50 protein-coding genes and 6 pseudogenes (1 of these 56 only partly in view) are annotated in these 56,379 nt (G+C 63.3%); 36 read left to right on the forward strand and 20 right to left on the reverse strand.

Annotated elements, in window-relative coordinates:
• Positions 1-73: 73 nt before the first annotated feature.
• The 3 genes from AB8Z38_RS27265 to AB8Z38_RS27275 all read left to right on the forward strand — a co-directional run bounded on the left by AB8Z38_RS27265 (position 74) and on the right by AB8Z38_RS27275 (position 2,170).
• On the forward strand, positions 74-409 hold the full coding sequence (locus tag AB8Z38_RS27265) for a GYD domain-containing protein (protein WP_369720795.1): 336 nt from the start codon (positions 74-76) through the stop codon (positions 407-409).
• A 164-nt stretch (positions 410-573) separates the two neighbouring features.
• The gene (locus AB8Z38_RS27270; protein ID WP_369726620.1) at positions 574-885 is read left to right on the forward strand and encodes a DUF3303 domain-containing protein; all 312 of its coding nucleotides are present in this window, start codon (positions 574-576) and stop codon (positions 883-885) included.
• A gap of 220 nt (positions 886-1,105) precedes the next feature.
• Complete coding sequence (locus AB8Z38_RS27275) at positions 1,106-2,170, forward strand: serine hydrolase domain-containing protein (protein ID WP_369726621.1); 1,065 nt, start codon at positions 1,106-1,108, stop codon at positions 2,168-2,170.
• A 63-nt stretch (positions 2,171-2,233) separates the two neighbouring features.
• Here the strand turns inward: AB8Z38_RS27275 and AB8Z38_RS27280 are convergent, their stop codons facing one another.
• The 3 genes from AB8Z38_RS27280 to AB8Z38_RS27290 are packed head-to-tail and all read right to left on the reverse strand — an operon-like array spanning position 2,234 to position 4,503.
• Entirely contained in the window at positions 2,234-3,379 is a 1,146-nt protein-coding gene (locus tag AB8Z38_RS27280; RefSeq protein ID WP_369720796.1) for an acyltransferase, read from the reverse strand.
• A gap of 33 nt (positions 3,380-3,412) precedes the next feature.
• Positions 3,413-3,844, reverse strand: coding sequence for a helix-turn-helix domain-containing protein (locus tag AB8Z38_RS27285; protein ID WP_369720797.1), 432 nt, complete (start codon positions 3,842-3,844; stop codon positions 3,413-3,415).
• Positions 3,841-4,503, reverse strand: a complete 663-nt coding sequence (locus AB8Z38_RS27290) for a hypothetical protein (protein WP_369720798.1) — start codon at positions 4,501-4,503, stop codon at positions 3,841-3,843. The genes AB8Z38_RS27285 and AB8Z38_RS27290 overlap by 4 nt, the downstream gene beginning before the upstream one ends.
• 1,239 nt (positions 4,504-5,742) lie before the next feature.
• Between AB8Z38_RS27290 and AB8Z38_RS27295 the strand changes: the two genes are divergently transcribed.
• From AB8Z38_RS27295 to AB8Z38_RS27310, 4 genes are all read left to right on the forward strand, one after another.
• Positions 5,743-6,570: a sigma factor-like helix-turn-helix DNA-binding protein gene (locus AB8Z38_RS27295; protein WP_369720799.1), complete on the forward strand. Its 828-nt coding sequence runs from the start codon at positions 5,743-5,745 to the stop codon at positions 6,568-6,570.
• Positions 6,571-6,722: 152 nt separating this feature from the next.
• Positions 6,723-7,460, forward strand: a complete 738-nt coding sequence (locus tag AB8Z38_RS27300) for an alpha/beta hydrolase (protein WP_369720800.1) — start codon at positions 6,723-6,725, stop codon at positions 7,458-7,460.
• A complete protein-coding gene (locus tag AB8Z38_RS27305) occupies positions 7,436-7,657 on the forward strand; it encodes a hypothetical protein (RefSeq protein WP_369720801.1) in 222 nt (73 codons plus the stop codon). The genes AB8Z38_RS27300 and AB8Z38_RS27305 overlap by 25 nt, the downstream gene beginning before the upstream one ends.
• 275 nt (positions 7,658-7,932) lie before the next feature.
• A complete protein-coding gene (locus tag AB8Z38_RS27310; RefSeq protein WP_369720802.1) occupies positions 7,933-9,207 on the forward strand; it encodes a serine hydrolase domain-containing protein in 1,275 nt (424 codons plus the stop codon).
• 72 nt (positions 9,208-9,279) lie between these two features.
• Here AB8Z38_RS27310 and AB8Z38_RS27315 read toward each other — a convergent pair whose 3' ends face one another.
• Both AB8Z38_RS27315 and AB8Z38_RS27320 read right to left on the reverse strand, forming a co-directional pair.
• On the reverse strand, positions 9,280-10,071 hold the full coding sequence (locus AB8Z38_RS27315) for a dienelactone hydrolase family protein (protein WP_369720803.1): 792 nt from the start codon (positions 10,069-10,071) through the stop codon (positions 9,280-9,282).
• 1,036 nt (positions 10,072-11,107) lie between these two features.
• On the reverse strand, positions 11,108-11,476 hold the full coding sequence (locus AB8Z38_RS27320) for a lipocalin-like domain-containing protein (RefSeq protein WP_369720804.1): 369 nt from the start codon (positions 11,474-11,476) through the stop codon (positions 11,108-11,110).
• A gap of 402 nt (positions 11,477-11,878) precedes the next feature.
• On the opposite strand from AB8Z38_RS27320, the gene AB8Z38_RS27325 reads away from it, so the two are divergent.
• Positions 11,879-12,850: an MBL fold metallo-hydrolase gene (locus AB8Z38_RS27325; protein ID WP_369720805.1), complete on the forward strand. Its 972-nt coding sequence runs from the start codon at positions 11,879-11,881 to the stop codon at positions 12,848-12,850.
• Positions 12,851-12,895: 45 nt separating this feature from the next.
• Here the strand turns inward: AB8Z38_RS27325 and AB8Z38_RS27330 are convergent, their stop codons facing one another.
• The 5 genes from AB8Z38_RS27330 to AB8Z38_RS27350 all read right to left on the reverse strand — a co-directional run bounded on the left by AB8Z38_RS27330 (position 12,896) and on the right by AB8Z38_RS27350 (position 18,093).
• Complete coding sequence (locus tag AB8Z38_RS27330) at positions 12,896-13,813, reverse strand: NADP-dependent oxidoreductase (RefSeq protein WP_369720806.1); 918 nt, start codon at positions 13,811-13,813, stop codon at positions 12,896-12,898.
• 106 nt (positions 13,814-13,919) lie between these two features.
• A complete protein-coding gene (locus AB8Z38_RS27335) occupies positions 13,920-15,248 on the reverse strand; it encodes an NAD(P)H-dependent oxidoreductase (protein ID WP_369720807.1) in 1,329 nt (442 codons plus the stop codon).
• A gap of 164 nt (positions 15,249-15,412) precedes the next feature.
• Positions 15,413-16,213: a phytanoyl-CoA dioxygenase family protein gene (locus AB8Z38_RS27340; protein ID WP_369720808.1), complete on the reverse strand. Its 801-nt coding sequence runs from the start codon at positions 16,211-16,213 to the stop codon at positions 15,413-15,415.
• 234 nt (positions 16,214-16,447) lie between these two features.
• Positions 16,448-17,272, reverse strand: a complete 825-nt coding sequence (locus tag AB8Z38_RS27345) for an alpha/beta fold hydrolase (RefSeq protein WP_369720809.1) — start codon at positions 17,270-17,272, stop codon at positions 16,448-16,450.
• A gap of 2 nt (positions 17,273-17,274) precedes the next feature.
• Positions 17,275-18,093, reverse strand: a complete 819-nt coding sequence (locus tag AB8Z38_RS27350) for an alpha/beta fold hydrolase (RefSeq protein ID WP_369720810.1) — start codon at positions 18,091-18,093, stop codon at positions 17,275-17,277.
• Positions 18,094-18,232: 139 nt separating this feature from the next.
• On the opposite strand from AB8Z38_RS27350, the gene AB8Z38_RS27355 reads away from it, so the two are divergent.
• The gene (locus tag AB8Z38_RS27355) at positions 18,233-18,775 is read left to right on the forward strand and encodes a methylated-DNA--[protein]-cysteine S-methyltransferase (RefSeq protein WP_369720811.1); all 543 of its coding nucleotides are present in this window, start codon (positions 18,233-18,235) and stop codon (positions 18,773-18,775) included.
• A gap of 10 nt (positions 18,776-18,785) precedes the next feature.
• On the opposite strand, the pseudogene AB8Z38_RS27360 reads toward AB8Z38_RS27355, so the two are convergent.
• Positions 18,786-20,329: pseudogene (locus tag AB8Z38_RS27360) on the reverse strand (acyl-CoA synthetase).
• A gap of 191 nt (positions 20,330-20,520) precedes the next feature.
• On the reverse strand, positions 20,521-21,693 hold the full coding sequence (locus tag AB8Z38_RS27365; RefSeq protein WP_369720812.1) for an acetyl-CoA C-acetyltransferase: 1,173 nt from the start codon (positions 21,691-21,693) through the stop codon (positions 20,521-20,523).
• Between the two features lie 237 nt (positions 21,694-21,930).
• On the opposite strand from AB8Z38_RS27365, the gene AB8Z38_RS27370 reads away from it, so the two are divergent.
• The 8 genes and pseudogenes from AB8Z38_RS27370 (at position 21,931) to AB8Z38_RS27405 (ending at position 30,959) form a co-directional block, all read left to right on the forward strand.
• On the forward strand, positions 21,931-22,509 hold the full coding sequence (locus tag AB8Z38_RS27370; RefSeq protein WP_369720813.1) for a TetR family transcriptional regulator: 579 nt from the start codon (positions 21,931-21,933) through the stop codon (positions 22,507-22,509).
• A 55-nt stretch (positions 22,510-22,564) separates the two neighbouring features.
• A complete protein-coding gene (locus AB8Z38_RS27375) occupies positions 22,565-23,323 on the forward strand; it encodes an SDR family NAD(P)-dependent oxidoreductase (protein ID WP_369720814.1) in 759 nt (252 codons plus the stop codon).
• A 185-nt stretch (positions 23,324-23,508) separates the two neighbouring features.
• Positions 23,509-24,315 (forward strand): enoyl-CoA hydratase/isomerase family protein, encoded by an 807-nt coding sequence (locus tag AB8Z38_RS27380; protein WP_369720815.1) that lies wholly within the window; start codon positions 23,509-23,511, stop codon positions 24,313-24,315.
• A 43-nt stretch (positions 24,316-24,358) separates the two neighbouring features.
• Positions 24,359-26,231: pseudogene (locus AB8Z38_RS27385) on the forward strand (AMP-binding protein).
• A 27-nt stretch (positions 26,232-26,258) separates the two neighbouring features.
• Positions 26,259-27,386 (forward strand): acyl-CoA dehydrogenase family protein, encoded by a 1,128-nt coding sequence (locus AB8Z38_RS27390; protein WP_369720816.1) that lies wholly within the window; start codon positions 26,259-26,261, stop codon positions 27,384-27,386.
• A 118-nt stretch (positions 27,387-27,504) separates the two neighbouring features.
• Positions 27,505-28,752 (forward strand): acyl-CoA dehydrogenase, encoded by a 1,248-nt coding sequence (locus AB8Z38_RS27395; RefSeq protein WP_369720817.1) that lies wholly within the window; start codon positions 27,505-27,507, stop codon positions 28,750-28,752.
• Between the two features lie 116 nt (positions 28,753-28,868).
• Positions 28,869-30,112 (forward strand): annotated as a pseudogene (locus AB8Z38_RS27400) (acyl-CoA dehydrogenase).
• A 148-nt stretch (positions 30,113-30,260) separates the two neighbouring features.
• Positions 30,261-30,959 (forward strand): nitroreductase, encoded by a 699-nt coding sequence (locus AB8Z38_RS27405; protein ID WP_369720818.1) that lies wholly within the window; start codon positions 30,261-30,263, stop codon positions 30,957-30,959.
• A gap of 72 nt (positions 30,960-31,031) precedes the next feature.
• Here AB8Z38_RS27405 and AB8Z38_RS27410 read toward each other — a convergent pair whose 3' ends face one another.
• Complete coding sequence (locus AB8Z38_RS27410) at positions 31,032-31,580, reverse strand: sigma-70 family RNA polymerase sigma factor (RefSeq protein ID WP_082081453.1); 549 nt, start codon at positions 31,578-31,580, stop codon at positions 31,032-31,034.
• Positions 31,580-31,813 carry a NepR family anti-sigma factor gene (locus AB8Z38_RS27415; protein ID WP_369720819.1) on the reverse strand — a complete coding sequence of 78 codons (234 nt, stop codon included), beginning with the start codon at positions 31,811-31,813 and terminating at the stop codon, positions 31,580-31,582. Before AB8Z38_RS27415 ends, AB8Z38_RS27410 begins: the two co-directional genes overlap by 1 nt.
• Before the next feature lie 222 nt (positions 31,814-32,035).
• On the opposite strand from AB8Z38_RS27415, the gene AB8Z38_RS27420 reads away from it, so the two are divergent.
• The 4 genes and pseudogenes from AB8Z38_RS27420 (at position 32,036) to htpG (ending at position 36,273) form a co-directional block, all read left to right on the forward strand.
• On the forward strand, positions 32,036-32,842 hold the full coding sequence (locus tag AB8Z38_RS27420; RefSeq protein WP_369720820.1) for a response regulator: 807 nt from the start codon (positions 32,036-32,038) through the stop codon (positions 32,840-32,842).
• A 156-nt stretch (positions 32,843-32,998) separates the two neighbouring features.
• Positions 32,999-33,598, forward strand: coding sequence for a nuclear transport factor 2 family protein (locus AB8Z38_RS27425; RefSeq protein WP_369720821.1), 600 nt, complete (start codon positions 32,999-33,001; stop codon positions 33,596-33,598).
• Positions 33,599-33,863: 265 nt separating this feature from the next.
• Positions 33,864-34,274, forward strand: a complete 411-nt coding sequence (locus tag AB8Z38_RS27430; RefSeq protein ID WP_369720822.1) for a hypothetical protein — start codon at positions 33,864-33,866, stop codon at positions 34,272-34,274.
• A gap of 123 nt (positions 34,275-34,397) precedes the next feature.
• Positions 34,398-36,273, forward strand: a pseudogene (gene htpG / locus AB8Z38_RS27435) (molecular chaperone HtpG).
• Positions 36,274-36,303: 30 nt separating this feature from the next.
• On the opposite strand, the gene AB8Z38_RS27440 reads toward htpG, so the two are convergent.
• The gene (locus tag AB8Z38_RS27440; RefSeq protein ID WP_369720823.1) at positions 36,304-39,441 is read right to left on the reverse strand and encodes a multidrug efflux RND transporter permease subunit; all 3,138 of its coding nucleotides are present in this window, start codon (positions 39,439-39,441) and stop codon (positions 36,304-36,306) included.
• A 635-nt stretch (positions 39,442-40,076) separates the two neighbouring features.
• Between AB8Z38_RS27440 and AB8Z38_RS27445 the strand changes: the two genes are divergently transcribed.
• A complete protein-coding gene (locus AB8Z38_RS27445; protein WP_369720824.1) occupies positions 40,077-40,343 on the forward strand; it encodes a DUF3551 domain-containing protein in 267 nt (88 codons plus the stop codon).
• A 13-nt stretch (positions 40,344-40,356) separates the two neighbouring features.
• Here AB8Z38_RS27445 and AB8Z38_RS27450 read toward each other — a convergent pair whose 3' ends face one another.
• Positions 40,357-41,070 carry an SGNH/GDSL hydrolase family protein gene (locus AB8Z38_RS27450; protein WP_369720825.1) on the reverse strand — a complete coding sequence of 238 codons (714 nt, stop codon included), beginning with the start codon at positions 41,068-41,070 and terminating at the stop codon, positions 40,357-40,359.
• 91 nt (positions 41,071-41,161) lie between these two features.
• Complete coding sequence (locus AB8Z38_RS27455) at positions 41,162-42,142, reverse strand: Bug family tripartite tricarboxylate transporter substrate binding protein (protein ID WP_369720826.1); 981 nt, start codon at positions 42,140-42,142, stop codon at positions 41,162-41,164.
• A gap of 233 nt (positions 42,143-42,375) precedes the next feature.
• On the opposite strand from AB8Z38_RS27455, the pseudogene AB8Z38_RS27460 reads away from it, so the two are divergent.
• The 5 genes and pseudogenes from AB8Z38_RS27460 to AB8Z38_RS27480 all read left to right on the forward strand — a co-directional run bounded on the left by AB8Z38_RS27460 (position 42,376) and on the right by AB8Z38_RS27480 (position 47,001).
• Positions 42,376-44,190: pseudogene (locus AB8Z38_RS27460) on the forward strand (long-chain-acyl-CoA synthetase).
• A gap of 143 nt (positions 44,191-44,333) precedes the next feature.
• Entirely contained in the window at positions 44,334-44,579 is a 246-nt protein-coding gene (locus tag AB8Z38_RS27465; RefSeq protein WP_369720827.1) for an acyl carrier protein, read from the forward strand.
• Positions 44,566-45,948, forward strand: coding sequence for a class I adenylate-forming enzyme family protein (locus AB8Z38_RS27470; protein ID WP_369720828.1), 1,383 nt, complete (start codon positions 44,566-44,568; stop codon positions 45,946-45,948). Before AB8Z38_RS27465 ends, AB8Z38_RS27470 begins: the two co-directional genes overlap by 14 nt.
• Entirely contained in the window at positions 45,941-46,663 is a 723-nt protein-coding gene (locus AB8Z38_RS27475; protein ID WP_369720829.1) for an SDR family NAD(P)-dependent oxidoreductase, read from the forward strand. The genes AB8Z38_RS27470 and AB8Z38_RS27475 overlap by 8 nt, the downstream gene beginning before the upstream one ends.
• A 128-nt stretch (positions 46,664-46,791) precedes the next feature.
• A complete protein-coding gene (locus AB8Z38_RS27480; RefSeq protein WP_369720830.1) occupies positions 46,792-47,001 on the forward strand; it encodes a hypothetical protein in 210 nt (69 codons plus the stop codon).
• Between the two features lie 12 nt (positions 47,002-47,013).
• Here AB8Z38_RS27480 and AB8Z38_RS27485 read toward each other — a convergent pair whose 3' ends face one another.
• Complete coding sequence (locus tag AB8Z38_RS27485; protein ID WP_369726622.1) at positions 47,014-47,400, reverse strand: hypothetical protein; 387 nt, start codon at positions 47,398-47,400, stop codon at positions 47,014-47,016.
• 218 nt (positions 47,401-47,618) lie between these two features.
• On the opposite strand from AB8Z38_RS27485, the gene AB8Z38_RS27490 reads away from it, so the two are divergent.
• Positions 47,619-48,773: a DUF3095 domain-containing protein gene (locus AB8Z38_RS27490; RefSeq protein ID WP_369720831.1), complete on the forward strand. Its 1,155-nt coding sequence runs from the start codon at positions 47,619-47,621 to the stop codon at positions 48,771-48,773.
• On the opposite strand, the gene AB8Z38_RS27495 is transcribed toward AB8Z38_RS27490, so the two are convergent.
• Positions 48,770-49,204 carry a DUF2147 domain-containing protein gene (locus AB8Z38_RS27495; protein ID WP_369720832.1) on the reverse strand — a complete coding sequence of 145 codons (435 nt, stop codon included), beginning with the start codon at positions 49,202-49,204 and terminating at the stop codon, positions 48,770-48,772. The two genes, AB8Z38_RS27490 and AB8Z38_RS27495, sit on opposite strands and share 4 nt — an antisense overlap.
• A 105-nt stretch (positions 49,205-49,309) precedes the next feature.
• On the reverse strand, positions 49,310-49,837 hold the full coding sequence (locus AB8Z38_RS27500) for a GNAT family N-acetyltransferase (RefSeq protein WP_369720833.1): 528 nt from the start codon (positions 49,835-49,837) through the stop codon (positions 49,310-49,312).
• 243 nt (positions 49,838-50,080) lie between these two features.
• On the opposite strand from AB8Z38_RS27500, the gene AB8Z38_RS27505 reads away from it, so the two are divergent.
• The 8 genes and pseudogenes from AB8Z38_RS27505 to AB8Z38_RS27540 form a co-directional block, all read left to right on the forward strand.
• Positions 50,081-50,677 carry a superoxide dismutase gene (locus tag AB8Z38_RS27505; RefSeq protein ID WP_369720834.1) on the forward strand — a complete coding sequence of 199 codons (597 nt, stop codon included), beginning with the start codon at positions 50,081-50,083 and terminating at the stop codon, positions 50,675-50,677.
• A gap of 208 nt (positions 50,678-50,885) precedes the next feature.
• Complete coding sequence (locus tag AB8Z38_RS27510) at positions 50,886-51,110, forward strand: hypothetical protein (RefSeq protein WP_369720835.1); 225 nt, start codon at positions 50,886-50,888, stop codon at positions 51,108-51,110.
• A 2-nt stretch (positions 51,111-51,112) separates the two neighbouring features.
• Positions 51,113-51,867: pseudogene (locus tag AB8Z38_RS27515) on the forward strand (metal ABC transporter ATP-binding protein).
• A 6-nt stretch (positions 51,868-51,873) separates the two neighbouring features.
• The gene (locus AB8Z38_RS27520; RefSeq protein WP_369720836.1) at positions 51,874-52,743 is read left to right on the forward strand and encodes a metal ABC transporter permease; all 870 of its coding nucleotides are present in this window, start codon (positions 51,874-51,876) and stop codon (positions 52,741-52,743) included.
• A gap of 5 nt (positions 52,744-52,748) precedes the next feature.
• Positions 52,749-53,612: a metal ABC transporter solute-binding protein, Zn/Mn family gene (locus AB8Z38_RS27525; protein WP_369726623.1), complete on the forward strand. Its 864-nt coding sequence runs from the start codon at positions 52,749-52,751 to the stop codon at positions 53,610-53,612.
• A 55-nt stretch (positions 53,613-53,667) separates the two neighbouring features.
• Entirely contained in the window at positions 53,668-54,708 is a 1,041-nt protein-coding gene (locus AB8Z38_RS27530) for a GTP-binding protein (protein WP_369720837.1), read from the forward strand.
• Complete coding sequence (locus AB8Z38_RS27535; RefSeq protein WP_369720838.1) at positions 54,708-55,727, forward strand: WD40 repeat domain-containing protein; 1,020 nt, start codon at positions 54,708-54,710, stop codon at positions 55,725-55,727. The genes AB8Z38_RS27530 and AB8Z38_RS27535 overlap by 1 nt, the downstream gene beginning before the upstream one ends.
• A gap of 30 nt (positions 55,728-55,757) precedes the next feature.
• Positions 55,758-56,379: the 5' portion of an MgtC/SapB family protein gene (locus AB8Z38_RS27540; protein WP_369720839.1), read on the forward strand. It continues 95 nt past the right edge of the window; the window shows 622 of its 717 coding nt (coding positions 1-622); the start codon lies at positions 55,758-55,760; the stop codon falls past the right edge of the window.

Below are 56,379 nucleotides of genomic sequence, written 5' to 3' on the forward strand. Positions count from 1 at the left end.
GCCTATTTTTGTTGAGCCCGAAGCAAATCTTACGTCTCAATTTTCGAACATTCCCCGATAGGAGGAAGTCACCATGCATTTCTGTATGACAGGGCAATACACACCAAGATCTCTCAACAGCATCATGGAAAATCCCAAAACCAATCGGTACGAAGCGGCCAAGAACCTGATCGAAGCCGCCGGCGGAAAACTGATATCGATGTATAGCACCGCTGCTGAAGGCCCGGGCGTCCTGGTCATCTTCGATGTCCCTGACCCCAGTGCAGCACCGGCGATTTCTGGCACGGTGGTCGCCTCCGGCGCCATTCATAATGTCAGCCTCATCAGGCTTTGGACACAGGACGAGATCGGCAAGGTCCGACAAACTGCAAGCCAGCTTCGGGGAAAGTACTCCCCGCCCGGCAGTTGAGACGGACGGTCGACGGCGCGACCTCACGTCGACGAGTTGAATTCAAGGTTGGCGGCAGTCTGATCGGCCTGCCGCCAGCTGATGCCCCGCGGCGTGCAGCCAAGGAGCGCAACGCAACTCCGGCAAGCTGTTTCATTTTTGAAAGGGAGATTTTCGTGAGGTACATGATTGAATATACAATCCGCACCGCCGGGCTCACTCATGCCGAAAACTTTGCCGGCGCTGGCGCTCTATTGGCCGCCTTCAGCAAATGGAAGCCGGAGGATGGTTTGACGGTCCACGCCTTCCTGTCGAACCTCGCTGGCAATGGAGGTTACGTTTTTGTCGAGACCAGCGATCCCAAGGTGATCGTCTCGTTCGTCTCGAAGTACAATTTCTGGAACGAGGTCAACGTCGTCCCGGTGATAGAAGTCAGCGACGCGGTGCCGCTGACTGCGGCATCTCTGGCGTGGGCACAGAGCGCGTCGAAGAGCTGATCGTCACACCCGGCCGCCGCAACGTCGAGGTCCCATGGCCGTGCCGCCGGCTCTCGTGCCCTGTCGCGTGAGCGGTGTATTCCTATGACCCCTACCCGACCTTCACCGCAAGCTGTCCCTTCGCTATAAAGCGGCATGTCCCGGATGAGGGGTTTCGGCTGTGCCAAATCGTCGCCAGATACTTTCAGGACTCGGAGGAGCAGCTCTGGGCTTGCCGATCATGCCGGCTCCGGGGCAGCAACAGGCTACGTTTGCTTCCGACAGATTCGCCGCCGAGGTGAGCCGAAGGCTCGATCAAGCCATTGCCGAGCGGCGTCTGTGGAATATCCACGGTCTTGTTGTGCTCCAGAACGGAAAGCTGATCATCGAGCGCTATTTCGAAGGTCAAGATCGGCAGAGAGGCGTCGGCGATCTCGGGATGGTCAAGTTTGCGGCGGAGACGATGCATGATCTGCGATCCTGCTCGAAAAGCATCGTGGCCTTGCTGTATGGGATCGCTCTCCAGCAAGGCAAGGTCCCCGCGCCCGAGGCGAGCTTGCTTTCCGGATTCCCGGAGTATCGTGATCCCAATGAGGAACGCTCGCGCGTTACCGTCCATCACGCGCTCTCCATGACCCTGGGATCGGATTGGGATGAGACCAGCTTGTCGTATGCCGATCCTCGCAATAGCGAAATCGCCATGGACAACGCTCCCGACTGCTATCGCTACATACTGGAGCGGCCGATGCTCGACGCGCCCGGTACCCACTGGGTCTATTGTGGCGGAGCGACCGCCTTGCTGGCCCGCTTGATCGCAAAGGGTTCGGGCAAGTCACTGCATGAATTTGCACGTGAGTCACTTTTCGATCCGCTCGGCATGGGGCCGACCGAATGGGCCTCCGGGCCTGATGGCGAACCGTTCGCTGCGTCAGGCGCGCGAATGTCGGTGCGCGATCTCTCACGGATCGGCACGTTGATGCTCGCCGGAGGGCAGCTCGATGGCCGGCAGATCGTTCCGTCGGAATGGATCAAGCGTTGCACGACACTGGTCGTCAGTTGCGACGAGCTTCGCCGTTACGGCTACCAATGGTTTCTTCTCGATATAGCTTTCGGCAAGCCGAAGGGATGGGCGCCCGGCCGGCTCGAGCGCATGTGGATGGCGCAGGGGGAAGGCGGCCAGCGGCTATACATTATTCCGGCGTTGCAGCTCGTCATCGCTTTGACGGCCGGAAATTACGACGCCGAAGATCAGTCGATTCCGCCGACGCGCGTGCTACGGGAAATCGTTTTGGCGAGCATATCGTAGCCGGCGCACACAGCCGCGGGCCTTACTGCCCTGCGCCCACCGCTTGTCATCCATCGCCGATGTTCAGAGAACTGCGCGCAAACCCGGTGTTCGCTGGGCCACAAATCCGACAATGAGAAAGCTTGCCAGGATGCCGCCCAGGCTGGCGAGCGCGAATTTGAGGCCAGTGGAAGCAGGTAAAAAATGCAGCAGACGCGTAATCGCGACCAGGATCGGCGCGTGCAAGACGTAGACGCCGAACGCATTGCGCGTGAGGAAGCGAGCGACGGGTCCTTGGCCGTCAAAGCGGTCTCTGTAGAGGACGATTGCCCCCAACGAGAGAGCAAGACAGGTGAATGAGCGCCAGGCGTCCATGCCGGCCGCCTGCCAGTGCCAACCGCCGCCATAGGACGACACGTCGCCGCTCATGGCTCCGCCTGCAGCGACCAGCATGATCCACAGCGCACCTCCGACCCATAGGCCGTTCCACAACCAACGTCGTCCGACAGATGATGGGATCTGGCGCAGCCAGTCACCTTTCCATGCTGCAATTCCGGCCACATACATCAGCGGGTATTGCGGAAAGTCGTGGACATCGACGTTGAGAACAGTCCTCGCGTTCGGAAAAATCGCGCCGACGACGAAGGTCACGATGGCAATCAAGGCCGCGTAACCCAACACAGCCCCTGCCGAAGGAGGATGGCGCGGAGCGAACTGTAGCGGGCGCGCCCGGCACACCACGGCGTAGGCGGCCGAGAACAGGAGAAGCACAAGGCAGAACCAGAGGGGACCCGAGCCGTCGAATAGCTCCCCTGAACGGAGGTGCAGCCACCAGTCCTCGACGAACGTGCGCGGCGGGTTCGATCGCCACGACCCTGCGACGAAATATTCGGTCAGCGGACCAATCACGGTCAGATAGAGCAGCAAGGGCAGGCCAAGTCTCCGCAGCCGCTCGCGGATGAAGCTGCCCACGCCATTGCGCGCAACGGCCCCGGCCGAAAAGAAGCCTGCTATGCCGAAGAGCAAACCCATTGCCACCGCGTGCTGGAAGGATTGATAGGCAGCGAAGGCAAGCTTCACTCCGATACTCAGTTCGGGATGCTCGCGGTAATACCATTCGCCAAAAGGCGAGTAGGTCACGGCGGCGTGCATGACGACCACCATGCTGATCGCTGACCAACGCAGGTTGTCGATATATAAAAGCCGATGACTCGGCCTCTCTCCAGGCATGACCTGTCCTCCGGCTTGCGCCTGGATCAGGCCTCATGCCGAGGTCGGGGTCTTGCCGGAAGTCGCGTCCGGCCTGGCTGAATCCGGCAAAATATGGCCGATTGCGAAATCGGCCAGTGTGCGACGGCGAAATTCGGTGGGCGTTTGGCCGGTTTGCCCCTTGAACGCGCGATTAAACGGACCGATCGATCCCCAGCCGGCGTCCAGGGCGATGGTGAGGACCGGGACGCGCGATTGCGCAGGGTCGGACAACGCCTCCCGCGCCTCTTTCAACCTGTGCTCGTTGATGAAGTCAGTGAAGTTCCGATAGCCGAGGCGCTGGTTGATCGTTCTCCGAAGACGATATTCAGGGACTCCCAATTGCTCGGCCAGCCGATCCACCGAGAGCTCTGGGTCGCGGTAGGTGCGATCCTGCTCCATCGCGCGCCGTAGCCGCTCCGTCAGTTGGCGCTCCTCGGCGCTCATGTCCGTTGCCGCGACGGCGACGGTAAGGCCCCTTGCGCGGCCGGCGCCGGTTCGAGCGTTGGCTCAGGCATGACAGCACGCAGACGCATCAACGCGGCGACCATCGCCAAGCCCAGCACGGCCGAAAGACCGGGCAGCCAGTGCACGCCGGCTGCATCGAGCATTGTTGTTGCCAGGATGACCAGACCCACAGCGCAGGCGAAAATGATCCGAAAGCGTCGTCGCCCCTCCACCAGGTCTGCTTTGCGTCCTGCAAGCACCCGGCCGGTTTCGACCACGGCCACGATGAGCGTCGCGGCATGCGTCGCATCCCACGCCAAGCTCGAGCCGGACAAGGTTGCCACGCCTGCGAGCGGCAGGAGAGCAGCGAAGACCGCCCACCTCCATCGCGTCGACTGAGAAGCGTCCCCGAACACTGTCTCGGCCCACGCAACGAAAACGCCTGCGATTGAGTTACTGAGAATCCGCAGTGGAATGACCCACCAGACGAGTTCCTCGTGTAGTCCGGGAGCCGTTTCGATGAGGAACGCTATGACGCAGAGGTCGAATAGCAGCGTGGCGCGACCGATCGGCGATCGGAGCGTGCCAGGAAGAACAATGATCGCAAGCAGGCCAAGCAGCGCCAATGCGCCACCTCGGACTCCGGTTTCGAGCAGCATTGGCGAACCTCCAATGCTTTTCTGGCTCGAACGATAGCTGGATGCAAGGCCTCGAGGTCTTGCGAGAAGATCCGGATAGGCGCTTCTCGTCCGCAGCCGATCGGCGCATCGATGTGCTTCTGATCGTCCGGTTGCAAATGCTACCTGTCGGCCCTAAGCGGCATTCCGCATGGCTCGAAGCTTTCGAGCCATGCTATCCGTGTTCAGGACATAGCCGTCGGGACGCGTGGATCAGCGGCGGCCCGATTGCCTGGCGTCGGCGACCTGCTTTTCGCCGGGCAACTTGCCACCAGCCAGCAGGCTGGTGCAAAGCCACCGAGTTTCTCTGGGCGTCGCGCCAAGCAGACTCTTGGTCTCTACGCACTGCGCGTAGGTGTTGTAGCTGAGTGTGTCTCGGCACGTCGGCGAGACACTATGGGTAAAAGGCTCCCCGCCACTATAGCTACATCCGACCCAGGGAGCGTTGCCGACCCTGTAACTCGTTTCGCAACCACCGTTGCAGCTGCTGGCGGATTTCTCCAGCCTGGCAATCCTGCCCAACACCGTGTTCGGCGCGAACACCGGGTTTTGAGCGGCTGACAAACCGGTTGCCCGATGAGATGCCCGATGAGATGTCACGGTCGTTGGCCCCTGCCTCGGCACAACCGTAGCTCTTTCCTTCGGCGCTTCGACCGAGACGGCGGGAAGTGACGAGTTTGGTGTGGGTTGTGACACTGCCGCGCTGCTGCACAGCAAGGCGGTTGACAAGGTCACGACGACTGACGGCACGGCGAAGCCTAACGAGAATCTCATAAGGTACCTCCCCAGATCCGGGACGGAACAGCCGCCCCGACAGCCAAGGGTTGTATCACAACATTCCCGTACCGGCAATTTGGAAGAGGCAAAGCTATCTGAGGGTGAGTCGCGATCGACATGATCGCGCAACGGATGTCGGGGTGAGCGATGGGAATTTGAGTGCCGGGGTGCGCTCCGTGTGATTGGGGTCGAGCCGATCCAGCAAGCCGATGACAATGAAGTGGTTGATGGAGGAGCGCTTGTGACCCGAAGCAGAGCCCGCCGTGCCGTTGTTGACAAGAGTTTGGCGGCTGCGCATATTTTCGCTGGGTGGATACGACCTGCCGCTTGCACCTTTCGGGGTATGGTGAACGTATCGCAGCATCGTGCGGCGCCCTTTGCCGAGCAACGGGCAAGCAACGCAAGCACTGGCATCTCCCGTTGCGTCGAAGCAAAGGAATAGCCATGCGCGATTATCGCGATGCCAAAGTTATGGCACATACACTGCGTGCCTCGCTCGCCTCCAGGGGCACGAACGTCACCCTCGGCCAAAGCCTTGAACTCATTGCACAGATATTCGGGTTGCCAGATTGGAATAGGCTTGCCGCCGCAATTCGGGGGGTACCTGCTACCAACCCAAAGGCGGCTGAGAGGCAGCCTGCGAATGTCACGTGGCCCTCGGGCTTTAAGTCCGAACTTAACCTGACGTTGAAGAGGGCTCTTGCCCACGCGGAGCAGCGAAACCACGAATACGCGACTCTTGAACATCTGCTGCTCGCACTGCTCGATGATCCCGATGCTTCGGTCGCGATCAAGGCAGCCGAGGTCGATCTTGCAGAGCTCAGGCAGGCCGCAACGACTTACATCGACGAGAAGCTAAAGACCTGGGTGATGAGTGGCGACGAAGGCCGGACCACTCCGACTGTCGCATTCCGGCGCGTTGTTCACCTTGCGGCTGTCCGTAGCCTGAAACGCGAGACCAACGGCGTGGATCTGCTGGCTGCGATGTTCCGGGAAACAGAAAGTCCCGCGGTCTGGCTCCTGAGCGAGCATGGGATGTTGAGGGAAAAAATCCAGATAACCGGGCCATTGACACCGCGGGAAGAGCGCGTGCTCCGCATGCGGTTCGGGATCGGCGCCACCGAGCACACGTCGGACGAAATCGGCCGGGAGATCTCGGTAACCCCCGAGCGCATCCGGCAAATCGAGGCCAAGGCCCTGCGCAAGTTGAAACGGCATCCACCACGGCAGAGCAAGCCGGCTAAAAAAACCCGTCGCGCCCCGCCAAAATGAGGGTTGCCTTTTGACAGGGCCGACGAAGTGATCGAATTAACCGACGATTTCCGCGGTTGACCCAACTCGGACGTGGCACCGTCGTCTGACAGTAGCCACGGCAGTGTCGGCGCACTAGGATCCGGCTCTGGCACGAGCCGGTGAGGGGCACGATGTTTGAGGTCGTGGAATTTCCTTCCCAAGGCGCGACATTGCGCGGGCGCTTCTACCGCCCTGCGCAGGCGGCGGCGCCTTGGTCCACCGTAGTGATGACGCATGGCACCACAGCGACCATCACCATGTGCCTCGATCGCTATGCCGAGGTGTTCTGTCGCGCCGGCCTCGCTGTGCTGCTCTACGATCACCGCAATTTCGGGCTGAGCGGCGGCGAGCCGCGTCAGCTGATCAACCCGTGGCTCCAGGCGCGCGGCTATCGCGACGCCATGAATTATCTGCTCACGCGCGCCGACGTCCACAGCGAGAGGATCGCCGCCTGGGGCGATAGTTATTCTGGCATGATTGCGCTGGCGGTCGGCGCGCTCGACCCGAGGTATGCGGCGGTCGCCGTGCAATGTCCGGCCTGCGGCATGGAAATGCCCAAGCTTCCGCCGGACGAGTGGCATTTCCAGACCATGCAAACGATCTTTGACGGCGGCGACATCACCGGCACGCCTGAAACCACGACCGGACCACTACCGGTCGTGTCAGCCGATCAAATCGGCGCGCCCTCCCTGCTGAAGCCGATCCAGGCCTACCGCTGGTTCATCGACTATGGCGGCCGGCATGGCACATTGTGGGAGAACCGTGTCATTCGCGTCATTCCACCGACGTGGTGCCGTTCAGCGCCTATCTGGCGGCGCCGTTCATTCGCGGGCCGACCCTGCTCATGGCCGGTCGCGACGACGAGATGATTCACTGCAATCCCGACGTAACGAGGGCCGTCTTTGGGCTGATGCGCTGCCGTAAGCAGTGGGCTGATATCGATGGCGGTCATTTCGGCTTGCTGTACCATCCAAGCGAGATTTTCGAGGAAGCGAGCGCGGGGCAGTGCGCCTTCCTGACCGAAGCGTTGGGCGTGCAAATCACGCGACGATCACAGACAACCTGACACTTCGACTTTGGCACTAAGTCAATGCATGAGTCCGGAAGTGAGCCCTTGGCCGAAGCTCGCTCGAACCCCTGCCATGTCGGCTCGCTGGGGCAAACCGGGTATGGGCTGAGCCAAGGCCTACCGCTGGTTTTGACTCCAAGCGGACATCCGATGCTTGGTCGCTCGGCACGAAATCGCGTACGCTCGGCGGCGGGATATGGAGGGTGCGAGCGATGAGAAGTCCTTCAAAGTCCGATACCGGCGCCGGGAAAGCACTCTCGCGACGCTCTGTCTTGACCGGACTTGTGGCAACCTGCGTTGCGGCATCGGCGAAATGGAGTTGGGCTGCGGAATTCGGTGGCGGTCCGTCCTTTTTCGCTGATGGCCCGGACGCCGAACTTTACGGCGCGGGCGAGAACTACCCGATCAAGGACCGGTGGCGGATCTACCAGCCCGGCAATCCGGCCTCGCCAAAATACCGCGTCGGCGCATTCAGTCACTATGATGAGATATTCCCGACCCGTCGCGTCGATCGCGCGGCCACGGCCTGGCCATTCAAGCGAACGCCGGCGGATGTCAGCTACCAGTACAAGGGAAACCGTGCTTCGCTTGCGGATTATCTGGCGCGCAATCCGGTGACGGGCCTGTTGATCGCCAAGGACGACCGGATTCTGGTTGAGCGCTATCAGTACGGCCGCAGCGATCGAGACCGGCTGATGTCGCAGTCGATGGCAAAATCGATCACCGGCATGCTGATAGGGATCGCGACCGCGGAAGGCGCGATCAAGTCGATCGACGATGCTGCGGGGACCTATGTTCCCGGCTTGAAAGGCACGGAATACGGTGCAACGCCGATCCGCGCGCTGCTGCACATGTCGTCTGGCGTGAAATTCGGTGAAGAGAACGACGAAGCGAAAGGCAGCGGAGACGACCTCGATCGCCTGTGGGGCGACATGGTGCGCAAGCACTGGTTTTCCCAAAGAGGCACCGTCGCGAGTATCGCGCAATTCAACCAACGGATCGCGCCGCCGGGGACGCGGTTCCATTACGCCAGCATCGAAACGGATGTGCTTGGTCTCGTGCTGCGTTACGCGACCGGTCAATCAATGTGTGGCTATCTCCAGGAAAAAGTCTGGCAGCCGATCGGCACGGAAGCGGACGCCAAATGGCTGATTGATGCGGAAGGCGGTGAGGTAGCGCACGGGTTCTTCAATGCGGTACTGCGCGACTACGCGCGACTCGCCCGTCTGCTGGCCCACGACGGAGAGTGGGAGGGCAAACAGATCATACCTGCACAGTGGGTGATTGATGCGACCACGGTGCGCGCCTCGGAGACGTATCTGGCAAAGGCCGAGGGAGGGTTCGGCTACGGCTATCAGGTCTACCTGTTTCCCGGCAGCAGACGGCAATTCGCACTGTTGGGTTACCTCGGGCAGCGCATCCTCGTTGATCCGCCCTCCAAGCTGGTCATGGTGCAGACCGCCGTCGATGAAAAAGTCTCCCGAAATCTGGCATCTGTGGTCGGCCGTGGTCGCGCAGTTCGGGTGACGCCACCAAAAGCCAAATGAGCTGCGAGGTCTGCTTCCGGCACCAACCGGAAGCTGCTCCAAGCGCGTATGGGGCATTCGCTTCGCTGTCACTCAATGGGAGAATTGAGCAGAGAGGAAACTCTGCGTCTCCATGATTGCCTTCCTGGCCGCTTCCGCATCGTACTTGAGCCAGTGCCCGTACATTTCCCTGCCGTCGGCGAAAGCCGGAACGCTAAAGGCGTGATAGGCACCGGGATAGACGACCAGCTTAACCGGCGCGCCCCTGTCGGCTCGCCGCTTCATCCAAAGTTCGCAGTCCCTCGCAGGCAACCAGTCGTCGAGTTCGCCGATCAGGATTAAAGTGGGAACGATGAGTTCCTCGGAAGCAAAGCCGCACCCCGGAAAATAGGCCACCGCGGCCTTGAACTTCAGATCCCGAGGAGCGTCGAATGTTTCCACGTGGTGGGACGACGCTAATTCCAGCGCAACCGTTCCACCCATCGATCCTCCAAGGACAGCGATACGTTGAGGATCGACAAAAGGAAGTTTGGAAAGATAGGATAGAGCGCCTAAGGCATCAGCTTGGCGGGCAAGCATCAGGGCAGGCATCGGTTTGGTGCAGGCGTCTTTGATGCCACGGGTCGCAAAGCTATCGACTGCAAGTGACACATACCCCAAACCGGTCACGGATTGAGCGATGGACTTTCGGTCATCTTTCGAAAGTCCATCGCATCCATGGAGAGACACAATGGCGGCGAATGGGCCGTCGCCCTCAGGTTTCGCGAGGTAGCCCTCGATCGTATCCGCCGCCTTCGGGGCTTCGCCACGCTCGCGCGCCAAGCGCTGCTGGAGCTGGCCAAGGCGGACTGGAGCACTGTCGAACCTGACCAACTCTTGTGCCATCGTGACGGCGTTCGTGCAAACGCACGTAACCAATACGGCTAACCCAAGACATGCTCCGGCTCGTGTGCCCATTTTACCTCGCCTCGTCTTCGCAACAGGGCTAATGTAGCAGGTTGTGTCAGTCTATCCGCAGCGTAAGTTCAGGACTGCAGACATCCCTCGCTTGACCCATTGTTAAGCTGGTACCGCGAACTCCGTTTGGCCCATCTCGAAGCTAATGTTAGGAACTCCAATGACCGATCGAGAAAAAGATTCTAATTGCACTTCGCGAAAAGCCTCTGAAGGCTTTCGAAATCATGAAGCGCGTGAACATCAAACATGAGGACGACTGCCAATCGCTCCTGTTGAAGATGCGTGACGACGGCGTCGTGAAGTTCGATATTCACAAGGGACATTGGCTCGCTGCCTGACAACGCTCTTGGTCACGGACGGCCAGAGTTGCTTCCAAGTTCCTTGCATCCGAGAGAACGACTAGCCGCCTCCGGGCAGCTGTTGTCTTTATGCCGCGGCTGTCCACCGATGCTGACGATGGCCGCTCATCGGGGAGGCCCGGAACTGCTCGGCTAATCGCCAGACTGACGCGATTGACCCGGAGCGGTCCGTTCTTCTGAAAACTCTGTTGCGTTCCATGTTACGACTTGTCCCCATAGTTTTGGCAACTGGCCAAGCGCAAAGCCGACGCCGCGATCCCAATGCAGCCGGTGGCAGAGGTGGAGAGCAAGGGACAGGGAACGTGATCGTGATTTTTAGCGCAGCAGCGAAGGTGATGGGTGTCGCGCAGGGCTCAACCGTTCGTGCGCGCTGGGTAACCTTGATTGTTCTTTTTGCATGATCGCGCCGCGTGAAAGGGCTTATGCGATGAACGATCTTTCGAGCTCTTCTCAACCAGAATTTTGGCAAGAGGTTCATCCCCACTGGTGGTCGCCGACCGCCCCGGACGGCGACGAGTTTGAATTGCCTTCGGGCGCAAAGACCTGCTCACGGCTCAAAGTGCGTGGTTTGTCGAATGGGCAATGAGCCAAAATGCACAGGCCCCTCAAGGTTCGCGTTCCCAAGCGAGAGTGCCGACGACTTTCTTACCCTGATAGATGCCCACGGAGCTGACTTGTTCAGCGGTTCGGATGCTCAGCCGGTCACCGTCTAGCTTGAAAAATCTCACCTGATCCTGCCCGCTGAGGAGCTCGTTGCCCGAAATGTCGACTTTGGTCGTGAACTTGTCTCCGTCGATGATGAATTTTCCGGTGTAGACATTCAACGACTTGAGGAGCGCCGCCGTCTCGTCGTTGTTTGTTGCAGGCTTGCGATTTGCCCCCACAATGATGAAGGCCGCATATCCGTCGGGCGTGAAAAGCGCTCTACCTTTTCGGGTTGGGACCAAATGGTTCGCTGGCGTCGCCGCCGACAATTTGAATGGTCCATGAGGTCAATTTCCAACTCCCGACCAGCTGCTTCGATGCGTCGTCCGCAAACGCAGGTCCAGACGGAAAATAGCAATAGAGAGCAACCAATAAGGCAACGAGACGCGCCATGCAGTTCTCCCATGAATGGCAAGTCGAGCTTCGACAATGATCAGGATAGCTTGAGCAATCAAAACTTACGAGCCTTCGGACCGCAGGCTGCTCGCCAGCCTGTCGGGGGCTGGCCCATCGCAATCGCCCGGGCCGTGCCCGGTCATGTCCGAAGTTGAGGGTAGACCGGCCCTGACTGCCCACGGCCGAAACCGCCGCTGTTGACCCAAAGCCGACCTTGTGCAGTGCACATCCCCTTGATATGCTCGATCCATTCAGTCAGCGGGGAGTCCCGAACGATGTCCGATATCTCGCATCGGGACCCGGCACTTGGCGCAGCCGGTGCTTACGCCGCGTTTGGACTCGACAGGCCGGTCACGTTTGTCGACGCGGCTCACGCTCAACAGTCCGTCACTCAACCTTTCCGCAAATACAAGGTCGGCGACATTGAAATCTTCTCTTTGATTGATGGCATGCGTGACGTTCCGCTGCGGGAGGGCATGGTCAGGAATGTCAGCGTCGAACAGGTCAAGACCGTGTTGCGCGGTGCCGGTTTTCCCGATAATCAGGCGCCCCTGCGGTTTATCGTCATGGCGCTCAAGCTGCGCGATCAAGTGGTCCTGATCGACTCGGGTACCGGCGGTCATCCGATTTATGGTGAGGGGAACGGCCGACTATTCGAGAGCATGGCGGCGGCGGGCCTTGACCCCAAGGCAGTCAAGACGATCCTCGTCTCCCATCTCCACGGCGACCACATTTATGGCCTCATGAACAATGAGAGCGATGCGCAGGTCTTCCCGGATGCCGACATCGTGGTGCCCGCCGCGGAATTGAAATGGTGGACGCGCCCGGGGGTCGAGTCGATCGATCTCGGACCGACACGCAAAGGCCTCGCCCAGCGAATTCAGGCCACGGTGGCGACTTGGAAAAACGTCAGGACCTTTGAGGGAGAACCGGAGCTCCTGCCCGGTGTGCACGCCGTTCAGGCGCCCGGCCATAGCCCGGGAATGGTCGCGCATCTGGTCACCTCCGGCGGCGAACAGTTCCTGATCAGCGCTGACGTGGTCAATCTTGCACCACACATTTCAACAAATCCCGAGTGGCAGCTCTCTATCGACCAGGATCCGCAGATGGCTGTCGAAACGCGAAGGAAGATCTTCGATCGCGTGGTCGCCGACAAGCTCACCATTTCGGGTACTCACTGGTTGATGCCGAACGTTGGCACGCTGGCCAAGGATGGCAACAGCTACGTATTCTCAGCCGAGGGGTAGTGTCCCCGCGACACTATCCCTCGGCAATTGGATGGCGGGCGTCGCTCAGGGGCGAACGCGGACGATCGTATTCCCCTTGCGTCGCTCGGTCGGATTCAAGGCGGCGACGGCCTCGTCGAGGGTCGAGATCTTGCCGATGTTCGTCCGCAGTCGTCCGTCCCGCACCCGCTGGACGATCTCACTTAGTTGGGCGCGATCGGACTCGACGACGAAGTCAACCGCCAGGCCGTTGGCGGGCCGCGCTTCGGCCGGCCCGACGATCGTCACCAATGTTCCTCCGGCTCGAATCACTCCTGCGGACCGCTTCTGGATGTCACCGCCGATCACGTCGAACACCAGATCGACTTGGCCGACGTCTTCGAGGGCGTCGTTGTCGAGGTCGACGAACTCCTTCGCGCCGAACTCGAGCACCGCCTGACGGTCGGCCGCGCGTCCGGTGCCGATGACATAGGCGCCGGCCTCTCGCGCGAGTTGCGTCACCATCGATCCGACTGCGCCGGCAGCGCCGTGCGCCAGCACGCTCTGCCCCGCCTGAAGGCGGCCGTGTTGAAACAGCCCTTGCCATGCGGTCAGGCCCGAAACCGGCAGGCTCGCGCCCACCGTGTAGTCGACGTCGCCCGGCAGCGGCGCCAGGTTGCGCGCCTCCATGGCGACATACTCCGCCAGCGTGCCGTCGCGATACCAGTCGGCAAGGCCGAACACGCGCTGCCCCACCGACAGCCCGGTCGTGCCGTAGCCGAGAGCGGTGACCACTCCGGCGAGCTCGTGCCCGGGGATCGACGGCGTTCGACCACGGCCGAGACGATCGGTCCAGGTCGAGGGCCACTCCAGCTCAGTCGGGACAAATCCCGACGCCTGAACCTGAACGATGACGTCGTTGATCGCCGCCTGCGGTTCCGGCCGGTTCACCAGCTTCATCCCGGCCTTTCCCGCGGCCTTGTCCGTTACAACGATCGCCTTCATGGGAATATCTCCTCGTCATTTGTCTCTCGGGAGATGTTTGCATCCAGCCGGGGGCCCGCAAGGCATGGGATAGCGGACATGCCCAACTCGCGCCAATCAGTTTCGGCTACGAGGACACCAACTGGCCCCGGTTCGCAAACGCCGCTTCCATCGCCTTCCGCGTCCTGATCGTCTCATTGTTGGCGTCGAATTCGACATCGCTCCAGCGTACGATCTCGCCATGGGCGACGTCGTGCTTCAGCTTCAGCCGATGCGCCAGCCCGATGGGCAGGGCGCCGGCCTTCAGGCTCGCGGCTGCCGGCACCAGTCTGCCCCAGACGGTGTAGCCGCCTTCGCCGTCCAGCATTTCGCCGGCGCGCAAATTGCGTTTTGCCACAGAGGCGACGTCGCCGCGGAAGCCGTAAGGCTGTCCGGTCGGCTCGCCGCGCAGCGCCGCCGACAGCACCGAGATGTTCAGCTCGAGCCCGATCAGATGATAGGGCTTGTACATCGCCGCATATCGACCGCTGGCGTCGGTCTTCAGGCCGTACTGCCTGAAGCAATCGGCGGCGTAGTCGTTCGGCGCCTCCAGCACGACATAGACGCCCCAGCGCAGATCGCGAAACACCGGCCGTCCGTCGCGCTCGAGCGAGGAGACGACTTCCACCACGCCTGAGCGTTCCAGCACGCCGCCCTTGTCGCGGGGACGCATGATGTGCGGCAGGTCGTCGACACCGCAGGGCGGAAACAGCAGACCGTCCGCGGGCGCGTCGAGCCCGCACGCGTTCGCGATCGCCGCCATCTCGATCGCCGATTTGGTGCCGTCGAGGAAGGAGTTGAACATCTGCGGGTTCATGCCGGCCGACTGCGCTTCGCCCGCGGTGAGACCGTAATGCTGCCAGACGCTATCCGGCGTCACGTCGTGATAGGCCGGCAGGTATTTCGTGCCCTTGCCGGCGGCGACGACGCCAAAGCCGGTGGCGCGCGCCCAGTCGACCATCTCCGCCGTCAGCGCCGGCTGGTCGCCATAGGCGAGCGAATAGACCACGCCGGCCTTGCGCGCTTCCTCGGCGAGCAAGGGGCCGGCCAGCGCGTCGGCCTCGACATTGACCATCACGATATGCTTGCCCGCCGCGATCGCCGCCCGCGCATGACTGATGCCGACGGCCGGATTGCCGGTCGCCTCCACCACCACATCCATCGCGCCGCCGGCAATCGCACGTGCGCCGTCATCGGTGAAGACGGTCGCGGCGATGCGATCTGCGTCCCAGCCGACGGTGCGGCAGGCTTCGCGCGCGCGGTCGCGGTCGATGTCGATGATAACAGGCACCTCCAGCCCCGGTGTATGCGGCACCTGCGCCAGAAACATCGAGCCGAATTTCCCGGCGCCGATCAGGGCGACGCGGACAGGCTTGCCGGCGGCGGCGCGGACCTGGAGGAGGCGGAAGAGGTTCATGGGGGATGTCCAGTGAGGCAGAAATTGGTGAGACCGTGTGTCTATCAGCTCGTCATGGCCGGGCTTGTCCCGGCCATCCACGCCCTGCCGCCAGCGATCGTGTCGAGACGTGGATGCCCGGGACAAGCCCGGGCATGATGGTTGTGGGTGTAGGTGCGCGGAAGTTACTCCGCCGCCTGCCTTGGCGCACGTGCGAGCCGCAGCAGCGCGTCGTCGTCGACCGTCCTGATCGGCGTGAAATCGCGATGCGCAATGTACTCCGGGCGCGTGGGGTTACGGATGTAGTTCGAGACCGCGTTCAGCGTCAGATATACGATCTTGCGCGGATAGGGCGTAATGTTGCCGGCCGAGCCGTGCACGAGGTTGCCGTGGAACATCAGCATGCCGCCCGGCTTTCCCGTCGGCGCCACGATGCCGCCTTGCTTGACCAGCCGCGTCACGGTCTCCTCGTCCAGCGTCCACAGCGGATAGGAGGTCGTCGCAAGGTCGTGCGAGGCCTGGAGATCGCCGGCGTTCTGGCTGCGCGGCACCAGCATCAAGGGGCCGTTGATCGGCATCACCTCGTCGAGGAAGATCGCGATGTTCATCGCGCGCGGCTCCGGCATGCCGTCGTCGCGCTTCCAGGTGCCGTAATCCTGGTGCCATTGCCAGACGTCGCCGGTGAAGGCCGATTTCGCGTTGATCTTGAACTGGTGCATGTAGACCTGTTCGCCGAACAGCTGCACGACCGGATCGATCATGCGCGGATGCGCGCCCAGGATGCGGAACGCCTCGTTGTAGAGATGCGCGGCAAAGGCCGTGCGCGGCGCGCCGCTCTTCTCGCGCCAGACTTCGGGCCGGTTGGTGTCATAGATCCCGACCGCCTCGCGCGCGAGCAGATCGACCTCCTCCTGGCTGAACAGTTCGGGCAAAAACAGCCAGCCCTCGCGATGGAAGAATTCCAATTGCGCCTCGGACAGTCTCATCGGTCGTCCTCCTGTTTTTTCTTGTCATTCCGGGGCACGCGAAGCGTGAACCCGGAATCCATTGACCCGCAATCTCTGTCGCGGTGGAAATTGACATCGAGACTGATGAGCCCGGTCAGGAGCGTCAAGCTCTACTATGATACCGTTATTGGCGTTATGTCCGGATCCCCTAAGCCATTGATATTGCTTGGCTCGGCTACTGTGCATGGGGTTGTTTTCGCGAGAAATTGCTCTCTAGCTGCTCGTGGACTCCGCCAGAAACGCGGTGACCGCCTCGCCATATTCCAGCGGCGCCTGCTCGAACATCCAGTGCCCGGCATTGGCAATCACCGCCGTCCTGGCGCCCGCGATATGTTCGGCGAGCACGCGCCAGATCATCGACAGGCTGCCGGTGGTCGCGCCTCCGCCGATCAGCAGCGTCGGCGTCCTGATCGCCTGCGCGTCGGCGAGCGTGTAGGGCCTGCGCTGCTCGTTGATCTGGCCGAGGAATGTCAGCGCGTTGTCGCGCAATTGCTGCTTCGCCGCCGCCGGCACCCGCCGCCACGAGCCGTCGCCTTCGATGCCTTCGTAGAAGTTCTGCAGCGCGCCTTCGATGTCGCCGGCGCGGATCATCTCGACCGAACGGGCGGTGCGCGCGGCGAGCGGCGGATGCATTGGCGTGCCCTCGGGCAAAGGCAGGCTGGCATCGAGATCGCCGCCCGGCTCGGCCAGCACCAGTCTGCGCAGCAGATCCGGCCGCGCCTGCGCCACGCGAAACGCGATGTGCCCGCCGCGCGAATGCCCCATCAGATCGACCGGCGCGGGCCTGACCTGCTCGATGAAGGCGATCACGTCGGCTGTGTGCTGCGCCATCTTGTAGTCGTCGCCCACGGCGTCCCAATGCTCGGGAAAGAAGTGCCGCAAGCTCACCGAGATCACCCGATGCGATTTCGACAGCGGGCCGAGCACCGAGTACCAGGTGCGGAAATCCCCCAGCGTGCCGTGCACGCAGACCAGCGGCGGGCCGTCTCCGATTTCGAGATAGGCCATGTCGTAACCGTTGACGCGAAAGCTTTGCATGATCAGCCCGCCAGAAAATCCAGGACGACTTCGGAGTATTTTTGCGGCGCCTGCTCGAACATCGGATGCGTCGCGTTCGGGATGATCGCCGTCTTCGAGTACGGCACATGCGTCGCCAGCGCATGCAGCACCTTCGGCAGCAGCCCCTTGGTCCGCGCCCCCAGGATGAACAGCGTCGGCATCTTGATCGACGCAGCATCCGCCTTCGAGAACGGCGGGCGATTGTCGCGGACCTGGCCGATCAGCGTCATGGCGTTGTCGCGCAGGTTCTGCTTCACCATCGCCGGCAACCGCGGCCAGGTGCCGGCACCCTCCAGCGTGTCGACGAAGACGGCAAGACCGCCGTCGACGTCGCCGGCCGCGATCTTCTCGGCCGAGGCCGTGAAGCGCGCCAGCAGCGGCGAGGGGCCGCCGGCATAGTCGGGATCGAGGCTCGCATCGAGCTCGCCGCCGGGTTCGGCGAGGATCAGCCGCCGCAGCAGCTCCGGCCGGCGTTGCGCGACGCGGAAGCAGATGTGTCCGCCACGGGAATGGCCCATCAGGTCGACCGGACCAACATCGAGCTTCTCGATGAACGCGATGACGTCGTCGACATGCTGGGCGATCGAATAGGTGTCGCCGACCCCATCCCACCGCTCGGGGAAGAAATGCCTCAGGCTGACGGCTATGACTCGGCGCCGCTGTGTCAGCGGTCCAAGCACGCAGCCCCACACGCGGAAATCGTTGAGCGAGCCATGCACGCAGACCAGCGGCGGCCCGCCCCTGTCCTCGCCCACGTCGAGATAGGGCATATCGTAACCGTTGACGTGGAGGCTTTGCATTCTGGGGCTCGCGAGCGGGAAGCGGAACTCCTGTGCAAGATTCCCGGAAACCGGGTGGATCGCAACTATTTCCAAGCCTAGATTTGGCTTCAGATCACACTGAGAGCTAGCGACGAGGACGCAAGCCAGGAACCAAGCCATGACCGACCAGCATTTCACCCTGTTCGACACAAGGATCGGCCTCTGCGCCATCGCCTGGGGGCCTCGCGGCATCAACGGCGTGCAGCTTCCGATGGGCGGCGAGCAGAAAATCCGCACGCGGATCAGCCAGCGCCATGCCGATGCGGGCGAGGCGGAGCCGACCGCCGAGGTGCGAGAGGCGATCGACCGCATGGTGAAGATGCTCGCGGGCGAGCCGGACGATCTCGCCGACATCCCGCTCGATCTCGACGGCGTGCCCGACTTCAACCGCGGCGTCTACGAGATCGCGCGCACCATCCCGCCCGGCAAGACCATGACCTATGGCGACATCGCCAAGCGCCTCGGCGGCGTCCAGCTGTCGCGCGATGTCGGCCAGGCGCTCGGGCACAACCCGTGCCCGATCGTGGTGCCCTGCCACCGCGTGCTCGCGGCCGGCAACAAGCCCGGCGGATTCTCCGCGAATGGCGGCGTGGTGACGAAATTGAAGATGCTCGAGATCGAAGGCGCGCTGGTGAACCACACGCCGAGCCTGTTCGATTGAGGTTGCCGCACTAAATCTTCGCCGCCGCCTTTGGCCAGTAGCGATCGCGCAGATGGCGCTTCACCAGCTTGCCGGTGGGCGTGCGCGGTAGCTCGGCTTCGAAGTCGACCGAGCGCGGGCATTTGATCGCTGAGAGGCGGCCCTTGCAGAAGGCGATCAGCTCGGCCTCGAGCTCCTTGCGGGCGCGCTTCGGATCGTGCGGCTGCACCACCGCCTTCACCTCCTCACCCATCTCCTCGTTCGGCACGCCGAAGACGGCGACGTCGGCCACCTCGGGGTGGGTGATGAGGACGTCCTCGGTTTCCTGCGGGTAGATGTTCACCCCGCCCGAGATGATCATGTAGGACTTGCGGTCGGTGAGATACAGGTAGCCGTCCTTGTCGAGATAGCCGACATCGCCGAGCGTCGACCATCCCTTTGCATTGTAGGCCTTCTTCGTCTTCTCAGGATCGTTGTGATAGGTGAAAACAGGCGCATCGGCGAAATAGACCGTGCCGATCTCGCCGGTCGGTTGCTCCTCGTCGTTCTCGTCGAGAATTTTGATCTTGCCGACCACGGCGCGACCGACGCTGCCGCGATGCTCCAGCCATTGCTGCGAATTGCAGACCGTGACGCCGTTGCCCTCCGAGCCTGCATAGTACTCGATCAGGATCGGCCCCCACCATTCGATCATTTTTGCTTTCACGTCGACCGGGCAGGGGGCAGCGGCGTGGATCGCACCCTTCAGCGTCGAGACGTCATAGCGGTTGCGCACGTCAGCCGGCAGCTTCAGCATGCGCACGAACATGGTCGGCACCAGCTGCGACTGCGTCACCTTGTATGTCTCGACCAGCTTCAGGAAATCCTCGGCGTCAAAATGCTCCATGATGATCGAGGTGCCGCCGAGCACGATCGCCATCATGTTGAAGCGCAAGGGAGCGGCGTGATAGAGCGGCGCCGGCGACAGATAGATGCTGTCGGAATTCATGCCGCACATGTTGGCGCAGAGCACGCGCAAAAGGCATTCGGCTCGTCGATCGGCTTGCCCTCGAACGCCTTCTTGATGCCCTTGGGCCGGCCTGTCGTGCCCGAGGAATACAGCATGTCATAGCCGGCGACCTCGTCCGCGACCGGCGTCGTCGGCTGCGCAGCGGCCTCCTTGTCGTAGGAGCGAAAGCCGGGCAGCGGCTCGTCCATCATGTAGAAGATTGGTTCGCCGGCGGCGCCCCTGATCAGTCCCTTGATCTGGTCGGCGCATTTCGGTGTCGTGATCACGACCTTGGCACCGCAATCGGCGATGATGTAGTCGATCTCGTCCTGCTTCAGGTAACGGCTGATCGCGGTGTAATAGAGCCCGCTGCGTTGTGCCGCCCAGCAGATCTCCATGAAGGCAAGGCGGTTCTCCATCAATAGCGCGATGTGGTCGCCGGCCTTCAGGCCGAGCGAACGAAACAGGTTCGCGCCCTGGTTCGAGAGCTCGTCCAGCTCGCGATAGGTGATGGCCTTGCCGGTGGAGGCCATCTGGTAGGCGATCTTGTCGGGCGTGGTGCGGGCGTGGATGGAGGGGTGAGTCATAAGCGCGGTCCCAAGGCACACGAGATGTCGTCCCGGGCTAGTGCGCAATTGCGCACGGGGGCGGGACCCATAACCACGAATTTCGGTAATTTAAGTTACATGTGGCCCCAGCTCGCCCTAACCACAGGCTGCTGTGATTATGGGTCCCGGCCTTCGCCGGGACGACATCATTGGTGTGAAGACGTCTCGGCCTACAGCCGCTCCACGATCGTCACGTTCGCCATGCCGCCGCCTTCGCACATGGTCTGGAGGCCGTAGCGCTTGCCGCGCTGCTGCAGTGCGTGGACCAGCGTCGTCATCAGCTTGGTGCCGGAGCCGCCGAGGGGGTGGCCGAGCGCGATGGCGCCGCCGTTGACATTGAGATGCTCCGGATCGGCGCCGGTGGTCTTCAGCCACGCCGTCGGCACCGAGGCAAAGGCCTCGTTGACCTCGAACAGGTCGATGTCGTCGATCTTCATGCCGGCCTTCTCCAGTGCGCGCTGGGTGGCGTGCAGCGGTGCGTCGAGCATGATCACGGGATCGCCGCCCATCATCGTCATGTGATGGACGCGCGCCAGCGGCTTCACGCCGAGCTGCTTCAGGCCGCGCTCATTCACCACCATCACGCCCGAGGCGCCATCGCAGATCTGGCTGGCGCTGGCGGCCGAGAGCTTGCCGTTCTCGGCGATCAGCTTGACGGCCTTGATGCCGTCGAGCGTGGCGTCGAAGCGGATGCCTTCGTCGATGTGGTGGGTGTCCTTGGAGCCGTCGGCGCGGGTGATCTCCAGCGGCACGATCTCGGTCTTGAAGTGGCCGGCTTGCGTTGCTGCGATCGCGCGCTGGTGGCTGTTGTAGGAGTACTCGTCGAGCTCGTTCTTCGACAGGCCGTACTTCTCGGCCATCATCTCCGCGCCGGTGAACTGGCTGAACACGATGTTGGGATAGCGCTGCTCGATGCCCGGGCTCTTGTAATTGCCGAAGCCGTTCTTGGCCGGAAGCTGCGAGGACAAGCCCATCGGCACCCGCGTCATCGATTCCACGCCGGCCGCGATCACCACGTCCATCGCGCCCGACATCACGGCCTGCGCGGCAAAGTGCAGCGCCTGCTGCGAGGAGCCGCACTGGCGGTCGATCGAGGTGCCCGGCACGCTCTCCGGCAGCTTCGAGGCCATGATCGCGTTGCGCGCCACGTTGTTGGACTGTTCGCCAACCTGCATCACGCAGCCCATGATCACATCCTCGACCAGAGCCGGATCGACCTTGGTGCGGTCGACCAGTTCGTCCAGCACCTTGGCGGCGAGATCGGCCGGATGCCAGCCGGCGAGGCGGCCCCCCTTGCGCCCGCCGGCGGTACGCGCAGCGGCGACGATGAATGCCTCGGCCATTTCGGTCTCTCCCTGGATTGTTCTGTATCGAATTGGGTTGTCGGGACGGATTTAAGGGGTGCGAGACCGTTTAGTCAATCGATCAATTAACTCTTGTGGGGAGGCGCTGCTTGGGCTTATCTGCGCCCCGCTCATACGGCGAGAACAGGGATCTCCGTGACCACCAGCGTACCGAACAGGCTCCCGAGCGGAAAGAATTCCACGGCAGAGAAATTGCTCGTGGCCGCGAGCGAGCTAATGATCGAGCGCTCGTCGATCGAGATTTCGCTGAGCGACATCGCCCAGAAGTCCGGCGCCAACGCCGCGCTGGTCAAATATCATTTCGGCAACAAGGACGGCCTGCTGCTGGCGCTGCTCGAGCGGGACGCGGGGACGGAGCTCTCCCACCTCGAATATCTGCTGGCGCAGCCGATCACGCCAACCGCGAAGCTGAAGCTGCATATCGGTGGCATCATCCGCGCCTATCACCGCTTTCCCTACATGAACCGGCTGATCCATTATCTGCTGCACGAAAGCGTTGCGGGCTCTGCCGACGAAGTCTCCAAGTTCTTCGTGGCGCCGCTGCTGGATTTTCATCGCCGCCTTCTCGCCGAAGGCGTCAGCCGCGGCGAGTTTCGCCAAACCGATCCGGTGCTGTTCTACACCAGCCTGATCGGCGCCTGCGATCATCTGTTCTTCGGCCGGCACGCGATGTCTCGCGCGACCGGCGTCGGCCCGGTCACCGACGACGTCTGCCGGCAATATATCAAGCACATGGAAACGCTGATCTGCGGCGGCATCCTCACGCAAGGTGAGGAAGCTGCCGCGGCCGGATGATCCGGCCAGAACTCAGAAGTCTAGAGAAGAAACGCCCAAGGAAAGGTAGCTTGCGATGCAGTTGAAAGACGTTGCCGTTCTCATCACCGGCGGTGGGTCGGGCCTTGGTGCCGCGACCGCCCGGGCCATGGCCGCCAAGGGCGCCAGGATCGGCGTGATCGATCAGAACAAGGAAAACGCCGAGAAGGTTGCCGTCGAAGTGAAGGGCGTCGCTCTTCATGCCGATGTCACCGACGAGGACGGCATCAAGGGCGCGATCGCCAAGGCGGAAGCCGCCCACGGCGTCGCGCGCGTGCTGATGAACTGCGCCGGCATCGGCGGCTCGCAGCGCATCGTCGGTAAGGACGGCGTCTATCCGCTGGCCAAGTTCGCCCGCATCATCAACGTCAATTTGATCGGGACGTTCAACTGCCTGCGGCTGTTCGCGGAGCGCCTGGTCACGGCCGAGCCGATCGGCGAGGAGCGCGGCGTCATCATCAACACGGCCTCGGTCGCCGCTTACGAAGGCCAGATCGGCCAGATCGCCTATTCGGCCTCGAAAGGCGGCGTCGTCGGATTGACCCTCCCGGCAGCCCGCGATCTCGCCAGCCAGAAAATCCGCGTCAACACGATCGCACCCGGCCTGTTTCTGACGCCATTGCTGATGGGCCTGAACGAAGAGGCTCGCAAGAGCCTGGGCGCCCAGGTACCGCATCCCACGCGCCTTGGCGATGCGAGTGAATACGGCTCGCTCGCGGTGCACATCGTGGAGAATCCGATGCTCAACGGCGAAACCATCCGTCTCGACGGCGCGATCTGTATGGCGCCGAGGTAACTCCGCCCCTTTCCTTCTCCCCTTGTGGGAGAAGGTGGCGCGAAGCGCCGGATGAGGGGTTTGCACCCACGGAGACAGACCCCTCACCCAAGCGAATTCCTGACTCACAGCGTACATGCCCTCTCCCACAAGGGGAGAGGGCGCAGTAATCGGCACTATCGTTGCGGATGAAGGAAGTCGCGCGCATGTCCCAACCGCTGCTGATCGAGCACAACGACGGCGTCGACACAGTGACGCTCAATCGTCCCGAACACCTCAACGCACTCGATCCCGCGCTGATCGATGCGCTCAATACCTATTTCCGGGGCCTCCAGCGCAACCGTGACACGTGCGTCGTGGTGCTGAAGGGCGCCGGCAGGAATTTTTGCGCGGGGCTTGATCTCAAAGCCGCCATGGCCCGTCGCGCCGGACAGCGGGAGCCGCCCGGCGTCACCGAGTCACTGGACTCGCAGCGGCGCATCGCCGACATCGTGATGCTGATGCGGCGTTGCTCACAGCCGATCCTGGCGCTGGTGCAGGGCGCGGCGGCCGGCGGCGGCTTTGCGCTGGCGCTTGCCTCCGACATCCGCATTGCGGCGAAATCGGCGCGGATGAACTGCGCCTTCATCAAGCTCGGCCTCGGCGGCTGCGACATCGGCACCAGCTATTTCTTGCCGCGCCTGGTTGGCGTCTCTGTCGCGTCCGAGCTGATCCTCACCGGGCGCTTCATCGGCGCTGAGCGCGCGCTTGCGGTGGGGCTCGTCTCGGAAGTCGTGGACGAAGACAATCTCGATGACGCCGCCGGCCCTTACGTCGACGCGATGATGACCGCCTCGCCTGTCGGCCTGCGATTGTCGAAAGAATGTCTCAACATGAGCATCGATGCCGGATCGCTGGAAGCTGTCATCGCGATGGAGGACCGCAACCAGGTCCCGTGCAGCCGCTCCGAGGAATTCTCGGAAGGGATCAGGGCCTTCCTTGAGAAGCGAAAGCCTGTCTATATCAGGCGCTGACAATGAAGATCCGCAAAGGACGAAAAATTCCGGGAGACGCAAAATGAGTGGGAGCGCGGCGGCGGTGATGACAAAACCCGCCTTTCGCAAAGTCGAGTGGCTCGCGCGCGACATCGAGGTCGAGCGTCGCGGCGACGGCACGGTGGTGCTGAAGTCGCGCATTCCGCTGCAGGCTTATGAGAAGCACCTTCCGGCTTCGCTGGCGAAATGGGCGAAGGACGCGCCTGAGCGCATTTGGCTTGCGCAGCGCGGCGGCCCCAATCGCGAATGGCGAAAACTCTCCTACGGCGAAGCCAAGCACACCGTGGACGCGCTGACGCAGGCGCTGCTCAATCTCGAACTTGACGGCCGCCCGGTCGCGATCCTTTCCGGCAACTCGATCGAACATGCGTTGATGACGCAGGCCGCGATGCAAGCGCGTTCGCCGGCCGCGCCGGTGTCGCCGGCCTACTCCCTGATGAGCCACGACCACGCCAAGCTGAAATATTTGTTCGACCTGATCAAGCCGGCCGTCGTGATGGTGCAGGACGGCCCGACCTTCGAAAAGGCGCTGAAGGCGCTGGATCTCACCGGTGTCACTGTCGTTCACGTCGTGCGACCCTGCGACGGCGTCAACAGCGTCAGCTTTGCCGAGCTCGCGGCAACGCCCGTCACCGCCGATGTCGACGCGTCGATCGCGAAGATCACGGCCGACACGGTCGGCAAGCTGCTTTTCACCTCCGGTTCGACCGGCATGCCGAAGGCCGTCATCAACACGCAACGCATGATGTGTGCCAATGCGGCGATGATGATGCAGGTGCGACCGCGCGTGCCTGGCGGCCCGCTGGCGACCGTGCTCGACTGGATGCCCTGGAACCACACCATGGGTGGCAACGCCGCGTTCCATCCGGTGCTGGTCGAAGGCGGCACGCTCTATATCGACGACGGCCGGCCGATGCCGGGCCAGCTCGAGGAGACCATCAGGAATCTTCGCGAGATTTCGCCGACCTATTACGCCAACGTGCCCGCCGGCTACGCCGCGCTCGCGGCGGCGATGGAGAAGGACGATGTGCTCTGCCGCTCCTTCTTCAAGAACCTCTCGATCATGGCCTATGGCGGCGCACGGCTTCCGGACGATCTGTACGACCGCATGCAGGCGCTGGCCGTGAAGACCACCGGCGAGCGCATCGTGTTCTACACCGGCTGGGGCTCGACCGAGACTGCGCCGACCTCGACCGGCACCTATTGGGATACCGAGCGCGTCGGCCTGATCGGCCTGCCGTTCCCCGGCGTCGAATTGAAGATGGTGCCCTGCGGCGCGAAATACGAGTTAAGGCTGCGCGGCGTCAACGTCACGCCCGGCTATTTCGGCCAGCCCGACCTGACCAAGAAGATGTTCGACGAGGAGGGGTTTTACTGCATCGGCGATGCCGGCATCTTCGTCGACGATTCCGATCCGGTGCAGGGCATCATCTTTGCGGGACGCGTGGTTGAGGACTTCAAGCTGACCACCGGCACCTTCGTCCATGTCGGCTCGCTGCGCACCGATGCGATCGCGGCCGCAACGCCGGTCGTGCATGATGCGCTGCTCGCGGGGCAGGATCGCGCCTTCATCGGTCTCCTCGCCTGGCCTAACCTGCATGCCTGCCGTCAACTCGTCGGCAATCCCGATCTGAGCTTTGCCGACGCCGTGAAGCATCCTGGAGGTGATCGCCTGCTTCAGGCGCGGGCTGGAAACCCACAACGGGGAATGTGAAGGCGCCAGCAGCCGCATCATCGCGCGCGCGATGCTGATGGCCGAACCGCCCTCGATCGACGGCAACGAGCTTACCGACAAGGGCTACATCAACCAGCGCGCGGGCCTCGAGCGCCGCGCGGCGCTGGTGGAGCGGCTTTATGCCGATGCCCCAGATCAAGACGTCATCATTCTCAAGTAATCGACATCATCAACACAGGTACGCGCCATGAACTTCGATTTCTCCGACGACCAGAAGCAGCTCCGCGATCAGGCGCGCAAATTCCTCGCGGAAAAGTGCTCGCCCAAGGCGGTGCGACTCGTGCTCGACGGCAAGGCGCCCTATGACAAGGAGCTCTGGAAGGGCCTCGCCGAGATGGGGTTTCTCGGCGTCGCGATCCCCGAGGAGTTCGGCGGCGCGGGTGCCGGCCATCTCGAACTCTGCGTGATCGCCGAAGAGATGGGCCGGGCCAATGCGCCGGTGCCGTTCTCCTCGACGGTCTATCTCGCCGGCGAAGCGCTGCTGATCGCGGGTAGCGACGCGCAGAAGAAAAAATGGCTGCCGGCGATTGCCTCGGGCGAGGCGATCGGCACGCTGGCGCTGTTCGAGGGCAAGGGCAATCCTTCGCCCAAGAACGTCAAGCTCACAGCGTCAAACGGCGTGCTCAATGGCGTCAAGAAGCCGGTCGCCGACGGCGCGATCGCCAATTTCGCGGTGGTTGCCGCGCGCACGGGCACCGGTGGTCGCGAGAGTGACATCTCGCTGTTCCTGGTCGATCTCAAGGCCGGCGGCGTCGAGGTGAAAAGCCTCGCCAATCTCGATCCGACCCGCGGGCAGGCCGAGATCACCTTCAAGGACTGCAAGGCCGAGCCGCTCGGCGCGATCGGCGAAGGCTGGAGCATCCTCACCCAGGTGCTCGACCGCGCTGCGGTGCTCTCCGCGTTCGAGCAGGTCGGCGGCGCCGACCGCGCGCTGGAGATGGGGCGCGACTACGCGCTCGACCGCATCGCCTTCGGCCGTCAGATCGGTTCGTTCCAGGCGGTCAAACACATGCTCGCCGACATGTACGTCTCGGCGACGCTGGCGCGGTCCAACAGCTATTACGGCGCCTGGGCGCTTTCGACCAACGCATCCGAACTGCCGGAAGCGGCTGCCGCCGCGCGCATCAGCGCGACGCAGGCGTTCCAGCATTGCGCCAAGAACAACATCCAGGTCCACGGCGGCATGGGTTTCACCTGGGAGTTCGACTGCCACATGTATTACCGCCGTGCCAACGCCATGGCGCTCGGGCTCGGCAGCCTGTCCTATTGGGAAGACCAGTTGATCGACCGCATGCGCAAGAAGAACGCGGCGTGATGTCATTCCGGGGCGCCGCAACGCGGCGAACCCGGAATCTCGAAATGAGTCGATAACCTTCTGGATTCCGGGTTCGATGCTTCGCATCGCCCCGGAATGGCGGAAGAAGAGAGACACCATGAACTTCGACGACACTCCGCAGGAAGCCGAATTCCGCGCCACTGCCCGCGCCTGGATCGCGGCGAATGCGCCGAAGCAATATGAAGAGGAGCTGCGCAAATCCTCGCTCGGCCGCACGCAATTGAAGAACGCCAACATTCTGGACGTCGCGAAAGCGTGGCAGAAGAAAAAGGCCGATGCCGGCTGGGCCTGCTTGCACTGGCCCAAGGATTATGGCGGCCGCGGTTCTTCGCCGATCGAGCGCGTGATCTGGCAGCAGGAAGAGGGTCCGTTCGGCAAGCTCTCCGGCATGTTCATCATCGGCCACGGCATGTGCGGGCCGACCATGATGGCGTTCGCGCGCGAGGAGCATAAGCGCAGCTATCTGCCGTCGCTCGCCTCTGGCGAAAAGGTCTGGTGCCAACTGTTCTCGGAGCCCGCCGGCGGCTCCGATGTCGCAGGCCTGCGCACGCGCGCCGAGAAGGACGGCGACGAGTGGATCATCAACGGCCAGAAGATATGGACCTCGGGCGCGCATTATTCCGACTACGGCATCCTGTTGACCCGCACGGATCCCAATGTGCCGAAGCACAAGGGCCTCACCATGTTCTTCCTGGACATGAAGTGCCCCGGCGTCGAGGTGCGGCCGATCAAGCAGGCGAGCGGCGCCTCCGACTTCAACGAGGTCTATTTCACCAATGTCCGCATTCCCGATCACCAGCGCCTCGGCGAGGTCAATGACGGCTGGAACGTCTCGCTGACCACGCTGATGAACGAGCGTAGCGCGATTGGCGCGGGCGTCTCGACCGGCTTTCCCGAGCTGTTCGACTATTGCACGAGCCTGATGCTCGACGACCGCCCCGCGATCGAGGACCGCGCGGTGCGCTCGAAGCTGGCGAACTGGGCGGTGAAGGCGACCGGGCTGCGCTACACCAGCATGCGAGCGATCTCGGCCCTGTCGAAGGGCGAGCGGCCGGGGCCGGAAAACTCCGTCGGCAAGCTGGTGGCGGGATCGATGATTCAGGACGTCGCGACCTATGCGCTCGATCTTCAGGGCGCGGCCGGGGTGGTCAGCGGAGCGGACGACGCCGAAGTCGCCGGCCGCTTCCAGGCGATGCTGCTGCGCGCACCGGGCACGCGCGTGGAAGGCGGCACCGACGAGATCATGCGCAACATCATCGCCGAGCGGGTGCTGGGCCTGCCCGGCGACATCCGTGTCGACAAGGACGTGCCGTTCAACAAGATCCCGACCAAGGGAAGGAATTAGCCGTCATTCCGGGGCGGCTCGAAGAGCCGAACCCGGAATCTCGGGATGTGTAGGTAACCTCTGGATTGCGGGTTCGCGCGTTGCGCGCCCCGGAATGACAATAAAAGGGAAGCGCCATGAATTTCGACGATACGCCGCAGGAAGCCGCATTCCGCGAGACCGCGCGTAAATGGGTCGCCGCCAACGCGCCGAAACAGTTCGAGCAGGAGCTGTCGAAATCCTCGCTTGGCCGGATCCGGCTCGCTCATCACGACATCGTCGATGTCGGCAAGGCCTGGCAAAAGAAGAAGGCCGAAGCTGGTTGGGCCTGCCTGCACTGGCCCAGGGAATATGGCGGCCGTGGCGCCACGCCGATCGAGCGTGTGATCTGGCAACAGGAAGAGGGCGTCTACGGCAAGCTGACGCAGCCGTTCCAGATCGGCGAGGGCATGTGCGGTCCGACCGTGATGGCCTGGGGCAGCGAGGACGCAAAACGCCGGCATTTGCCGAAGCCGCCTCCGGCGAGGAGATCTGGTGCCAGCTGTTCTCCGAGCCGTCCGCGGGCTCGGACGTCGCAGGCCTGCGCACGCGGGCCGAGAAGAAGGGCGACAGCTGGGTCGTCAACGGCCAGAAGATCTGGACCTCGGGCGCGCATTATTCCGACTTCGGCCTCCTGATCGCGCGCACCGACCCCAACGTGCCCAAGCACAAGGGGCTCACCATGTTCTTTCTGGACATGAAGAGCCCGGGCGTCGAGGTCCGGCCGATCAAGCAGGCCAACGGCATGCAGGAGTTCAACGAGGTCTATTTCACCGACGTGGTGATCCCGGACAGCCAGCGCCTCGGTGCCGTCGGCGAGGGCTGGAGCGTCTCGCTGACCACCCTGATGAACGAACGCATGTCGATCGGATCGCGGCTCGCGACCGGCGTCCCCGAGATGTTCGAGTTCTGCTCCAACCTGATGCTGGAGGACGGGCTCGCCATCGACGATCCCGCCGTGCGCTCGAAACTTGCGAGCTGGGCCGTGAAGTCGAGCGGATTGAAGTACACCAGCTACCGCGCGATCTCGTCGCTGTCCAAGGGCGAGCAGCCGGGCCCGGAAAACTCCATCGGCAAGCTGGTGTCGGGCATGATGCTCCAGGACATCGCCGCCTACGCCATGGACCTCCAGGGCGCGGCCGGCGTTCTCACCGGCACCGACGAGGAGACCGCGCAGGGCCAGTTCCAGCAGATGCTGCTGTCCTCGCCCTCGATGCGCATCGCCGGCGGCACCGACGAGATTTTGCGTAACATCATCGCCGAGCGGGTGCTGGGATTGCCGGGCGACATCCGTGTCGACAAGGACGTGCCGTACAACAAGATCCCGACCAAGGGGCGTTAGACGTAACTTGTAGGGTGAGTTAGCCCCGCGGATTGCGAAGCGCAAACCGCTAGGCGTAACCCACCGCGTCTGTCGACGCGGAAACAGAAGTTGGTGGGTTACGCCTTCGGCTAACCCACCCTACGAAGAGAAGAGCGCGAGCTGATCCATGGACGCCAAAGTGAAACAAGACGATCGCATCCGCGTGCTCGAAGAGCTCCTCAACGAGCGCTACTCCGTGCGCGCTTTCCTGCCGCAAGCGGTCGACCGCGCCATCATCGAGCATGTGCTGACGACGGCGCAGCGGACGGCGTCCTGGTGCAACAGTCAGCCCTGGCAGGTCGTCATCGCCAGCGGCGAGGCCAAGGAGCGTTTCCGTCAGCTGATCTACAAGGAGGCCTCCAGCGGCCTCGGCGACGACTATGATTTCACCCCGCCGCGCGAATATGTCGGCGTCTATCTCGAACGGCGCCGCGAGAGCGGTTTTCAGCTCTACAACACGCTCGGAATCGCCCGCGGCGACAGAAGCGCCTACGCCAGGCAGGCGCTGGAGAACTACAATTTCTTCGGCGCCCCGCACGTCGCGATCATTCACACCAGCGAGCCGCTCGGCATCTACGGCGCGATCGATTGCGGCGCCTATGTCTCGAATTTCATGCTCGCCGCGCAGGCGCTTGGGCTCGGCACAATTCCGCAGGCGGCATTGGCGCGTCACTCGGGCCTGATCCGCCGTCACTTCAATCTGCCCGACGACCGCCGCGTCGTCTGCGGTATCTCGTTCGGCTATGCCGACAACGCCCACAAGGTCAACAGCTACCGGACCTCGCGCGCGAGCGTCGCCGACACCGTCACGTTCGTCGAGGAGTGAGCGACGCGCGCGCAAAGACGGCCGCGTGAACGGCCGCCTTCGCAGTACCGTTTGGTCGATTAACGCCGGCCGCTATCCGCCGCTGCCGCCGATCACGGCGCGCACGGTCTCGTCGGGCCCGAAATCCTCGGCACCGTCGACATAGAGCAGCGCCGCGAGCTTGGAGCGCGCGCGGTTGACGCGGCTCTTGATGGTGCCGACTGCACAGCCGCAGATCGAGGCCGCATCCTCGTAGGAGAAGCCGGAGGCGCCGACCAGGATGAGCGCTTCGCGCTGGTCCTGCGGAAGCTTCTCGAGCGCGACGCGAAACTCCTCGAACTCGAGATGCGCGTTCTGCGAGGGCTGCGTCTTCAGCGTCTTGGCGTAGTTGCCCTCGGCATCCTCGACTTCCCGCCGCCGCTTGCGATAGTCCGAGCGGAACAGGTTGCGCAGGATCGTAAACAGCCACGCCGGCAGGTTCGAGCCGGGCTGGAACGAGTCGATGTTGGCAAGCGCGCGCAACAGCGTCTCCTGCACCAAATCGTCGGCGCGGTCCGCATTGCCGCTGAGCGAGATCGCGAACGCGCGTAAACTCGGCACGGCCGCGAGGATGTCGTCACGCAGGGAGTTCGTGAGAGGCATTAGTCCCTCCCATGGTTGTCGTTGGAGCCCCCAGCACCATTCTCATCCTGAGGTCCGCCTCCCGGCGCATCAAGCTTCTTGATGAGCTCCGCGAACCGGTCGGGAACCCCTTGCCGTACGACGTCGTCGTACATGGCGCGCAGTTGGTGCCCGATCCGGGATTGGATCTCCGGAGTGAGGCCTCCCTTGCCGGGGGTCGTGCTTTTGCTGGCTTGAGACTTGAGATCTTTCATGACCTGTTCCACGTTTCCCCGAGTTAAGTGACTGCAAAATAGAGAGGTTTTCTCAACCGGGAGCCGTTCCCTGGATAGGCTCAATGCGAGGTTCGACAAAAAGTTCCCGGTTCGGGGGAACTTTTCTTATCCTGAAACGTAATCAGTCGCAGGAGGGGAACCCGGGCCTCCCCTCACAGTTCCCTGTTTCCAAGTTTTTGGTCCGAAATGAATGGAGTGGGGATGTCCCGTTCGCAGCTTGTTGCTGAGCACTTGCCGTTGTTGCGCCGGTATGCGCGCGCCCTGACGGGCAGCCAGGCCTCCGGTGACGCCTATGTCGCAGCCATGTTGGAAGCCATGCTCGGAGATCCGTCCGTGCTTGACGAGAGCCATGGGCCGCGCGCGGGCCTGTTCCGGCTGTTCACCCAGATCTGGAATTCGGTGTCCGTCAACGACGATTCCGAGGTGGCGACGCTGCCGATGCCGCCGGAGCGACGGCTGTCGAATATCACGCCGCTGCCGCGGCAGGCGTTCCTGCTGCTCTCGCTGGAGGGATTTTCGGAAGAGGAAGTCGGCTACATCCTCGGCACCGACGTCGCCGAGACGCGTCGGTTTGCTGACGCCGCCGGACGCGAGATGGCAGCCGAGATCGCCACCGACGTGCTGATCATCGAAGACGAGACCTTCATCGCCATGGACCTCGAGAGCCTGGTGAAGAATTTAGGTCACAATGTCGTCGGCGTCGCGCGCACTCACGCCGACGCGGTGGCGCTCGCCAAGAACAAGCGGCCCGGCCTGATCCTCGCCGACATCCAGCTCGCCGACGGCTCGTCGGGCCTCGATGCCGTCAACGAGTTGCTGCGCACCTTCGAGGTGCCGGTGGTGTTCATCACCGCCTATCCGGAGCGCTTCCTTACCGGCGAACGCCCCGAGCCGGCGTTCCTGATCTCCAAGCCGTTCCAGCCGGCGATGGTGTCGGCGGTGGCGAGCCAGGCGCTGTTCTTCCAGCGCAACTCGCGCAACCGCGCGCCCAAGGCGCCGGCGGCGTAGGGAAGCTCCTAAAGGAGCGAATGGATTTGATCCGGCGTACTGCAAGGTACGCCGGATTTTTTCTCGTCGTCTGCCGCGCTTGACGGACGTCGAATTCGCCGCTCATACCTCCAGCAGCGGCCGTCTCGCAGCCGCAGTGCCATCGGAGACGTGTTCATGGACCAGCAACTGCTCGATCGCCTCGCCATCCGCGACCTCGTCGAGAACTGGGCGGTCTGGCGCGATGCCGGCGACTGGGAGCGGTTTGCGACCGTCTGGCACGAGGAAGGCTGGATGTCGGCCACCTGGTTTCAGGGGCCGGCGCGGGATTTCATCCGGGTCAGCCAGGAGGGGTTCGCCAGGGGCGTACGCATCCTGCATTTCCTCGGCGGCACCAGCATTGATCTTCAGGGCGAGCGCGCCCTCGCGCAGACCAAGATGACGATCTCGCAGCGCGCGCCGGTGCAAGACGTGCTCTGCGACGTCGTCTGCACCGGCCGCTTCTATGATTTTCTGGAGAAGCGGCAAGGCAAATGGGGCATCGTTCGCCGCCAGCCGATCTACGAGAAGGACCGGATCGACCCGGTCGATCCCGCGGCGACCCTCCGCCTCGACCAGCAGGCACTGGCGGCGCTGCCCGAAGGCTACCGCCACCTCGCCTACATGCAGGAGCTGATCGGCTACAAGGTCAAGCGGGACATGCCTGGCCTGACCGGGCCTGAAGTCGAGCAGCTCTATGGCGAGGGGCGGGACTGGCTGGCGGGGAAGGCCAAATAGTCCGCAAACAAAAGTGAGCTCCAGACAAAAGTAAGGCGCGACTGGCATCACCACAGTCGCGCCCTACGTCACCGGCTTATGGGGCAGGGGGGAATAGCCGGCTGTTGTGACGACCCCGGCCCCCAAAGTCGTTCCAGGCCGGTGCAAACTTTTTGATCGCCCGCGACGATTCTCGCACACGGTTAAGTGATCTTAACGATTGAGAACTGCCGGCCGGCTCATTGCGTTGTTCCCACGATCGCCATGGGGCGAGGGATCGACATTCATGTCACAGATTCATAAAGCATTTTTGGGCGCCGCGATCGCAGCCACCCTTGCCACTAGTCTGAGTGCCGCCCAGCTGGCCTTCGGCCACGATCTCGCCGGCCGCTGGCAGGCGGTGACCGACAAGCCGGGCGATACTGTCAATCGTGCCACCAAGGCCGACCGGATCGCCGACCTCAAGCCAGCGGCGGCTCCGACCCGCACCGTGTCGATGCGGCTGAACGACCTCGCCGACACGTCCGTGCTGCTGCGGGTCCCCGCTATCATCGAAACCGGCAATGCCAAGCCGCCGCTCGTGCTCCAGAATCAGCAGAAGCAGGGTCGCAACAGGCCGACGATCGCCTGCGAGCCCATGGTCAGCTCCCTGACGGAAGTCGCAAAACTGCTCCAGCCGGGCCGCTGCCTGACCTGATCCGCAACGGCTCTGGATACATCGCCTTTCCGCCAGGAGGGCGATCTCTGATGTGCACTTGATCCCCTATCCCCTCGCGTTATATCCCGGGTTTCTTCCCTTTGATTTTGACCGGGTAAACGCATGACGACGTCAGATACGGCTGCCCATACGCAGCCCTTCCAGGCCGAGGTTTCCGAGCTGCTGCACCTGATGGTGCATTCCGTCTATTCGGAGACCGACATCTTCCTGCGGGAGCTGATCTCCAACGCCTCGGATGCCTGCGACAAGCTGCGTTACGAGGCGATCGCCAATCCGGCGCTGCTGGGCGAGGGCGACGCGCTCAAGATCCGTATCATCCCGAACAAGACCGCCACGACGCTCACGATCGCCGACAACGGCATCGGGATGGAGCGGCAGGAGCTGATCGACCACCTCGGCACTATCGCCCGTTCCGGCACCAAGGCGTTCGTGTCGAAGCTGAAGGAAGCCAAGGACGGCCTCGGCCTGATCGGCCAGTTCGGCGTCGGCTTCTATTCAGCTTTCATGGTCGCCGACAAGATCGTCGTCATCAGCCGCCGCGCCGGCGAGAGCGACGTCTGGACCTGGAGCTCCGAAGGCGGCTCCGGCTTCGAGATCGCGCGCGCGAGCGACGAGGAGGCGGCGCGCGTGGCGCGCGGCACCGAGATCGTCCTGCACCTGAAGGAGGACGCGAAAAAATATCTGGAGACCTACGAGATCGAGCGCGTCATCGGCGCCTATTCCGACAACATTCTCTTTCCCATCGAACTCGTGCCCGAACAGGGCGATCCGCGCCAGATCAACTCGGCGAGCGCGCTGTGGCAGCGCTCGAAATCGGAGCTGACCGCGGAGGACTACAAGAAGGCCTATCAGCAGATCGCTTCGGCCTTCGATGATCCCGCCATGACGCTGCACTATCGTGCCGAAGGCCGCTACTCCTACGCAGTGCTGCTGTTCGCGCCGTCGACAAAGCCGTTCGACCTGTTCGAGCCCTCGCGCAAGGGCCGCGTCAAGCTCTATGTCCGGCGCGTCTTCATCACCGATGATGCCGATCTGTTGCCGGGCTATCTGCGCTTCGTCCGCGGCGTCGTCGACAGCGAGGATCTTCCGCTCAACATTTCGCGCGAGATGCTCCAGAACAATCCGCAGCTGGCGCAGATCCGCAAAGCGGTGGCCACCCGCGTGGTCAACGAGCTCGAAAGCCTCGCCGAGAAGGACGCGGAGAACTTTGCAAAAATCTGGGACGCCTTCGGCGCAGTGCTGAAAGAAGGCATTTACGAGGATTTCGAGCGCCGCGAAAAGCTGCTCGCGTTGTCGCGCTTTACCACCACATCGGGTGAGAAACGGTCGCTCAAGGACGTCATCGCCGATTTCAAGCCGAACCAGACCGAGATCTATTATCTGGTCGGCGAGAGCATCGAGCGGCTGAAGTCCAGTCCGCGCCTCGAGGCGGCAACTGCGCGTGGCATCGAGGTGCTGCTGCTGTCCGACCCCGTCGACGCGTTCTGGACCTCGATGCCGACGGAGTTCGAGGGCAAGCCGCTGAAGTCGTTGAGCCAGGGCGATCTCAATCTCGACCTGATCCCGCGCGTCGACGAGACCGACGAGGCAAAAAAACGAGCCGGCCGCCGACGAGGCCGCCACCATCGCGGTGATCAAGGCGGCGCTCGGCGAGCGCGTCAGCGACGTCAAGGTCTCGACCCGCCTCACCAGCTCCGCGTCCTGCCTTGTCGCCGACAGCCAGGGGCCGAGCCGCGAGCTCGAGCGCATCCTGGCGCAGCAGAACCGCGGCATGCGCACCAAACCGATCCTCGAGATCAATCTGCGCCATCCGCTGGTCACGGCGATCACCAGGGCCCAGGCCGGCTCGAAGGTGGTCGATGATCTCAGCCTGCTCCTGCTCGAACAGGCGCAGATTCTGGACGGCGAGCTGCCGGAGGACCCGGCGGCGTTTGCGGCGCGGCTAAACCGCCTCGTCTTGCCGGGGCTGGGCGGGTAATCCCAATCCGGGCGATATGCCTGGCTGCGCTCATTCCGCCGCGCGATCGGTCTGCTCGTCGCGCGCGGGATCGGCCTGCGGCTTCTTCTCCATCCAGCGTGAGAGCCGGTCGGAGAAGCGGTCGAGGTAGAGATAGACGACCGGGGTGGTGAACAGAGTCAACGCCTGGCTCACCAGAAGGCCGCCGACCATGGCATAGCCGAGCGGCTGGCGGATTTCGGCTCCGGTGCCGCTTCCGAGCATCAGCGGCACGCCGCCGAGCAGGGCGGCCATCGTCGTCATCATGATCGGGCGGAAGCGCAGCAGCGCTGCCTGGCGGATCGACTGCTCCGGGGTGAGATGCTGCTCGCGTTCGGCCGCGATGGCGAAATCCACCATCATGATGCCGTTCTTCTTGACGATGCCGATCAGGAGAATGACGCCGATCAAGGCAATGAGGCTAAAGTCGAAACCAAAGATCATCAGGATCGCGACGGCGCCAACGCCGGCCGAGGGCAGCGTGGACAGGATGGTCAGGGGATGGATGTAGCTCTCGTAGAGCACGCCAAGGATCAGGTAGACCACGACCAGTGCGGCGAGAATCAGCAACGGCACGGTGCCGAGCGACTGCTGGAATGCCTGCGCGGTGCCCTGAAAGCTCGTCGCTAGGCTCGGCGGCGCGCGCATCTCGGCGACCGCGTGCAGCACCGCGTCGGTCGCCTGTCCCAGCGCCACGCCCTCGGCGAGATTGAAGCTGATCGTCACCGAGGGAAATTGGCCCTGATGCGAAATCGCAAGCGGTCGCACCGGCACATTGGTCCAGTTGCAGAACACCGATAGCGGCACCTCGTCGCCGGTCAGCGGCGACTTGAGATAGAGCTTGTCGAGGGTGCTGAGCTCGCCTTGCAGGTCCGGCGCGATCTCCAGGACGACGTGATAGCTGTTGGTCTGTGTGAAGTATTGCGTGACCTGGCGCTGCCCGAACGCGTCATAGAGCGTGTCGTCGATCAGCTGCGGCTGGATCCCGTAGCGCGCGGCGGCGTCACGATTGATCCTCAGTTGAACCGTCGTGCCTTCGGTCTGCTGGTCCGTCGCGACGTCGCGCAGTTGCGGCAGAGTTTTCATCTCGTCGAGGATTTTCGGCGCCCATTCGTTCAGCTCGTCGAGATTGGCGTCCTGCAGGGTGAATTCGAACTGGGTGCGGGTGGCGCGTCCGCCGAGGCGAACATCCTGCGAGGCCTGCATGTAGAGCTTGGCGCCCTCGACCTTGGCGAGCTTGGGCCGCAGCCGCGCGATGATCTGTTGCGCGCCGGCGTCGCGCTGAGCGAGTGGCTTCAAAGTGATGTACATGCGCCCCGAGTTCAGCGCGGTGCCACCGCCGCCGATGAACATCGCTATCGAATCCACGGCAGGGTCGGCCTGCACGATGGTATTGAGCTCGACCTGGCGTCGCTTCATCTCGGTGAAGGAGATGTCCTGGGGCATTTCGGACACGGCCGTCAGGAAGCCGTTGTCCTGCTGCGGGAAGAACCCCTTCGGGATCAGGATGAAGAGGTAGACCGAGAGTGCGACCGTCGCGAAGAAGATACAAAGCGTCACGAAGCTGTGGCGCAGCGCGACATCGAGCCCGCGTCCGTAGGCGCCGAGCAGCCTTTCGAACATCCGCTCGCTCCACTGGTAGAAGCGACCGTGCCGGGCTTCGTGGCTGGCGCGCAGGAAGCGGGAGGCCATCATCGGCGTCAGCGTCAGCGACACGACGAGAGAAACGAGGATTGCCATGGCCAGGGTGACCGCGAATTCGCGGAACAGCCGGCCGATGATGCCGCCCATCAGCAACAACGGGATCAGCACTGCGACGAGAGAGATGCTGATCGAGACGATGGTGAAGCCGATTTCGGCCGCGCCCTTGTAGGCCGCCGCAAGCGGCCTCTCGCCCAGCTCGACGTAACGGGTGATGTTCTCCAGCATCACGATCGCGTCGTCCACCACGAAGCCGACCGCGATCGTCAGAGCCATCAGGGAGAGATTGTCCAGCGAGTACCCGAACGCCCACATCAGCGAGCAGGCTCCCAGCAGCGCCAGGGGGACGGTGATGCTCGGGATGATCGTTGCCCAGAAGCTGCGCAGGAAAACGAAGATCACCATCACCACGAGCGCGATCGTCGTCATCAGCGTGATCTGCACGTCCTCGACCGCGGCGCGGATGGTGATGGTGCGGTCGCTGATGATCTTGATCGCGATCGCAGGCGGGATCGCCGCGATCAGCCGGGGCAGCTGCGCCTTGATGCGGTCGACAGTGTCGATGACGTTGGCCCCGGGCTGCTTGAAAATGACGAGGAAAACGCCGCGCTTGCCGTCGGCCCAGGCTGCCGTCTTCATGTCCTCTGGCCCTGCCACGGCGTGGCCGATGTCGCGGATCCGCAACGGCGCGCCGTTGCGATAGGCGACAATGACGTCCTGCCAGTGCGAGGCCTGAGTGAGCTGGTCGTTGGCGTAGATCGTGTACGCGCGCCTGGGGCCGTCGATGTTGCCTTTCGGGCTGTCGGTGGTCGCGGCCGCGATCTGGCTCCGAACGTCCTCCAGCGATAGCCCCTTGGCCACCAGCTTGGCCGGATCAACCTGGATGCGCACCGACGGCTTCTGCTGCCCGCCGACGAACACCTGCGCGACGCCGGATATCTGACTGATCTGCTGCGCGAGCTGCGCATCGGTGCGGTCGCTGACGACGGTCAGCGGCAGCGTGTCCGACGTCGCGGACAGGATCATGACCGGCGAATCCGCCGGGTTGACCTTGCGATAGGTGGGGGGCGAAGGCAGATTTTTCGGCAGTTGACCGCTTGCTGCATTGATCGCGGCCTGCACGTCGTTGGCGGCGGCGTCGATCTTGCGGTTGAGGTCGAACTGGATGGTGATCGATGTCGAGCCGAGCGAGCTGGTCGACGTCATCTGCGTGATGCCAGGGATCTGCGCGAGCTGGCGCTCGAGCGGCTGGGCAACGGAGGATGCCATGGTTTCCGGACTGCCGCCGGGAAGCGACGCTGAGAGCTGAATGGTCGGGAAGTCGACCTGCGGCAGCGGTGCGACCGGCAGCAGCGGATACGCCACGAGGCCGACGAACAGGGTCCCCGCCATCAGCAGCGAGGTGCCGATCGGATAGCGGATGAACGGAGACGAGAAGCTCTCTTGCATGCCCTGACACCATCGACTGGTCAGCGCATCTTCTCGCGCAAAGCGGAGCCGCGCCCGGGAGAGCTCGAGCGCGAATGTGCGTTTCCTTCAGCCCATTTGTTTGTTGACGGCTCCAGAACTTCGGTGGTCCGGAGCCGGTATTATCACGCGGAGATTAGACCCTTCGAACAGCCTTGCGAACGGAATCCTGCGCCGAACGCTTGCGACCTTTGTCGAAGGTTGGACGCAGTGGTAGCAGTGAGATATGCGTTCTATGCAGCCTTTAGCGGACCGCTCTTCCTCCTTTCAGGCCAGTGCGGGCCCCACTCCTGAACCGTTTTAGGCGTGCGTCACAAGCGGGAGAGGTCTGGCGAGGAACGATCGCTTCTCCCGCGGTGTTGTGCCATATCGAAATGGCATAACGGCCTGCCGCTGCCACCGATTCGAGGAAGTTTCCGATGCGCTCCCCATTCGTGACTAGGCTGGCGTTTGCCACGCTGCAAACTGTCGCACCGGCGAGCGCCCAAACCTATGATCGATCGGCGCTATCCGGTATGCACGGATGTCTTCGGGCCTGGCGCGGAGGCGGCGGTCATTTCGACTGCTCCTTCACCTGGCAGTAGAGATCCGCAGTGCGATTTCCAGGGAGAGTCTTGATGCGTTGCTTATTCGGCTTGATTGTGACCATCGGTGCCTTGCTCGCGGCTGCGCCGTCGCAAGCGCAGACCTACGATCCCAACTATCCCGTCTGCATGCACGTTTATACCGGCGATATGAGCGGCGGCGGCGGGCACTGGTATGACTGTTCCTTCACCTCGCTGCCGCAGTGCCGCGCCACGGCTTCCGGCCGCGCCGCGACCTGCGATCTCAATCCGTATTATCGGGGGAACGAACCGCGTCCGCGCCACAGGCGGAGGGGTTAGCGTCCGGTGCGGCTCAGGACGGTTGCGCCTTTTTGACCGCAGCGTCGATCGCGGCGGTCAATTGCCAGGTCATCTTGTCCGTCGTCCAGTCGCTTGCGTGCAGCCTGGTGTCGTCACCGGGGTCGACCATCCGGTCGAACGAAATCTTTGCGATATCGTGCCAGCCCTGCATCAACTCGAAGCGGCGGAACACGTTGACGCCCTTCGCATGCGCGATCTCGCTGATCGCGTCGACCATTGCGATGGCGCTGGCTTGCTTCGCCGGTGTCAGCAGTGCCGGCACATATTGCAAATCCATCAGGATCACATCCATCCGTCCGGCCGCGAGCATCTGGTCGACGCCGTCACGGATAGCCTGAGTAGTCTTTTCGAATGATGGAGGCTTCTGATCGGCCGATTGCCAGACCGCATTCGTTCCGACCTGCCAGATCACGAGATCCGGATTCTGCTCGAAGACGTCATGCTTGAATCGCATGAGCTCCTGAGGAGCCTCTTCGCCGCCGACGCCCCGGTTGATGACATCGATTGTCGCCTTGGGGAATTGTATCCGAAGGTCCGCGAGCAGGCGTTGCGGATAGGGTGCGATGCCGCCTTCGCCCGCCGTCGTGGACGAGCCGATCGCGACCACCTTGACTGGTCTCTGGCCTCTGAGGCGGTTGGCAACAATGGTCAGCGGTTGCTCGAACGGCGCTGCCTGAACCGGAATCTGTGAGGGGTCGAGGGCCACGGGTCGCCTCCCTGTCGTAGCCAGGACAACGCAAGGTAGAGGCAAGAATAGCCTGTTCGGCCGAACTCACCTAGCGCGGTCTGCCTCTCGCTTACTCCTTTCTCGCGCCCGACAGCTCGACAATTTTGCGCCAGCGCGCAGTCTCTTCGCCCAGCATGCCGCCGAACGCATCGGCGTTGCCGTGCAGCGGGATGGCGCCGAGCTCGGCGACGCGGGCCTTGATCTCCGCATCGGACAGGGCCGCATCGATCTCGCGATTGAGGAGATCGATAATCTCGCGCGGGGTGTCGTGCGGGGCGCCGACGCCATAGAACGATGAAGTCTCGTAGCCGGCAAGCGTCTCCGCGATCGGCGGCACGTCCGGCAAAATCTCCGAGCGCTCGCGCGTGGTGACGCCCAGCGCGCGCAGCTTGCCGGCGCGGACCAGCTCGAAGGACGAGGTAACGTTGTCGAACATGCCCTGGATCTGGCCGCTCATCACGTCGGTCAGTCCCGGCGCGGAGCCGCGATAGGGCACGTGAGTGAACTGCACGCCGGCCATCGACTTGAACAGTTCGCCGGAGAGATGCAGCGAGGTGCCGATGCCGGACGAGGCGACCGACATCTTGCCGGGATTGGCCCTGGCGTAGGCGATGAAGTCGGCGACGTTATTCACCGGAAGATCATTGTTGACGACCAGCACCAGCGGAATGCGTGCGACGCCCGCAACGGGTGCGATGCCCTTGCTGAAATCATAAGCCAGCGCGGGGTCGAACGACGCGTTGATCGCGTTCGCGGTCGAGGTGAGCAGCAGTGTGTAGCCGTCGGGGGCCGAGGTGATCACCGCCTGGGTGCCGATATTGCTGCCCGCGCCGGGCTTGTTCTCGACCACGAAGGTCTGGCCGAGCCGGTCGGACAGTCGCTGGCAGATCAGCCGCGACAGCAGGTCGGTGGCGCCGCCCGGCGCATAGGGCACCACCCATTTCACGCTGCGTGACGGATAGGACGGATTCCCCATGGAAAATGCGCACGGCGCGGCGAGCGCGGCCGCTGCACAGGCGGCGGTCTGAAGGAAGTGGCGTCTGGTGATCATGATGGCCTCCAGTTCAGCTCCCCGCAAGCGGGACAGAGGGGACGCGCGCAGCGCGCCTGAATGACTGGATTTGGTATCGCAAGAATCGCACCAGGCCGCATGCTGTTCCCGCCGGCTTGGTAAAGGATGATCGCAGTTAATCGAGGGCTAACTGAGGTTTACCTTGTCTCTTAACATCTGGGCAGGACGCGCGGGCTAAGCTGCCGGGAACAAGCAATTACCGCCCGAAAAGAATGAACGGCATGAGCACCGGCGTCATCGATCAACCCCGAGCAGCGCGCGCGCCATCGGCTTCAAAAATCTGGCTGAAGGCGATCGAGCTGACCGCGCGGATCGAGACGCTGCCGGGCCGGTTATTCGCCGACGTCGTCGACGACTGGGCACGGGGCCAGCCCGACCGCGTCGCGCTGGTCATGGAGGACGCAACTCTCGACTACGGCGGCCTGTCGAAGCGTATCAATCGCTACGCGCGCTGGGCGTGCTCGGTCGGTATTGTCAAAGGCGACACCGTCGGCCTGATCATGCCGAACAGCACCGACTATGTCGCGGCATGGCTCGGCATCAGCCGGGTTGGCGGCGTGGTCGCGCTGATCAACACCAAGCTTGTGGGGCAATCGCTCTCGCATTGCATCGACGTCGCGAAGCCCTCGCACATTATCGTCGCGCACGAATTGACGCAGATGCTGGACAGCGCGACGCCGCATCTGAAGTCGGAAGCCAAGGTGTGGACCCACGGTGACGCACGCAGCGAGCGCGCCATCGACGTCGCGCTTGCCGCGCTCGACGACGGCCCGCTCTCGCCGGGGGAACATGGCGACGTCACCATCGACGATCGTGCGCTGCTGATCTACACCTCCGGCACGACGGGCCTGCCTAAAGCCGCCAGCATCAGCCATCGCCGTATCCTCAATTGGGGACTTTGGTTCGCCGGCCTCACCGGAGCCACGCCGCAGGACCGGCTCTATGATTGCCTGCCGCTGTTCCACTCGGTCGGCGGCATCGTCGCGCCATGCAGCATGCTCGCCGCCGGCGGCGCCGTCGTGATCGCGGAAAAATTCTCGGCCTCGAGTTTCTGGTCTGACATCGTGCGGCATGACTGTACCCTGTTCCAGTATATCGGCGAACTCTGCCGCTACCTGCTCAAGGCGCCGCCGTCGGAATACGAGAACCGCCATCGCTTGCGGCTCGCCTGCGGCAACGGCCTGCGCGGTGACATCTGGCAGGACTTCAAGGCGCGCTTCGGCATTCCCCGCATCCTCGAGTTCTATGCGGCGACGGAAGGCAATTTCTCCCTGTTCAATGTCGAGGGCCAGCCGGGCGCGATCGGGCGCATTCCACCGCTGCTCGCGCATCGCTTCCCTGCAAGTCTCGTCAAGCTCGATCGCGGCGACGGTGCGCCGCTGCGCAACGCGGAAAGTCTTTGCATCGCATGTGCGCGTGGCGAGGCGGGCGAGGCCATTGGCCGCATCGGTACGGCCGACCAGGGCGGTGGCCGCTTCGAGGGCTACACCGACGCCGCGGAAACCGAGAAGAAGGTTCTTCGCGATGTCTTCGCCAAGGGCGACGCCTGGTTCCGCACCGGCGATCTGATGCGGCTCGATGAGAAGGGCTTTTTCATTTCGTCGACCGCATCGGCGATACCTTTCGCTGGAAGGGCGAGAACGTTGCGACCTCGGAAGTCAACGACGCAGTGCGTGATTTCACCGGCGTGATCGACGCCACCACCTATGGTGTCGGCATCCCCGGCGCGGACGGGCCGCGCCGGCATGAGCGCGATCGTCGTCAACGAAGGTTTTGACATCGCGGCACTGCCCGCGCACCTCGCGCAGCGCCTGCCGGCCTACGCCCGCCCGGTCTTCATCCGCATCTCCCGCGAGCTCGATGCGACCGAGACGTTCAAGCAGAAGAAGGGGGAATTGGCTCGGGAGGGGTTCAATCCAGCCGCGATCTCCGATCCGCTGTTCATGGCGGAGCCTAAATCCGGCGCCTATGTCGCGCTCGATGCGGAAACATACGCAGAGATCGTGGATGGCTCGATCAGGCTGTAACTGCACCGAAATCCGCTAGATAGGTCCAATTTTATCTGAATTGTCCAAGAGCCCATTTACTTCTGTCGGGTAAACACAGCGCCAAGGGGTGGTCATCAAGAGCCGCCGCAACACGAACGATCGATAACGGAAGTGAGCCAGCCATGTCGGTAAGGTCTAAGGTTATTGAAGCGATCCAGCAGATCGCCAAGGAACAGCACGTCGCGCTTCCCACACTCACGGACGATCTGTCCCTGCACGAGACGGGCTTCGACTCGCTTGCCTTCGCGATCCTGGTCGCGCGCCTCGAGGACGAGACCGGCGTCGATCCCTTCACCATTTCCGAGGACGCCGCGTTCCCCGCCACCGTGGGCGATTTCGTGCGGGCCTACGAAAATGTCCCCGCGTGAGATCTTTGCGCTTCGCGACCATCTCGGCGCGGAACTGAAGGGCCGCACGCTGTCGGACGCGCACGATGTCGTCTCGCTGACGGACATGCTGTCGCTGACGGTCCTGGGCGGCCGCCTGCGCGAGCTCTCGGGCCGCGCGGTGCTGCTGAAATTGTCCGACCAGCTGCGGTCGGGCCTTGCCATGATCGAGCTCGACGGTATCGCCCGCCGCATGCTGCTTTGCCCGCCGGATCTCAACCCGGCGCATCTCGATGCCCTGAGCGCGGATGCCGGGATCGATGCCGTCGTCACCGACGAGCCCGATCGCTGGGCCAATACCAATGTGGCGCTGGTCGTCACCACTCAATTTCCGCTCCAATCCGCCACTCCGGCGCAGACCGAACGCGCGACCGAATGGCTGATGCTGACCTCGGGCACCTCGGGCGTTCCGAAAATCGTCGGCCATACGCTGGAAGCGCTGACCGGCGCGATCGTCGCCGAGGGACCCGCGCGCGGGCCGGCGCCGGTCTGGGCGACGTTCTATGACATCCGCCGCTATGGCGGCCTGCAAATCTTCCTCCGTGCCATTCTCTCGAGCGGTTCGATGGTGCTGTCGGACCCGCACGAGCCGCTGGCCGATCACGTGAAGCGGCTGAAGGCGCGCGGTGTCTCCCACATCTCCGGCACGCCTTCGCACTGGCGCAAGCTCCTGATGAGCGGCTCGGCCGCGCAATTCGCGCCGGGTTACGTCCGTCTCTCCGGCGAGATCGCCGATCAGGCGGTGCTCGACGCCCTGAAGGCCGCATTCCCGGGATCGTCCGTCGGTCACGCCTATGCCTCGACCGAGGCCGGTGTCGGCTTCGCCGTCAATGACGGACTGGAAGGTTTTCCGGCAAACTATCTCGGCAATCGCAACGGCGTCGAGATGAAGGTCGTCGACGGCTCGCTCCGCATCCGCTCGAACCGCACCGCGCATGCCTATATCGGCCGTGATGCTGCGGCGCTGACCGATAGCGATGGTTTCGTCGACAGCGGCGACATGGTCGAGCTGCGCGGCGATCGTTACTATTTCGTTGGCCGCCGCGGTGGCATCATCAATATCGGCGGCCTGAAGGTCCATCCCGAGGAGATCGAGGCCGCGATCAACCGTCATCCCGATGTGCGGATGTCGCGAGCCAAATCGCGGAAGAGCCCGATCACCGGCGGCATCGTGGTCGCCGACGTGATCCTCGCCGACGGTACCGATCCGGCGCGGGCCAAGGAGATCCGAGATCAAATTCTGGATCAGTGCCGCGCGCAGCTCTCTTCCCACAAGGTGCCGGCGGTGATCCGCTTCGTCGAAACGCTCGACGTCACCCCGGCCGGAAAATTGGCGCGCAGCGATGCATAATGTTCTCGTCACCGGCGGTAGCCGCGGCATCGGCCTTGCCATCGGCAAGCGCCTGGTTGGCGCCGGCTACAACGTGATCGCGGCGGCGCGGCGCGAGAGCGAGGAGCTCAAGGCCGCGATCGCCGAGTCCGAAGGACGTCTGCATTTCCGCGCCTGCGACCTCGCCGTCATCGATGCGATCCCGGCCTTCGCAAAGCTGGTGCGCGACGAGTTTGGCCCGATCTTTGGCCTCGTCAACAATGCCGGCCTCGGCACCGAGGGCCTGCTCGCCACCATGCACAATTCCGAGATCGAGGCACTGGTGCAGCTCAACGTGCTGTCGCCGATCATTCTCACCAAATATGTCGCGCGTCAGATGATGGCGGATGGTGCGGGCCGCATCATCAACATCTCCTCGATCATCGCGACGACGGGCTATAACGGGCTCTCGGTCTATGGAGCGACCAAGGCCGCCGCCACCGGATTCACCCGCTCGCTCGCGCGCGAGGTCGGCAAGCTCGGCATCACGGTGAATGCGATCGCGCCCGGTTTCATCGACACCGAGCTCACGCACAATCTGTCCGAGGAGGCTCGCAAGCGCATCGCCGGCCGCAGCGCGCTGCGCCGGCTGCCCGAGACCGACGACGTCGCGCGCATGGTGGAATATCTGCTCGGCGAAGGCGGGCGTAATACGACGGGCACGGTGTTCACGATCGACGCCGGCAACACGGCGTAAGGCGGAACCCGCTTCGCCATAATTGAGTTGATCCGGAGCAATGTCATTCCGCCGGATTTGGTCGTAAGATGCGCCGCAATCGGTTGAGTTACGTCAATCGATCTGCCCCAATCCACGAGGAGCAGTCCATGGCCAGTTCAAACATGACCGCTTCGAATTACGGCCCGACCGAGCCATCCCGCGCGAAGCCGGACGACATTCATAGCCCGCCGATGGCGCATCAAAACTCCGGCGATCATGGCCACGAAATGTATCCGCAGCAATTCGTCCGCCTGGTAGGCTGTCACAACGTGCCCGCGCCCGCATCGCGCAAGCGCGAGGATGAGAAGCTGCATTAGCCCTATCGGTGCTCACGGTTCGTGCTTTGGCAGATCGACCCGCTCATGTGAAAATTCCGGGGGCCCTTCGGTGAGGCGCCGAATGCGGCGCTCGCGTTCGTCTGGCGGCAAGTCGGGATCAAGCAGACTATCGATCTCCTGCACTGCGATCTCTTCGATCCTGGTGGCTTCCGATGCGACCGTGTGCGTCGATGACGGTGCGGCAGGCGCAGTGTTCAGCCCCAGTTCGACCAGCTTGCAGATCGCATCCGAGCGCGACAGCTGATGGGTTTCCGCCCAGGCATCAACGGCCGCGGTCAATCGTTCCGGCATCTTGACCGCGCTGATCGGGTCAAGCCCGGTGCGCCGGCGGACCGGGCCGGTGGAGTCCTTGTTGGCGAAGTCGGGCACTTCGAAAATCCCGTGCAACCCCTGGAGAGGGCCCAACCCTAGTCGTTCTCCCCGGCCGGTCGTTTGACGTCGATCAATGATCCGTTGCGGCATTGCAGCGCGGCCTCATCTTGTTGTTCGAGGCCGTTTCGGCCAATGATTGCAGGGGGCGCGTCAGGCGGCGAACCCGAATCGAACTTGCCACGTATTTCTTTTGGAAATGTTCCCAACCATCGCGGCGTCACCAGATGACATCAGGCGAATCCTTCTACGGCGCCATTCCCGTCTTTCGCGGGTTCACCAGCCTGATGGACCCTGCGCTGTATTCGCCGTTGCCGGAGGACTGGAGCATTGGCGTCGCCGATATCGTCGATTCCACCAAGGCGATTGCGGCGCAGCGTTACAAGGCGGTCAACATGGCCGGCGCCGCCGTGATCGCGGCGGTCACGAACGCGCTGGAGGGGCGCGAATTCCCCTTCGTGTTCGGTGGCGATGGCGCGAGCTTTGCGGTGGCGCCCCGCGATCTCGACCGCGCCCGCGAAGCATTGGCCGCGACCGCGGCCTGGGTGCGGGAGGATCTCGATCTCATGATGCGCGTTGCGCTGGTGCCGGTGAGCGCCATCCGCGCGCAAGGCCTGGATGTGCGAGTCGCGCGGTTCGGCCCGTCGGCCAATTTGTCCTATGCGATGTTCTCCGGCGGTGGGCTGAACTGGGCCGACGCCGCGATGAAGCGTGGCGAGTTCGCCATCACCGAAGCGCCCGCCGGCACGCATCCGGATCTCTCGGGCCTGTCTTGCCGGTTCGAGGTGATTCCGGCCTCGCGCGGACTGATCCTGTCGGTGCTGGTGATGCCGGCGCGCGGTGCGGATCCGACGGCATTCCGAAAAGTGATCGAGGACATCATCCAGCTGGTCGAGCGCAGCCCGGATGCTGGCCGTCCCGTGCCGCCGCAGGGGCCGCCGCTGACGTGGCCGCCGCAGGGATTGGACTATGAAGCCCGCGCGAAACGCGGCGGCTCGTTGTTCACGCGTCGCGCCGCCGTGCTCGCCTACACGCTTTTCGCCTATCTCCTGATGCACTTCGACATCAAAGCCGGCGGCTTCGTGCCGAAGGTCTACAAGCGCCAGGTGGTCGAGAACTCCGACTTCCGAAAATATGACGACGGCCTGCGCATGATTCTCGATTGTACCCCTGAGCTCGAACGCGACCTGAGCGATCGTCTTGCGACGGCCGCACGCGCCGGCATCGTGCGCTATGGCCTCTATCAGCAGGACGCCGCGATGATGACTTGCTTCACGCCCTCGGCGCTGCGCAGCGATCACGTCCACTTCATCGATGGCGCGCGGGGCGGCTACGCATCGGCAGCGACGGCGTTGAAGGCGATGCCGGCGGACGCGAGTTAGCGTCCGGCCCGCGTCCAGGTCTCGCCGCCGCAGAGCGCACCGACACAGCCTTCGACCCGCAGCGAATCCGCGCCGGTTACCGTCACGCTGCTCGCATAGGTGCTGCCGTCGTCGGCATTGTAGATCTCGCCCGACCATTTGCTCGGCCCGGCTGGCCGCATGCCGCTGAACAGCGGCAATCCCATCATCGAGCGTTTGGCGAGCGCGGGATTGGGATTTTTGCTGTCGGTCGCGGGCTGGCCGGTCGCGGTGTCGTAGGGCTCCCGCAGCCAGACGATCACGCCGCAGATGCCGCCGCCGCACTTGCTGATCCTGACGCGTGCATCGCCGGCCTGAGTAAGCCAGGTCCCGTCGGCGCTCTGCGCCTGCGCGGCAGTCCCACCAAGCAGCGCAGCCAGGAGGATAGCGAGGGCGGCAAATCTGAATGTCATGGAGGGCGCCTTGGAATGGAGGCGTCTCAATAGCAGCAAATCAGGATAGTGCAACGCCTGATGGAATCACATTCCTGCGCTTATTTGCCCCAGCGAACACCGGCGTCACCAGGGCAGGCCGCACAGGTCGATGGTGCCGAGCGTCGGTGCGCGCACCACGTCGAACACGTAGGGGGCCATATGGGTGAATCGAATCCGTCCCTCCGGCTGCTCGCAATAGACCTCGCCCTTGAAGGGCTGCCATTTGCGCGCCTCGTAGAAGGCGACATTGTGCGGTTCGCAGAACAGGATCGCAAAGCGGACCGCCTCGTTGGCCCGCATGGTGTGCACCGCTGCGTCGATTGCCATGGTGGCGTAGCCGCGGCCGCGACAGTCCTCGCGCGTGCAGACTCCGCCGATGCCGCCGACATGCACCTTCTGCCCGTTCCAGGTGACAGTGCGGAAGTAGATGCCGACATGGCAAACGAGGCCGTCCTCGGGCGTCTCGATCAGTACACGTAGATCGGGATGGGCCCACATGACGTGACCCCAAGGCTGCTTCTCGACCTTGTGGCGCGGCCAGACCGCGCTATGCAAGGGCTCCGCGATCGACCACGAGGCGTCACCGTTTAAAATATCGATCTCGATGCTCATTGCTCTGTCTTTTGCATGCTGGCTGCGTGGTCCATTCGTTCTGTCATAAGCGGTTCAAAGGCAATGATATTTTGCGGCGACGATCAAGTCGGGACGAGCATCGGCGCGCCTGCGGCAAAATTGTGCTTTCCGGCCGTGCCTCGCATCCCGGCCTTTCGAAATTGGCGGTATTTAACGGCGGCGGAACCTTCTATAAGGGGTGACCGTTAAGCTTCGTTCCCCATCAGTTGCGGACAACAACCCATGACATTCACGCTGCCCCCCCTTCCTTACGCCTATGACGCCCTCGGGCAATTCATGTCGAAGGAAACTCTGGAATTCCACCACGACAAGCACCACCAGGCCTATGTCACCAACGGCAACAACGCGCTCAAGGGCACCGAATGGGAAGGCAAATCCCTTGAGGAGATCGTCAAGGGCTCGTTCGGCAAGAACCCCGCGGTGTTCAACAATGCCGGCCAGCATTACAATCACATTCACTTCTGGAGCTGGATGAAGCCCAATGGCGGCGGCACCAAGCTGCCCGGCAAGCTCGAGAAGAAGATCAACGAGGACCTCGGCGGCTTCGAGAAGTTCAAGACCGACTTCCAGGCGGCTGGCGTCGGTCAGTTCGGCTCCGGCTGGGCCTGGCTCCAGGTCAAGAACGGCAAGCTCGAGATCTCCAAGACCCCGAACGGCGAGAATCCGCTGGTGCATGGCGCCACCCCGATCCTCGGCTGCGACGTCTGGGAGCACTCCTACTACATCGATTATCGCAACCGCCGTCCGGACTATCTGAAGGCGTTTGTCGAGAACCTCGTGAACTGGGAATATGTCGAGTCCCTGTTCGACAAGGTCTGAGGCTTCACTCCGTCATTCCGGGGCGATGCGCAGCATCGAACTATGGTGCGGGCTCCCGCACCAGAGAATCTCGAGATTCCGGGTTCGGCTTTGCCGCCCCGGAATGACATAAACAAAAAGGCGGCCGCGTGCGCGGCCGCCTTTTTGCTATGCGAGCGAGCCTGAGCCGGGCGTGGACAGGCGTAATGTTATAATATAACATCCTTGAATGGTTCCCGCCGCGTCCCCGACCCATCATCACGACCATTCCCATGCCCACGGGCATTCGCATGGGCACGACCACAGCCACGCCCATGTCCATGACGCAGCCCAGCCGCATCCGGCCCAAGCCGCGCCCTGGTCGATCTTGCGCATGACGATGGCCGCGCGCCTGTCGGCCGCAATGGCCGTTTGCGTCGTGCTCTGGGGTGTCGTCTGGCTGGCAATGAGGTGATCATGGCGGCCGTGCACTTCCACAACGTGACACTTGGTTATGACCGGCACCCGGCCGTGCACCACCTCAGCGGCGAGGTCGCCTCCGGCGCGCTGGTTGCGGTGATCGGCCCGAACGGCGCCGGCAAGTCGACGCTGCTGCGCGGCATCGTCGGCATCCTCAGGCCGCTCGACGGCAGCATTCATCACGGCGGGCTTGATTCCGCGATATTGCCTATCTGCCGCAGAGCGCCGAGATCGACCGCAGCTTCCCGATCTCGGTGTTCGATTTCGTCGCCACCGGATTGTGGCGCGCGACCGGCCTGTTCGGCGGTATTGGCAAGGCCGCGCGCGACAAGATCCTGCGGGCGATCGGCGCCGTTGGGCTGAACGGTTTCGAGAACCGTCCCATCGGCACCCTCTCCGGCGGGCAGATGCAGCGGGTGCTGTTCGCGCGCGTGCTGCTCCAGGACGCTGCGCTGATCGTGCTCGACGAGCCCTTCAACGCCATCGACAGCAAGACCACGGCCGATCTGCTCGCGCTGGTGAAGCAATGGCATGGCGAGGGCCGTACCGTGCTGGCCGCGCTGCACGACATGGAGATGGTGCGCAATCATTTCAGCGAGACGCTGGTGCTGGCGCGCGGGCCTGTGGCGTGGGGCCCGACGGCGGAGGTGCTGACGCCGGAAAACCTGCTGGTTGCGATGCGGATGTGCGAGGCCTTCGACGACAGTGCCGCGGCCTGCGCGGCCGACGATGCCCGCTCGCGAGCGGCGTGATCACAGATGGTCTACGACGCGCTGATCGGTCCGTTCACTGAATTCGAGTTCATGCGGCGGGCGCTCGCGGCTGTCATCGCGCTGTCGCTCGCCGGTGCGCCGATCGGCGTGTTCCTGATGCTGCGGCGGATGAGCCTCGTCGGCGATGCCATGGCACACGCGATCCTGCCGGGAGCGGCGGTTGGCTTCCTGCTCTCCGGCCTCAACCTGTTCGCGATGACGGCGGGCGGCCTGATCGCGGGCTTTGCGGTCGCGATCCTCTCCGGTGTGGTCGCGCGCTCGACCGGGTTGAAGGAGGACGCGTCACTCGCGACCTTTTATCTGGCCTCGCTGGCGCTGGGCGTCAGCATCGTCTCGATCAAGGGCACCAATATCGACCTGCTGCACGTGCTGTTCGGCAACATCCTTGCCATGGACGACCAGACCCTGCTGATTGTCGCCTTCAACGCCACGATCACGCTGCTGGTGCTGGCCGTGATCTTTCGCCCGCTGGTGATCGAGAGCGTCGATCCCTTGTTTCTGCGCACCGTGAGCCGTGCCGGCGGACCTGCGCATCTCGTCTTCCTCGCACTGGTCGTGATCAACCTCGTCAACGGCTTTCAGGCGCTTGGCACTCTGCTCGCAGTCGGCCTGATGATCCTGCCGGCCGGCATCGCGCGGTTCTGGTCGCGCGATCTCACGGTGATGATCTGCATTGCCGTCATTGCCGCGGCTGTCTCTGGCTATGCCGGCCTCGTGCTGTCGTTCCAGACCCGCGTTCCGTCGGGCCCCGCGATCATCCTGATTGCGAGCGTGCTCTACATCGTCTCCGTCCTGTTCGGGCGCGTCGGCGGTATCGTCCGGCAGCTGTTTCCCGGCCGGCATCTGGAGGCGTGACGGCGATGCGGCGTGTTCTCGTTTGTGTGCTGTTGCTGATCGCCTCGCCGCTGCACGCCGCGGAGCGGCTCAACGTGGTCGCCAGCTTCTCGATTCTCGGCGATTTCGTCCGGAACGTCGGCGGCGACCGGGTCAACGTCACGACGCTGGTCGGCGCCGACAGCGATGTCCATGTGTACACGCCGACGCCATCCGATGCGAAGCGGATCGCCGACGCAAAGCTCGTCATCGTCAACGGGCTCGGGCTGGAGGGCTGGCTGCCGCGTCTGGTGCAGTCCTCCGGAGCTAAGGCGCAGGTAGTCACCGCGAGCGACGGTGTGGCGCCCCTGAAGCTCGGCTCGGCAGCCGATCCGCATGCCTGGCAGTCTGTCCCCAACGCCAGGATTTACGTGAGTGACATCGCCAATGCGCTCGCTGCGGCCGACCCGGACGATGCGGACTTCTTCCGCACCCAGGCAAAAGCCTACCTGGAAAAACTCGACACGCTCGACCGCGAGGTCCGCGACGCCGTGGCCAAGATTCCACCCGAGCGGCGCAGGGTGATCTCCACCCACAACGCCTTCGGCTATTTCGCTGCTGAATACGGCATCGCGTTCATTGCGCCGCTCGGGGTTTCCACCGAAACCGAGCCCAGCGCGCGGGATATCGCCGGCATCATCGGCCAGATCCGGACCCAAAAAATCCCGGCCGTTTTCCTGGAGAATATCAGCGACGACCGGCTGATCCGGCGGATCGCGGCCGAGACCGGGGCAAAGGTCGGCGGGACCCTGATTTCCGACGGTTTGACCGGCGAAAAGGGGCCTGCACCCACTTACATTGACATGGTCAGGCACAATATAAAGGCCCTGACCAGCGCGCTTGACCATTAGGGCAGGGGGCCACCCCGCCTCGCGTCGCGCGACAAGCCCTACGTCCGGAGTTGTTATGTCTGAAGCGACCTCCCAGAAAATCCCCGTGACCGTCCTGACCGGCTATCTCGGCGCCGGCAAGACCACGCTGCTCAACCGTATCCTGTCGGAAAACCACGGCAAGAAATACGCCGTCATCGTCAACGAGTTCGGCGAAATCGGTATCGACAACGACCTCATCATCGGCGCCGACGAGGAAGTGTTCGAAATGAACAACGGTTGCATCTGCTGCACCGTGCGCGGCGACCTCGTGCGCATCATGGAAGGGTTGATGAAGCGCAAAGGCAAGTTCGACGCCATCATCGTCGAGACCACGGGTCTTGCCGATCCCGCGCCGGTCGCCCAGACCTTCTTCGTCGATGAGGATGTGCAGAAGAACGCCCGCCTCGATGCGGTGGTCACGGTCGCGGACGCCAAATGGCTCTCCGACCGGCTCAAGGACGCGCCCGAAGCCAAGAACCAGATCGCTTTTGCCGACGTCATCGTGCTGAACAAGACCGATCTAGTGACAAAGCCCGAGCTCGCCGAGGTCGAGGCCCGCATCCGTGCGATCAACCCCTATGCCAAGCTGCACCGCACCGAGCGTTGCTCGGTGGCGCTGGCCGACGTGCTCGATCGTGGCGCGTTCGACCTCGATCGCATCCTCGACATCGAACCTGACTTCCTCGAGGTCGACGATCACGACCATGACCACCATCACCGCCACGACCATCATCACGACCATGATCATGGCCACGGCCTGAAGCACTATCACGACGAGGACATGCAGTCGCTGTCGCTCAAGACCGACAAGCCGCTCGATCCGAACGTGTTCATGCCCTGGCTCCAGAACCTGGTGCAGGTCGAGGGCGGCAAGATCCTGCGCTCCAAGGGCATCCTCGCGTTCCACGACGATGACGACCGCTACGTGTTCCAGGGCGTGCACATGATGCTGGAGGGCGACCACCAGCGGAAATGGAAGGACGGCGAGCCGCGCCAAAGCCGCCTCGTCTTCATCGGTCGCGAATTGCCGGAAGAGCTCATTCGCACGGGCTTCGAGAGCTGCATCGTCTCGTGATGAAAGAGTTTACGCCGGCTCCCGATTCCGCCTCGATCGTCTCCGTCACCGATCGCGTCAAGCCTGTTACGCTCGGCATGGGCGTGACCTCGGCACATTTCCTTGGCGACCGCGCCGCCTTCGTCGGCGGCGAGGAGAATGTCGCGCTGGTCGACGGCAAGGGCGAGATCAGCAAAGTCGCCGTGCACAGCGGCGGCATTCTCTCGACCGCGTCCGACGGCAAGCGCCTCGTGATGGGCGGCGACGACGGCAAGGTCGTGTCGCTCGACGCCAAGGGCGAGGTGACGCTGCTCGCGACCGATCCGAAGCGGCGCTGGATCGATGCGGTGGCGCTGCATTCGGACGGCGCGTTCGCCTGGTCGGCCGGCAAGTTCGCCTTCGTCAAGAGCGGCAAGAACGAGGAAAAATCGATCGAGGTGCCCTCGACCGTCGGCGGGCTGGCGTTTGCGCCGAAGGGCCTGCGGCTTGCGATCGCACATTACAACGGCGCGACGCTGTGGTTTCCCAACATGGCGGCGGGCGCGGAATTCTTGCCCTGGGCCGGTTCGCATCTCGGCGTCACCTTCAGCCCGGACAACAAGTTCCTGGTCACCACGATGCATGAAGCGGCGCTGCACGGTTGGCGGCTCGCGGACAACCGGCACATGCGCATGACCGGCTATCCCGGCCGCGTCCGCTCGATGTCGTGGAGCGCGGGCGGCAAGGCGCTGGCGACCTCCGGCGCCGACACCGTCATCCTGTGGCCCTTCGCCAGCAAGGACGGCCCGATGGGCAAGGAGCCCGCCATGCTCGCGCCGCTGCAGGCGCGCGTGTCGGTGGTCGCCTGCCACCCCAAGAACGACATCTTCGCCGCCGGCTACAGCGACGGCACCGTGCTGATGGTGCGTCTGGAAGACGGCGCCGAGATCCTGGTCCGCCGCAACGGCACGCCACCGGTCTCCGCCCTCGCCTGGAATGCCAAAGGCACGCTGCTCGCATTCGCCGACGAAAATGGCGAGGGCGGACTGCTGGAGCTTTGATCTGTCATCGTTCCAGCCGTATACGGGGCCATGCGGTTTCTGACGACCTTCCAGATTGCTGATTTCCTCGACACGCTGGTCAGCCTGTTCACGGCCTTCGTGCTGGGCACACTGATCGGCGCCGAGCGGCAGTACCGGCAGCGCACGGCGGGCCTGCGCACCAATGTGCTGGTCGCGGTCGGGGCGGCTGCCTTCGTCGATCTCGCCATGCATCTGGACGGCGTGGACGGTGCGGTGCGGGTGATCGCCTATGTCGTTTCCGGCATCGGCTTTCTCGGTGCCGGCGTCATCATGAAGCAGGGTATGGACGTGCGCGGGCTCAATACCGCAGCGACGCTGTGGGCTTCCGCGGCTGTCGGCTCCTGCGCCGGCGCCGACATGGTCGCGCAAGCGGCAGCGCTGACCGTGTTCGTCATCGCCGGCAACACCATGCTGCGGTCGCTGGTCAATGCCATCAACCGTATCCCGCTGAACGAGAAGACCTCGGAGGCGACCTACTACTTCAAGCTCGCGGTCGCGACCGATGCGTTGCCCGACATGCGCGACCGTCTGATCGACAAGCTCGAGGCCGCGAAATATTCGGTGGCCGATGTCGACGTGGTCGAGCTTGGCGAGGACGTTTTGGAGATCGTCGCAAAACTGGTTGCGAGTG

It is taken from the genome of Bradyrhizobium sp. LLZ17, assembly GCF_041200145.1.
In the GTDB taxonomy this organism is placed as follows: domain Bacteria; phylum Pseudomonadota; class Alphaproteobacteria; order Rhizobiales; family Xanthobacteraceae; genus Bradyrhizobium.

Coding starts and splice junctions, on each gene's coding strand:
- AB8Z38_RS27395 (WP_369720817.1), top strand. CDS start 27,505: ATGAACTTCGACGACACTCCGCAGGAAGCCGAATTCCGCGCCACTGCC.
- AB8Z38_RS27495 (WP_369720832.1), bottom strand. CDS start 49,204: ATGACATTCAGATTTGCCGCCCTCGCTATCCTCCTGGCTGCGCTGCTT.
- AB8Z38_RS27500 (WP_369720833.1), bottom strand. CDS start 49,837: ATGAGCATCGAGATCGATATTTTAAACGGTGACGCCTCGTGGTCGATC.
- AB8Z38_RS27295 (WP_369720799.1), top strand. CDS start 5,743: ATGCGCGATTATCGCGATGCCAAAGTTATGGCACATACACTGCGTGCC.
- AB8Z38_RS27430 (WP_369720822.1), top strand. CDS start 33,864: ATGTCACAGATTCATAAAGCATTTTTGGGCGCCGCGATCGCAGCCACC.
- AB8Z38_RS27405 (WP_369720818.1), top strand. CDS start 30,261: ATGGACGCCAAAGTGAAACAAGACGATCGCATCCGCGTGCTCGAAGAG.
- AB8Z38_RS27340 (WP_369720808.1), bottom strand. CDS start 16,213: ATGAGACTGTCCGAGGCGCAATTGGAATTCTTCCATCGCGAGGGCTGG.
- AB8Z38_RS27270 (WP_369726620.1), top strand. CDS start 574: ATGATTGAATATACAATCCGCACCGCCGGGCTCACTCATGCCGAAAAC.
- AB8Z38_RS27350 (WP_369720810.1), bottom strand. CDS start 18,093: ATGCAAAGCCTCCACGTCAACGGTTACGATATGCCCTATCTCGACGTG.
- AB8Z38_RS27440 (WP_369720823.1), bottom strand. CDS start 39,441: ATGCAAGAGAGCTTCTCGTCTCCGTTCATCCGCTATCCGATCGGCACC.
- AB8Z38_RS27520 (WP_369720836.1), top strand. CDS start 51,874: ATGGTCTACGACGCGCTGATCGGTCCGTTCACTGAATTCGAGTTCATG.
- AB8Z38_RS27510 (WP_369720835.1), top strand. CDS start 50,886: ATGGTTCCCGCCGCGTCCCCGACCCATCATCACGACCATTCCCATGCC.
- AB8Z38_RS27335 (WP_369720807.1), bottom strand. CDS start 15,248: ATGAACCTCTTCCGCCTCCTCCAGGTCCGCGCCGCCGCCGGCAAGCCT.
- AB8Z38_RS27315 (WP_369720803.1), bottom strand. CDS start 10,071: ATGGCACAAGAGTTGGTCAGGTTCGACAGTGCTCCAGTCCGCCTTGGC.
- AB8Z38_RS27465 (WP_369720827.1), top strand. CDS start 44,334: ATGTCGGTAAGGTCTAAGGTTATTGAAGCGATCCAGCAGATCGCCAAG.
- AB8Z38_RS27355 (WP_369720811.1), top strand. CDS start 18,233: ATGACCGACCAGCATTTCACCCTGTTCGACACAAGGATCGGCCTCTGC.
- AB8Z38_RS27380 (WP_369720815.1), top strand. CDS start 23,509: ATGTCCCAACCGCTGCTGATCGAGCACAACGACGGCGTCGACACAGTG.
- AB8Z38_RS27415 (WP_369720819.1), bottom strand. CDS start 31,813: ATGAAAGATCTCAAGTCTCAAGCCAGCAAAAGCACGACCCCCGGCAAG.
- AB8Z38_RS27505 (WP_369720834.1), top strand. CDS start 50,081: ATGACATTCACGCTGCCCCCCCTTCCTTACGCCTATGACGCCCTCGGG.
- AB8Z38_RS27410 (WP_082081453.1), bottom strand. CDS start 31,580: ATGCCTCTCACGAACTCCCTGCGTGACGACATCCTCGCGGCCGTGCCG.
- AB8Z38_RS27445 (WP_369720824.1), top strand. CDS start 40,077: ATGCGTTGCTTATTCGGCTTGATTGTGACCATCGGTGCCTTGCTCGCG.
- AB8Z38_RS27305 (WP_369720801.1), top strand. CDS start 7,436: ATGGCCGGTCGCGACGACGAGATGATTCACTGCAATCCCGACGTAACG.
- AB8Z38_RS27365 (WP_369720812.1), bottom strand. CDS start 21,693: ATGGCCGAGGCATTCATCGTCGCCGCTGCGCGTACCGCCGGCGGGCGC.
- AB8Z38_RS27390 (WP_369720816.1), top strand. CDS start 26,259: ATGAACTTCGATTTCTCCGACGACCAGAAGCAGCTCCGCGATCAGGCG.
- AB8Z38_RS27480 (WP_369720830.1), top strand. CDS start 46,792: ATGGCCAGTTCAAACATGACCGCTTCGAATTACGGCCCGACCGAGCCA.
- AB8Z38_RS27330 (WP_369720806.1), bottom strand. CDS start 13,813: ATGAAGGCGATCGTTGTAACGGACAAGGCCGCGGGAAAGGCCGGGATG.
- AB8Z38_RS27280 (WP_369720796.1), bottom strand. CDS start 3,379: ATGCCTGGAGAGAGGCCGAGTCATCGGCTTTTATATATCGACAACCTG.
- AB8Z38_RS27475 (WP_369720829.1), top strand. CDS start 45,941: ATGCATAATGTTCTCGTCACCGGCGGTAGCCGCGGCATCGGCCTTGCC.
- AB8Z38_RS27370 (WP_369720813.1), top strand. CDS start 21,931: ATGATCGAGCGCTCGTCGATCGAGATTTCGCTGAGCGACATCGCCCAG.
- AB8Z38_RS27525 (WP_369726623.1), top strand. CDS start 52,749: ATGCGGCGTGTTCTCGTTTGTGTGCTGTTGCTGATCGCCTCGCCGCTG.
- AB8Z38_RS27530 (WP_369720837.1), top strand. CDS start 53,668: ATGTCTGAAGCGACCTCCCAGAAAATCCCCGTGACCGTCCTGACCGGC.
- AB8Z38_RS27470 (WP_369720828.1), top strand. CDS start 44,566: ATGTCCCCGCGTGAGATCTTTGCGCTTCGCGACCATCTCGGCGCGGAA.
- AB8Z38_RS27345 (WP_369720809.1), bottom strand. CDS start 17,272: ATGCAAAGCTTTCGCGTCAACGGTTACGACATGGCCTATCTCGAAATC.
- AB8Z38_RS27535 (WP_369720838.1), top strand. CDS start 54,708: ATGAAAGAGTTTACGCCGGCTCCCGATTCCGCCTCGATCGTCTCCGTC.
- AB8Z38_RS27455 (WP_369720826.1), bottom strand. CDS start 42,142: ATGATCACCAGACGCCACTTCCTTCAGACCGCCGCCTGTGCAGCGGCC.
- AB8Z38_RS27290 (WP_369720798.1), bottom strand. CDS start 4,503: ATGCTGCTCGAAACCGGAGTCCGAGGTGGCGCATTGGCGCTGCTTGGC.
- AB8Z38_RS27425 (WP_369720821.1), top strand. CDS start 32,999: ATGGACCAGCAACTGCTCGATCGCCTCGCCATCCGCGACCTCGTCGAG.
- AB8Z38_RS27300 (WP_369720800.1), top strand. CDS start 6,723: ATGTTTGAGGTCGTGGAATTTCCTTCCCAAGGCGCGACATTGCGCGGG.
- AB8Z38_RS27265 (WP_369720795.1), top strand. CDS start 74: ATGCATTTCTGTATGACAGGGCAATACACACCAAGATCTCTCAACAGC.
- AB8Z38_RS27490 (WP_369720831.1), top strand. CDS start 47,619: ATGACATCAGGCGAATCCTTCTACGGCGCCATTCCCGTCTTTCGCGGG.
- AB8Z38_RS27325 (WP_369720805.1), top strand. CDS start 11,879: ATGTCCGATATCTCGCATCGGGACCCGGCACTTGGCGCAGCCGGTGCT.
- AB8Z38_RS27420 (WP_369720820.1), top strand. CDS start 32,036: ATGTCCCGTTCGCAGCTTGTTGCTGAGCACTTGCCGTTGTTGCGCCGG.
- AB8Z38_RS27285 (WP_369720797.1), bottom strand. CDS start 3,844: ATGAGCGCCGAGGAGCGCCAACTGACGGAGCGGCTACGGCGCGCGATG.
- AB8Z38_RS27275 (WP_369726621.1), top strand. CDS start 1,106: ATGCCGGCTCCGGGGCAGCAACAGGCTACGTTTGCTTCCGACAGATTC.
- AB8Z38_RS27375 (WP_369720814.1), top strand. CDS start 22,565: ATGCAGTTGAAAGACGTTGCCGTTCTCATCACCGGCGGTGGGTCGGGC.